General features: G+C 70.7%; 53 protein-coding genes and 4 pseudogenes (2 of these 57 cut by a window edge). 35 read left to right on the forward strand and 22 right to left on the reverse strand.

Annotated features, from left to right (window positions below; translation table 11 throughout):
- Positions 1-159 carry the 3' portion of a class I SAM-dependent methyltransferase gene (locus ACF08M_RS12525; protein ID WP_392185203.1) on the forward strand. The gene continues 519 nt to the left of window position 1, outside the view, so the window shows 159 of its 678 coding nt (coding positions 520-678); its start codon lies off the left edge, out of view; the stop codon is at positions 157-159.
- Between the two features lie 111 nt (positions 160-270).
- Here ACF08M_RS12525 and ACF08M_RS12530 read toward each other — a convergent pair whose 3' ends face one another.
- Entirely contained in the window at positions 271-642 is a 372-nt protein-coding gene (locus ACF08M_RS12530) for a fic family toxin-antitoxin system, toxin component (RefSeq protein ID WP_392185204.1), read from the reverse strand.
- Positions 639-866, reverse strand: coding sequence for a hypothetical protein (locus tag ACF08M_RS12535; protein ID WP_030921856.1), 228 nt, complete (start codon positions 864-866; stop codon positions 639-641). Before ACF08M_RS12535 ends, ACF08M_RS12530 begins: the two co-directional genes overlap by 4 nt.
- A gap of 169 nt (positions 867-1,035) precedes the next feature.
- Between ACF08M_RS12535 and ACF08M_RS12540 the strand changes: the two genes are divergently transcribed.
- The 7 genes from ACF08M_RS12540 (at position 1,036) to ACF08M_RS12570 (ending at position 8,851) form a co-directional block, all read left to right on the forward strand.
- Positions 1,036-1,515 (forward strand): GNAT family N-acetyltransferase, encoded by a 480-nt coding sequence (locus tag ACF08M_RS12540; protein WP_392185305.1) that lies wholly within the window; start codon positions 1,036-1,038, stop codon positions 1,513-1,515.
- Positions 1,516-1,637: 122 nt separating this feature from the next.
- Positions 1,638-2,978, forward strand: coding sequence for a hemolysin family protein (locus tag ACF08M_RS12545; protein ID WP_392185205.1), 1,341 nt, complete (start codon positions 1,638-1,640; stop codon positions 2,976-2,978).
- Positions 2,975-3,994, forward strand: coding sequence for a hemolysin family protein (locus ACF08M_RS12550; protein ID WP_392185206.1), 1,020 nt, complete (start codon positions 2,975-2,977; stop codon positions 3,992-3,994). Before ACF08M_RS12545 ends, ACF08M_RS12550 begins: the two co-directional genes overlap by 4 nt.
- A 164-nt stretch (positions 3,995-4,158) precedes the next feature.
- Positions 4,159-5,007, forward strand: a complete 849-nt coding sequence (locus ACF08M_RS12555; RefSeq protein ID WP_392185207.1) for an SGNH/GDSL hydrolase family protein — start codon at positions 4,159-4,161, stop codon at positions 5,005-5,007.
- 389 nt (positions 5,008-5,396) lie between these two features.
- The gene (locus tag ACF08M_RS12560; protein WP_392185208.1) at positions 5,397-5,537 is read left to right on the forward strand and encodes a hypothetical protein; all 141 of its coding nucleotides are present in this window, start codon (positions 5,397-5,399) and stop codon (positions 5,535-5,537) included.
- Between the two features lie 591 nt (positions 5,538-6,128).
- The gene (locus tag ACF08M_RS12565; RefSeq protein WP_392185209.1) at positions 6,129-8,117 is read left to right on the forward strand and encodes an ABC transporter ATP-binding protein; all 1,989 of its coding nucleotides are present in this window, start codon (positions 6,129-6,131) and stop codon (positions 8,115-8,117) included.
- Between the two features lie 302 nt (positions 8,118-8,419).
- Positions 8,420-8,851, forward strand: a complete 432-nt coding sequence (locus ACF08M_RS12570; protein WP_392185210.1) for a hypothetical protein — start codon at positions 8,420-8,422, stop codon at positions 8,849-8,851.
- Between the two features lie 79 nt (positions 8,852-8,930).
- On the opposite strand, the gene ACF08M_RS12575 is transcribed toward ACF08M_RS12570, so the two are convergent.
- On the reverse strand, positions 8,931-9,584 hold the full coding sequence (locus tag ACF08M_RS12575; RefSeq protein WP_392185211.1) for a sulfurtransferase TusA family protein: 654 nt from the start codon (positions 9,582-9,584) through the stop codon (positions 8,931-8,933).
- 54 nt (positions 9,585-9,638) lie between these two features.
- The gene (locus ACF08M_RS12580) at positions 9,639-9,935 is read right to left on the reverse strand and encodes a hypothetical protein (RefSeq protein ID WP_392185212.1); all 297 of its coding nucleotides are present in this window, start codon (positions 9,933-9,935) and stop codon (positions 9,639-9,641) included.
- Between the two features lie 57 nt (positions 9,936-9,992).
- Between ACF08M_RS12580 and ACF08M_RS12585 the strand changes: the two genes are divergently transcribed.
- The 5 genes from ACF08M_RS12585 to mug all read left to right on the forward strand — a co-directional run bounded on the left by ACF08M_RS12585 (position 9,993) and on the right by mug (position 14,815).
- Positions 9,993-10,184 carry a hypothetical protein gene (locus tag ACF08M_RS12585; RefSeq protein ID WP_392185213.1) on the forward strand — a complete coding sequence of 64 codons (192 nt, stop codon included), beginning with the start codon at positions 9,993-9,995 and terminating at the stop codon, positions 10,182-10,184.
- Between the two features lie 112 nt (positions 10,185-10,296).
- Complete coding sequence (locus ACF08M_RS12590) at positions 10,297-11,004, forward strand: alpha/beta fold hydrolase (RefSeq protein WP_392185214.1); 708 nt, start codon at positions 10,297-10,299, stop codon at positions 11,002-11,004.
- A 49-nt stretch (positions 11,005-11,053) separates the two neighbouring features.
- On the forward strand, positions 11,054-12,031 hold the full coding sequence (locus ACF08M_RS12595; protein ID WP_392185215.1) for a transposase family protein: 978 nt from the start codon (positions 11,054-11,056) through the stop codon (positions 12,029-12,031).
- A gap of 762 nt (positions 12,032-12,793) precedes the next feature.
- A complete protein-coding gene (gene purB / locus ACF08M_RS12600) occupies positions 12,794-14,236 on the forward strand; it encodes an adenylosuccinate lyase (RefSeq protein ID WP_392185216.1) in 1,443 nt (480 codons plus the stop codon).
- Between the two features lie 18 nt (positions 14,237-14,254).
- Positions 14,255-14,815, forward strand: coding sequence for a G/U mismatch-specific DNA glycosylase (mug, locus tag ACF08M_RS12605; RefSeq protein ID WP_392185217.1), 561 nt, complete (start codon positions 14,255-14,257; stop codon positions 14,813-14,815).
- Between the two features lie 139 nt (positions 14,816-14,954).
- On the opposite strand, the gene ACF08M_RS12610 is transcribed toward mug, so the two are convergent.
- Together ACF08M_RS12610 and ACF08M_RS12615 are read right to left on the reverse strand one after the other, a co-directional pair.
- A complete protein-coding gene (locus tag ACF08M_RS12610) occupies positions 14,955-15,698 on the reverse strand; it encodes an ABC transporter permease (RefSeq protein WP_392185306.1) in 744 nt (247 codons plus the stop codon).
- Positions 15,695-16,633, reverse strand: a complete 939-nt coding sequence (locus ACF08M_RS12615) for an ABC transporter ATP-binding protein (protein WP_392185218.1) — start codon at positions 16,631-16,633, stop codon at positions 15,695-15,697. The genes ACF08M_RS12610 and ACF08M_RS12615 overlap by 4 nt, the downstream gene beginning before the upstream one ends.
- 108 nt (positions 16,634-16,741) lie before the next feature.
- Here ACF08M_RS12615 and ACF08M_RS12620 point away from each other — a divergent pair, with 108 nt between their 5' ends.
- The 3 genes from ACF08M_RS12620 to ACF08M_RS12630 all read left to right on the forward strand — a co-directional run bounded on the left by ACF08M_RS12620 (position 16,742) and on the right by ACF08M_RS12630 (position 19,827).
- Positions 16,742-17,914, forward strand: coding sequence for a sensor histidine kinase (locus tag ACF08M_RS12620; protein ID WP_392185219.1), 1,173 nt, complete (start codon positions 16,742-16,744; stop codon positions 17,912-17,914).
- A gap of 4 nt (positions 17,915-17,918) precedes the next feature.
- Positions 17,919-18,569 carry a response regulator gene (locus ACF08M_RS12625; protein ID WP_392185220.1) on the forward strand — a complete coding sequence of 217 codons (651 nt, stop codon included), beginning with the start codon at positions 17,919-17,921 and terminating at the stop codon, positions 18,567-18,569.
- Between the two features lie 100 nt (positions 18,570-18,669).
- The gene (locus tag ACF08M_RS12630) at positions 18,670-19,827 is read left to right on the forward strand and encodes an ROK family transcriptional regulator (RefSeq protein WP_392185221.1); all 1,158 of its coding nucleotides are present in this window, start codon (positions 18,670-18,672) and stop codon (positions 19,825-19,827) included.
- Positions 19,828-19,877: 50 nt separating this feature from the next.
- Here ACF08M_RS12630 and ACF08M_RS12635 read toward each other — a convergent pair whose 3' ends face one another.
- Both ACF08M_RS12635 and ACF08M_RS12640 read right to left on the reverse strand, forming a co-directional pair.
- Positions 19,878-20,645, reverse strand: a complete 768-nt coding sequence (locus tag ACF08M_RS12635) for a GntR family transcriptional regulator (RefSeq protein WP_392185222.1) — start codon at positions 20,643-20,645, stop codon at positions 19,878-19,880.
- A 293-nt stretch (positions 20,646-20,938) separates the two neighbouring features.
- A complete protein-coding gene (locus tag ACF08M_RS12640; RefSeq protein WP_392185223.1) occupies positions 20,939-21,823 on the reverse strand; it encodes an RNA polymerase sigma-70 factor in 885 nt (294 codons plus the stop codon).
- A 119-nt stretch (positions 21,824-21,942) separates the two neighbouring features.
- On the opposite strand from ACF08M_RS12640, the pseudogene ACF08M_RS12645 reads away from it, so the two are divergent.
- The 5 genes and pseudogenes from ACF08M_RS12645 to ACF08M_RS12665 form a co-directional block, all read left to right on the forward strand.
- Positions 21,943-22,257 (forward strand): annotated as a pseudogene (locus ACF08M_RS12645) (PLP-dependent aminotransferase family protein); the annotation flags it as partial.
- 82 nt (positions 22,258-22,339) lie between these two features.
- A complete protein-coding gene (locus tag ACF08M_RS12650) occupies positions 22,340-23,920 on the forward strand; it encodes an alkaline phosphatase D family protein (protein ID WP_392185224.1) in 1,581 nt (526 codons plus the stop codon).
- 73 nt (positions 23,921-23,993) lie between these two features.
- A complete protein-coding gene (locus tag ACF08M_RS12655; RefSeq protein WP_392185225.1) occupies positions 23,994-25,367 on the forward strand; it encodes an SWIM zinc finger family protein in 1,374 nt (457 codons plus the stop codon).
- Positions 25,364-28,003 (forward strand): DUF6493 family protein, encoded by a 2,640-nt coding sequence (locus ACF08M_RS12660; RefSeq protein ID WP_392185226.1) that lies wholly within the window; start codon positions 25,364-25,366, stop codon positions 28,001-28,003. The genes ACF08M_RS12655 and ACF08M_RS12660 overlap by 4 nt, the downstream gene beginning before the upstream one ends.
- Positions 28,004-28,323: 320 nt before the next feature.
- Positions 28,324-29,781 carry a GNAT family N-acetyltransferase gene (locus tag ACF08M_RS12665; RefSeq protein ID WP_392185227.1) on the forward strand — a complete coding sequence of 486 codons (1,458 nt, stop codon included), beginning with the start codon at positions 28,324-28,326 and terminating at the stop codon, positions 29,779-29,781.
- Here ACF08M_RS12665 and ACF08M_RS12670 read toward each other — a convergent pair.
- Positions 29,717-30,976, reverse strand: a complete 1,260-nt coding sequence (locus ACF08M_RS12670; protein ID WP_392185228.1) for a trans-sulfuration enzyme family protein — start codon at positions 30,974-30,976, stop codon at positions 29,717-29,719. The genes ACF08M_RS12665 and ACF08M_RS12670 overlap by 65 nt on opposite strands.
- A gap of 59 nt (positions 30,977-31,035) precedes the next feature.
- Between ACF08M_RS12670 and ACF08M_RS12675 the strand changes: the two genes are divergently transcribed.
- Both ACF08M_RS12675 and ACF08M_RS12680 read left to right on the forward strand, forming a co-directional pair.
- Complete coding sequence (locus ACF08M_RS12675) at positions 31,036-31,542, forward strand: Lrp/AsnC family transcriptional regulator (RefSeq protein WP_392185229.1); 507 nt, start codon at positions 31,036-31,038, stop codon at positions 31,540-31,542.
- A 73-nt stretch (positions 31,543-31,615) separates the two neighbouring features.
- Entirely contained in the window at positions 31,616-33,301 is a 1,686-nt protein-coding gene (locus ACF08M_RS12680) for a DUF885 domain-containing protein (RefSeq protein ID WP_392185230.1), read from the forward strand.
- 107 nt (positions 33,302-33,408) lie between these two features.
- Here ACF08M_RS12680 and ACF08M_RS12685 read toward each other — a convergent pair.
- A pseudogene (locus ACF08M_RS12685) lies at positions 33,409-33,576 on the reverse strand (rhodanese-like domain-containing protein); the annotation flags it as partial.
- Between the two features lie 5 nt (positions 33,577-33,581).
- On the opposite strand from ACF08M_RS12685, the pseudogene ACF08M_RS12690 reads away from it, so the two are divergent.
- A pseudogene (locus ACF08M_RS12690) lies at positions 33,582-33,731 on the forward strand (Lrp/AsnC family transcriptional regulator); the annotation flags it as partial.
- On the opposite strand, the gene ACF08M_RS12695 reads toward ACF08M_RS12690, so the two are convergent.
- Positions 33,721-36,996 (reverse strand): AAA family ATPase, encoded by a 3,276-nt coding sequence (locus tag ACF08M_RS12695; RefSeq protein WP_392185231.1) that lies wholly within the window; start codon positions 36,994-36,996, stop codon positions 33,721-33,723. The pseudogene ACF08M_RS12690 and the gene ACF08M_RS12695 sit on opposite strands and share 11 nt — an antisense overlap.
- On the reverse strand, positions 36,993-38,159 hold the full coding sequence (locus ACF08M_RS12700; protein WP_392185232.1) for an exonuclease SbcCD subunit D: 1,167 nt from the start codon (positions 38,157-38,159) through the stop codon (positions 36,993-36,995). The genes ACF08M_RS12695 and ACF08M_RS12700 overlap by 4 nt, the downstream gene beginning before the upstream one ends.
- 292 nt (positions 38,160-38,451) lie before the next feature.
- Here ACF08M_RS12700 and ACF08M_RS12705 point away from each other — a divergent pair, with 292 nt between their 5' ends.
- On the forward strand, positions 38,452-38,685 hold the full coding sequence (locus ACF08M_RS12705; RefSeq protein ID WP_392185233.1) for a hypothetical protein: 234 nt from the start codon (positions 38,452-38,454) through the stop codon (positions 38,683-38,685).
- 30 nt (positions 38,686-38,715) lie between these two features.
- On the forward strand, positions 38,716-40,167 hold the full coding sequence (locus ACF08M_RS12710; RefSeq protein WP_392185234.1) for an amidase: 1,452 nt from the start codon (positions 38,716-38,718) through the stop codon (positions 40,165-40,167).
- Between the two features lie 137 nt (positions 40,168-40,304).
- On the opposite strand, the gene ACF08M_RS12715 is transcribed toward ACF08M_RS12710, so the two are convergent.
- Entirely contained in the window at positions 40,305-41,039 is a 735-nt protein-coding gene (locus ACF08M_RS12715; RefSeq protein WP_392185235.1) for a TioE family transcriptional regulator, read from the reverse strand.
- Between the two features lie 58 nt (positions 41,040-41,097).
- Between ACF08M_RS12715 and ACF08M_RS12720 the strand changes: the two genes are divergently transcribed.
- Positions 41,098-42,339 carry an erythromycin esterase family protein gene (locus ACF08M_RS12720; protein ID WP_392185236.1) on the forward strand — a complete coding sequence of 414 codons (1,242 nt, stop codon included), beginning with the start codon at positions 41,098-41,100 and terminating at the stop codon, positions 42,337-42,339.
- Positions 42,340-42,784: 445 nt separating this feature from the next.
- On the opposite strand, the gene ACF08M_RS12725 is transcribed toward ACF08M_RS12720, so the two are convergent.
- Positions 42,785-43,411, reverse strand: a complete 627-nt coding sequence (locus tag ACF08M_RS12725; RefSeq protein WP_392185237.1) for a YigZ family protein — start codon at positions 43,409-43,411, stop codon at positions 42,785-42,787.
- 58 nt (positions 43,412-43,469) lie between these two features.
- On the opposite strand from ACF08M_RS12725, the gene ACF08M_RS12730 reads away from it, so the two are divergent.
- Together ACF08M_RS12730 and ACF08M_RS12735 are read left to right on the forward strand one after the other, a co-directional pair.
- Positions 43,470-43,880, forward strand: coding sequence for a CoA-binding protein (locus tag ACF08M_RS12730; RefSeq protein ID WP_392185238.1), 411 nt, complete (start codon positions 43,470-43,472; stop codon positions 43,878-43,880).
- Positions 43,881-43,953: 73 nt separating this feature from the next.
- Positions 43,954-44,805, forward strand: coding sequence for an aminoglycoside N(3)-acetyltransferase (locus tag ACF08M_RS12735; protein WP_392185239.1), 852 nt, complete (start codon positions 43,954-43,956; stop codon positions 44,803-44,805).
- 9 nt (positions 44,806-44,814) lie between these two features.
- Here the strand turns inward: ACF08M_RS12735 and ACF08M_RS12740 are convergent, their stop codons facing one another.
- Both ACF08M_RS12740 and ACF08M_RS12745 read right to left on the reverse strand, forming a co-directional pair.
- On the reverse strand, positions 44,815-44,988 hold the full coding sequence (locus ACF08M_RS12740) for a hypothetical protein (protein ID WP_392185310.1): 174 nt from the start codon (positions 44,986-44,988) through the stop codon (positions 44,815-44,817).
- A gap of 72 nt (positions 44,989-45,060) precedes the next feature.
- Positions 45,061-45,633 carry a helix-turn-helix domain-containing protein gene (locus tag ACF08M_RS12745; protein WP_392185240.1) on the reverse strand — a complete coding sequence of 191 codons (573 nt, stop codon included), beginning with the start codon at positions 45,631-45,633 and terminating at the stop codon, positions 45,061-45,063.
- A 462-nt stretch (positions 45,634-46,095) separates the two neighbouring features.
- Between ACF08M_RS12745 and ACF08M_RS12750 the strand changes: the two are divergent.
- A pseudogene (locus ACF08M_RS12750) lies at positions 46,096-46,314 on the forward strand (hypothetical protein); the annotation flags it as partial.
- Positions 46,315-46,352: 38 nt separating this feature from the next.
- On the opposite strand, the gene ACF08M_RS12755 reads toward ACF08M_RS12750, so the two are convergent.
- Positions 46,353-47,108 (reverse strand): acyltransferase, encoded by a 756-nt coding sequence (locus ACF08M_RS12755; protein ID WP_392185241.1) that lies wholly within the window; start codon positions 47,106-47,108, stop codon positions 46,353-46,355.
- A 181-nt stretch (positions 47,109-47,289) separates the two neighbouring features.
- Between ACF08M_RS12755 and ACF08M_RS12760 the strand changes: the two genes are divergently transcribed.
- On the forward strand, positions 47,290-47,820 hold the full coding sequence (locus ACF08M_RS12760; protein WP_392185242.1) for a gamma carbonic anhydrase family protein: 531 nt from the start codon (positions 47,290-47,292) through the stop codon (positions 47,818-47,820).
- 78 nt (positions 47,821-47,898) lie between these two features.
- On the opposite strand, the gene ACF08M_RS12765 is transcribed toward ACF08M_RS12760, so the two are convergent.
- Together ACF08M_RS12765 and ACF08M_RS12770 are read right to left on the reverse strand one after the other, a co-directional pair.
- The gene (locus ACF08M_RS12765) at positions 47,899-48,558 is read right to left on the reverse strand and encodes a DedA family protein (protein ID WP_392185307.1); all 660 of its coding nucleotides are present in this window, start codon (positions 48,556-48,558) and stop codon (positions 47,899-47,901) included.
- A 159-nt stretch (positions 48,559-48,717) separates the two neighbouring features.
- On the reverse strand, positions 48,718-49,155 hold the full coding sequence (locus ACF08M_RS12770; protein ID WP_392185308.1) for a DUF4442 domain-containing protein: 438 nt from the start codon (positions 49,153-49,155) through the stop codon (positions 48,718-48,720).
- Between the two features lie 153 nt (positions 49,156-49,308).
- Between ACF08M_RS12770 and ACF08M_RS12775 the strand changes: the two genes are divergently transcribed.
- Together ACF08M_RS12775 and ACF08M_RS12780 are read left to right on the forward strand one after the other, a co-directional pair.
- Complete coding sequence (locus tag ACF08M_RS12775; protein WP_392185243.1) at positions 49,309-50,370, forward strand: hypothetical protein; 1,062 nt, start codon at positions 49,309-49,311, stop codon at positions 50,368-50,370.
- A gap of 63 nt (positions 50,371-50,433) precedes the next feature.
- Positions 50,434-51,732 carry an MFS transporter gene (locus ACF08M_RS12780; protein ID WP_392185244.1) on the forward strand — a complete coding sequence of 433 codons (1,299 nt, stop codon included), beginning with the start codon at positions 50,434-50,436 and terminating at the stop codon, positions 51,730-51,732.
- Here the strand turns inward: ACF08M_RS12780 and ACF08M_RS12785 are convergent.
- The 3 genes from ACF08M_RS12785 to tuf form a co-directional block, all read right to left on the reverse strand.
- Entirely contained in the window at positions 51,694-52,539 is an 846-nt protein-coding gene (locus tag ACF08M_RS12785; RefSeq protein ID WP_392185245.1) for a spermidine synthase, read from the reverse strand. The genes ACF08M_RS12780 and ACF08M_RS12785 overlap by 39 nt on opposite strands.
- A gap of 22 nt (positions 52,540-52,561) precedes the next feature.
- Complete coding sequence (locus ACF08M_RS12790; protein ID WP_392185246.1) at positions 52,562-53,407, reverse strand: patatin-like phospholipase family protein; 846 nt, start codon at positions 53,405-53,407, stop codon at positions 52,562-52,564.
- Between the two features lie 74 nt (positions 53,408-53,481).
- Positions 53,482-54,651: an elongation factor Tu gene (gene tuf / locus ACF08M_RS12795; protein ID WP_392185247.1), complete on the reverse strand. Its 1,170-nt coding sequence runs from the start codon at positions 54,649-54,651 to the stop codon at positions 53,482-53,484.
- 442 nt (positions 54,652-55,093) lie between these two features.
- Here tuf and ACF08M_RS12800 point away from each other — a divergent pair, with 442 nt between their 5' ends.
- Positions 55,094-55,804, forward strand: coding sequence for a TVP38/TMEM64 family protein (locus tag ACF08M_RS12800; protein WP_392185248.1), 711 nt, complete (start codon positions 55,094-55,096; stop codon positions 55,802-55,804).
- Between the two features lie 214 nt (positions 55,805-56,018).
- On the forward strand, positions 56,019-56,453 hold the 5' portion of the coding sequence (locus ACF08M_RS12805) for an undecaprenyl-diphosphate phosphatase (protein WP_392185249.1). Its footprint extends 438 nt past the window's final position; 435 of the gene's 873 nt are visible here — the first part of the coding sequence; the start codon lies at positions 56,019-56,021; the stop codon falls past the right edge of the window.

Here is a 56,453-nt window from a genome sequence, read left to right on the forward strand (position 1 = left end):
GGCGGGTGTCACACGGCGCGCGACACCCTGGCCGCCATCGAGAGGGCCGGGTTGACGGTGGAGACCTACCGCCGGGTCAGGATGCCGGACCGGGGCATCCGGCTGCCCACGTCCGACTGTGTGCTGGGCGTGGCACGGCGACCGACCGTGGTGGGCTGACACGTCGGCCCACCACCGCGCACCGGCGGCACTCCCGAAACGAAGACGTCCTGCGTACGGGGGCCTCGGAGACGTACCCCGTACCGAAGACCTCTCACCCGACCGGAGACGTCACAGGCTCCACTGGCGCAGCTCATCCGCGATGGCCCGGACGTCCGCCTTGTCCTCCCTCACCAGTCGGGCCAGATCGCGCACCCGCTCGGGCGAGGTGACGACCTTCAGCCCGGACGCGACGAGATAGCCGTAGGCGACAGCGGAGGAGAACATCGCGTTGGAGTGTTCGAGAGCGGGGACATTGATCAGCAACTGCAGCAGGGCCGCGGCCCTGGAATGCGGGTCGCTGTAGACGGGGCTGCCGAAGATCTCGGCCTCATGGCGGGCCACCGCGGCCACGAGCGCACCCCAGTCGACGACCTGAGGATCGCCGGGGGTCTTGTGCTCAGCCACCATGAGCAGCCAGGAAAGGTCGATCTGGAGATTCAACGCGTGCCTTTGCGCTCCGGGCCGAACTCCTCGGCGAACACCGACTCGTACTGCTTCATGAAGTCGGCCGCGGCTTCGACAAAGGTGTGTCCGACCTCTCCCGCATCCTGCTTCACGAGTTCTTCTATGTAGCGGTTCACACTCATCCCCCTCTGGAGCGCGCGCTGTCGCGCGGCCTCGGCGGTGGCCTCGTCCACTCTCACGTTCAGCTGAGTCTTGGGCACAGAAACACGCTAGCGCGGGTGCGCTAGCACCGGCAAGAGGAGCCTTGCGGTGCCCCGTACACCGGTCGGTCCGCTTCATACCGGTCGTCGGCGACCACATGGCGGAACTCGTTCGACGCCGCCGAGGTCACGGTGGTGGGATCCTCGCATGAACGATCTCGCTGCGGAGATGTCCGGCCTCGTCGTACGGGCCGCCACGCCGGCCGACCTCGACGCCGTCCTCGCCTTCTGGAAGGCGGCTGCCGAGGGAACCAGCATCAGCGACGACCGGGACGGGGTGGAGCGGCTCGTCGCCCGTGATCCGCAGGCGCTGATCCTCGCCGAGTACGACGGCGTACTCGCCGGAACGGTGATCGCCGGGTTCGACGGCTGGCGGTGCCATCTGTACCGGCTCGCGGTCCACCCCGACCGGCGGCGCCGAGGTGTCGGCAGCGCGCTCCTCGCCGCCGCGGAGGAACGATTCGTGCGGCTGGGCGGACGCCGCGGCGACGCGATGGTGCTCGATCGCAACCACCGGGCGCAGCACGCCTGGCGCGCCGCGGGCTATGGGCCCGAGCCCCAGTGGAGCCGTTGGGTGAAACCCCTCACGGACCGAGTCGGCGATCGCCGGGATGAGCGGCCGTCTTTGCCGATCCTTTACGATAGGTGACTCCTGACCGATTCTTCCGAAAGGTGTGAGCGTCCGCCCATGGGCGAGCCTCCCAGTAGTCGACAGCTCCGACATCGAGCGATCCTCCCGGCCCTGCCCGATCATGGGACGGAGGTGAACCGATGACCGAAGTGCTCCTGCTGCTCGTGGCGGTGCTGCTCTCGCTCGCCTGCGGTGTCTTCGTCGCGGCCGAATTCTCGCTGACCACCGTCGAGCGCGGCCAGCTCGAACGGGCCGTGGAACGAGGTGAGCGCGGCGCGGCGAGCGCCATGAAGGCCGTACGCAGCCTCACCTTCCAGCTCTCCGGCGCGCAGCTCGGCATCACCGTCACCAACCTGGTGGTCGGCATGCTCTCCGAACCGTCCATCGCGAAGCTGATCCGCGGGCCGGTGGAGGCCGTGGGCCTGTCGCCGAGCGTGGCGTCCTCGGTGGCCCTGGTCCTGGGAACGGCCCTGTCCACCGTATTCCTGATGGTCGTCGGCGAGCTCGTCCCGAAGAACTGGGCCATCTCGTCCCCGCTCGCCATGGTGAAGGTGGTGGCGACCCCGCAGCGGGCCTTCACCGCCGTCTTCCGGCCGTTCATCAGCCACCTCAACAACACCGCGAACCGGATCGTGCGCCGTTTCGGCCTGGAGCCGACCGAGGAACTGGCCTCCGCGCGCAGCCCGCAGGAGCTGGTGGCGCTGGCCCGGCACTCGGCGAAGGCGGGCGCGCTGGAGGCGGACACCGCGGAGCTGTTCGTGCGCACCCTCAACCTGGCGGAACTCACGGCGGAGAACGTCATGACGCCGCGGGTGCAGGTCACCGCGCTGGAGGTGCAGGCGACCGCCGAGGACGTCGCGAACGCCACCCGGGCGACCGGCCTGTCCCGCTTCCCCGTCTACCGGGGGAGCCTCGACACCGTCGTCGGTGTGGCGCACATCAAGGACGTGCTGGCCGTCCCGGCCGAACAGCGGCCCCGTACGAGCGTCTCGGAGATGCTGCGCGAGCCCCTGCTCGTACCGGAGACCCTCACCGTGGACCGGCTCTTGGACCGGCTGTCCGGCAAGCTCGCCATGGCCGTCGTCATCGACGAGTACGGCGGGACGGCCGGAGTCGTGACACTGGAGGACATCGTCGAGGAGGTGGTCGGCGAGGTGCGCGACGAGCACGACCCGCACGAGACGACGGACCTGGCACCGGCCGGCGAGGACGCCGACGGACGGAACCTGTGGTCGGCCGACGGTGCCGCCCGCATCGACCAGCTGAAGAGGATCGGACTGCGGGTGCCGGACGGACCGTACGAGACACTCGCCGGACTCGTCGCCACCGAAGTCGGCCGCATACCCGCCGTGGGTGATTCGTTCGAGCTGGCCGGCTGGCGGGTCGACGTGGTGGACGCCTCCGGGCGCCGTGCCGCGCGGGCCCTGCTGCATGCGCCGCTGCCCGGCGAGTGCGACGAACGGACGGAGGACGCCCGATGATCGCCGTCCAGCTCTTCGTCGGAGCGATGACCCTGGTCGTCAACGCCTTCTTCGTCGGCGCGGAGTTCGCGTTGATCTCCGTGCGCCGCAGCCAGATCGAGCCCGAGGCCGAGGCCGGGAACCGGCGGGCGCGGAGCGTCGTCTGGGGCCTCGAACACGTATCGGCGCTGCTCGCGGCCGCGCAGCTGGGTATCACCCTCTGCACGCTGGTCCTCGGCATCGTCGCCGAACCGGCCATCGCCCACCTGCTGGAGCCCGTCTTCGACGTGGTGGGGGTGCCGCAGGGACTGATTCACCCGATCTCGTTCGTGATCGCGCTGTCCCTGGCGACATATCTGCACATGCTGCTCGGCGAAATGGTGCCCAAGAACATCGCCCTGGCCGAGCCGGTGCGGGCCGCCCTGCTGCTCGGGCCGCCGCTGGTGGCCCTTGCCAGGACGCTGCGTCCGGTGATCTTCGCAATCAACACCTTCGCCAACACGCTGCTGAAACTGCTGCGGGTCGAGACGAAGAACGAGGTGTCCGCCACGTTCTCCGACGACGAACTGGCCCGGCTGGTGAAGGACGCCGGGGACGCGGGGCTGGTCGACGACCGTGCGGCCCAGCGGCTGCACCACGCCCTCGAACTGGGCCGGCGCCCGGTGCGGGATGTGGTGATGCCGGTGGAGCGTGTGGTGTACGCCAGGATCGGAACGACACCGGAACAACTGGAACAGCTCTCCTACGAAACCGGTTTCTCGCGCTTTCCGGTGATGGACAGCGAGGAACGGATCCTGGGCTATCTCCATGTGAAGGACGCCCTGGACGCCGCACCGCGCGATGTGCCGTTCCCCGTCACGGCAATGCGGCCGATCGCCCGGGTACGGGCCGCCACACCGCTCGACGACGTACTGACCGCGCTGCGGCGCAGCCGTACGCACCTGGCTGCGGTGCTCGACGAGGACGGCCGGCTGGCCGGCATGGTCACGATGGAGGACGTGCTGCGGGAACTGGTGGGCCGGCCCCAGCCACGCTGATCGGTGAGCGGGGGCGCCGGGGGCCCCGCCGGCCGGTGATGGTTCGGCCGCAGGGCCTGCCCGGCAGGCTTCGGGGCGCGGTGCGGGGCCGGCCGCGCCCCTTCGCGCGAAAGCGCCGCCGCCCCCGGAAGGGGCGGCCCCCACCGCGATACGATCGCATCGCCATGGAAATGAATGCCTCCTACACCAGTCTTGTCGCGGTCGGCGACTCGTTCACCGAGGGCATGTCGGACCTGCTGCCCGACGGCTCGTACCGGGGCTGGGCCGATGTCCTCGCCGGACGGCTCGCGGCCCGTACGCCGGGGTTCCGCTACGCGAATCTCGCTGTACGGGGCAAGCTGATCGGCCAGATCGTCGACGAACAGGTCGACGTGGCGGCCGCTATGCGGCCGGATGTCATCACACTCGTCGGCGGTCTCAACGACGCACTGCGGCCCAAGTGCGACATGGGCATGGTCCGGGGACGGCTCGACGAAGCCGTGGAACGTCTCGCTCCCTCGTGCAGACAGCTTGTGCTCATGCGCAGCCCCGGCCGCAACGGCCCGGTGATGGAGCGCTTCCGCCCGCGGATGGAGGAGCTGTTCTCCCTGGTCGACGAGTTGGCCGCCCGCCACGGCGCGCTGGTCGTCGATCTTTACGGGGCACCGGCCCTGGGCGATCCCCGGTTGTGGGACGTCGACCGGCTCCATTTGACGGCCGACGGGCACCACAGGGTTGCCGAGGCGGTCTGGCAGAAGCTGGGGCTGCCACAGGAGCGCGACTGGCGAACGCCGCTCCCGGCCGCCGTGCCCCCGAGGTGGGCGGTACGACGCGCCGAGGACCTCCGCTTCGCCCGTCGCCACCTGATGCCGTGGATCGGTCGCCGTCTGACCGGCCGCTCGTCCGGGGACGGGCGGACGGGTGCCCAGTACAGCGCCGAACTGGGCAGGGCGTTCTGGGTCACCCCCGAGGATGCCCGCGACCCCGGCCCGGTGACGACGTGGCGCCGGGTGGACGCGCCTCCGCTCCCGTAGCCACCCACGAACCGGACCACGGCGCCGGCCCGCACAGACCGCCGGCAGATTCTGGACACTGCTCTGCACGCGCACGGACAGACTCAGGTCAGAGCGCCTTCAGTAGATCAACTACTGATCATCTCTCACAGATTCCCCCTGCCGGTCGGCTGCGGCCCCATGGAAAGCGTCCCACCCGGCCGCAGCCGTCCGCAGTTCCTCGGCCTCCACGTGGACGTACTCGACCTCGGTGAAGGCCGCTTTCGTGCGCCCCGCCCAGGCGGCGAGGACGACGTCAGGCACACCCTTCGCAGCGAGGTGGCCGAGGCACGAGTGCCGCGCATCGCGGAGCCGCGCCCTTCGCATCTCCGGCTCGCGCATGAGCCGATGGGTGCGCGCGGAGGTGCCGCGTGTTCAGCGGCCCGGCCGTCGATGAACTCCTGGACGTGATCCTCGGTGAGGTCCTGGATCCGGACATGCCCAAGCCGATCGCGGACGTGCACCCGGGCGAGCCACTGTGCCCCACCCTGCGCCCGCCGCTGGAGCGGTGACGGACGAGCCACTTGCCACACTCCGGCCGGATCCGCATACCGGCGTCCGCACCCGGCGGCTTCCACGACTCGGCAATACGCGATGCGAACCGCTGTCCACACCGACGACGCCTGAGCGGTGAGGAGTTCCGCCAACCCTCGCAATCCCCCGGAAGGAGTACCCACACCCACAGGAGTGATCGAACTCAGCATCACGATCCATCATCCCGGCACCGCTGCGGCTGGATCGAGAATGCGAAAACACGTTCTAGATTTCGCCCCCGCAGCCCCGTTACGGGGACGGATAACCCCCCGTTATCCGATTACCTGTCCGCATCACGCCTCCGGGAGCGCCCATGCATACCCCTCCTCGACCTGCCCTCGTTGATCCTGCGTTCGAAACCGTCACCGCTCCCTCCGATACCTCCGTCTGCCGCATCGGCAGCTTGGGCAGGTTCCTGGCCGGCGCCTCCCGACCGGATACGAGGTACCTGGCATGACGCACTCCAGCAGCATTCCCGCGGTAGCCCGCGCTGCGGCCGACACAGCCCGTGCCCGGCCCCACGGACGTTCGTACAGGCCGCTGAACCGGCCCGCACGGGGAGGCACCCGGTGAAGAGGTTCTTCGGAAGGGTCAGGCCGGCCGAGCCGGAGGTTTCCGATGCGGAGCGCGAGCTCTTCGGCGGCCCGCTGCGCTACGACATGGGCTGGTCACAACACGAGCACGCACGGCTGGACTTGACCATGCTGTCCGCCCTGCGATCGATGCCGACTCTGGTCGGCGGGACACTGCGCATGGCGTGGAACACGGATCGCCGGGCGCTCAGCGCCGTCGGAATCAGCGAGATCGGGCAAGGTATCGCCACGGCCGTCGGGCTGCTTGCCGTCAATGCCGTCATGCACGCCCTCCTCGGCTCCGGCAGTACCGTGGATCGGCTGCATGCCGTGCTGCCCGGTCTGCTCGCCGCGGCCGCGATCGCCGTCGTCAACTCGGCACTTGCCGGGTGGTCCACCTCCCGGGCGGGCCGCCTGGAACCGCTCGTCGAGCGGATCGCCACCACCCAGTATCTGGCTGCCGCCGCCTCGGTCGAGCTGGAAGCCATCGACGATCCGGACTTCCGGCGGCTGATCGACATCGCGCAGTACGGCCCGGCTTCGGCCCGCCGCATGATCAGCGCCTGTGTCGCCGCGCTGAACAGCACCATCTCCCTGGTGGCCACGGCCGGCGTGCTCACCGTCCTGCACCCCGCCCTGCTGCCCATGCTGATCCTTATCGCCGCCCCACGGGGCTGGGGAGCCATGCGGGTTGCGCAGGAACGCTACGTGTCGGTGATGAGCTGGATCGAGCACCTGCGGGCCAGCCGTCTGATCGGCAACCTCCTGACCGAGCGCGCGGCCGCCCAGGAAGTGCGTATCCACGGCGTCGGCCCGTTCCTGCTCAGCCGCTACCAGCGCATGGCCCGGAGCGCCGAGGCCGAGCAGGAGCGACTGGCCTCCAGCAAGGCGGTCACCGAGTGGGTGGCCTCCGGTCTGTCCGGAGTGGCGATGGCGGCCACGTACGGGACCATGATCTGGCTGATCATGAGCGGGCGCATGGGCCTGGCGGTGGCCGGCACCGCGGTGATCGCCGTCCGCTCCGGCTCGGCGAGCCTGGGCGCTCTGGTGATGAATGTGAACCAGCTGCACGAGGAGTCCCTGTACGTCCGCGATCACGGACGCTTCCTGACCGAGGCCGCCCGACGCACCATCCCCGAGACAGGCAGTCCGGTCCCGCAGCAGGTCGAGCAGGTCGCCCTCGATCAGGTCACCTATCGCTATCCCGACCGTGAGACTCCGGCGCTGGACGACGTGACGCTCACGTTCCCCATGGGCTCGGTCACGGCCGTGGTGGGCGAGAACGGCTCCGGCAAGAGCACACTGATGAAGATCCTCTCGGGCCTGCTGCTGCCCCAGGGCGGGACCGTGCGGTGGGGCGATCTGGACGTCGCCGGCCTGGATCGCTCCCAGGTCTTCGACCGCGTCGCACTGCTCACCCAGGATTTCCAACGCTGGCCCGTGACGGCCGCGATGAACATCCGGATCGGGCGGCCCGACCACGACGCCTCGTCGGAAGACCTGCAGGCATCCGTCGACTACGCCGGAGCCGGCCCCGTCGTCGCCAGACTCCCCGACGGCCTGCAGAGCCTGCTGGCCCGCATGTTCCGCGGAGCCATCGAACTGTCCGGCGGTGAATGGCAGAAAGTGGGCCTTGCCCGCACCCACTGGCGTAGCTCGACATCCCGGGCAGACAGCGTCCTCATCGTGGACGAACCCACCTCCGCCCTGGATCCGGAAGCCGAGATCGAAGCATTCGACCGTATCCGCCGGCTCGCCGCCCCGCACCGCGCCGTCGTCCTGGTCACCCACCGCATGTCCGGCGTCCGCCGCGCCGACCGCATCTACGTCCTGCACCACGGGCGACTGGCCGAGCACGGCAGCCACGACGAACTCATGGCCGCTGGAGGGCGCTACGCCTCGATGTTCGATGCCCAGGCCGCCCAGTACGCCCCCGCCGGCACCATCCCGCGCCCCAACTCGCCCACCGTCTCGGATCCCGCATGACGCCTCTGTCCGGAAGGCCCACCGTGCCGGCTGCCCCCACCACCGCCCAGCACAAGAGCGAGACTCGCGACGAGACGCTATCGAGGAGATGGCGAAGATGACCACGGACCCCGGCGCCGCCGCGATCCTCCAGACCCATCAGGACACTGCGTTTCCGGTCTCCGACAGCAACGGCACGCTCTGCACCGCTGCGGGCCGGACCTGACGCCTCCCGCCCGCCGGGGCCGGCCGAGGCCGCCACATGACCCGGCCCTCTGCTGCTCCTTTGAGACCGCCGCTTCCGGGAAGGATGTGCCCCGCACATGTTCACCACGCAGGACGAAGGGGACCGCGGTTACGCCGACGGCCTCCGCTGTCGCCAACTCGCGGACAGCGAGCGGTCGCTGCTGGCCACGCATGTGCCGCCCATGGCCGATGGCAGGGCGCTCGACGAGGACGAACTCGCCCACCTGCAGGCCGACCGGTCCACCGCCGCGTGCCACGACACCGAGGACCTGGCCTCCGTGGTTCGGCCCGGCCCGAGGCGGAACGAGGCCACCCCGCAGGCCGGCCACCCCGGCCATCCGCACACAGCACACACCGGCCGGCACCCGGAGCGCCGAGGGCGCCGCGACCGCGGCGTCACGGCAGCACCACTACGCCCAGGTGGAGTCGGGACGCAAGGTGACGGCGGTGGGCATCACCACCCCAAGCAGCCGGCCTGCTCACTTCTGGGGAGCTGTCGTGTCCGTTGAGGATGCTGGTGGTTCCGGCCATCAGAAGTTGTGGAATGGCACCGGCCGACAGCCCGAGGTCCTGTCGTGGCTTTGCAGTTCAGTCGCGGCGCGAGGTGGGCGCGGGATGCCACGGCGCGTCAGCGAGGGTGGGGAGTGCGTCTGCAGCCAGTCGGATGGCGTACACCAGCGGGTTGCCGGGCACGGGGCCGAGGTAGTCGTGGCCGACCATGTGACACCAGGCCGGCAGATCGAGGGGGGCCGCTGGGTCCGTCGCGGTGACGTGCACCACGGTGCCGGCGGGGGCTCCTTCGATCTGCTTGCGCAGGCGGAGCAGGAGCGTCACGCACAGCAGTCCGGTGCCGTCGATGGTGAGGTCGGCCCGCGGCATGTGTGCGAAGACGGCGTCCATGGAGGCGTCGGCCAGGGGGAGCGGCTCGCACACGTCGTGCACCGCGGTGGTCACCCGTTCCGCGGTGCCCTGGGCTTGGGCGGCCTGGCGGCGTTGCTGCAGGCCGGTGGGGCTGGAGTCGGCGGCCTCGGCGGTGGAGTCCTCGCGGGGGGAGTACAGGGCGTCGCGGCCGTGTCCGGCGCCCAGTTCCCGTACGTCCTGGGCTCCGGCGGCAGGGCAGACCTGCGCGGCAGGGACAGCAGTGGTGGAAGTCTCCTCGCCGTACATACCCGGGTGGGCGGTGTACGTGTTCTGCCAGTGCTGCCGCTGCACCTCGGCCAGCTCCTTGTCGCCGTCGTTCATGTCAGCTCACTTCCCTCCCTTGCCGGATCTGCCGAACAGCGTAGAGGGCGCTGGTCAGAGCTTGGCACAGCTGGTCGGCCGTGTGGGTCCGCCGGCCGAGCCGTCCGCGGTCTGGTAGAGGCGGCAGGCCGGGCCCGGCGCCCGGCCGGGCTCCTCAAAGAGGTCCCAGCCGTCGATCAGGACAGTCGGGGAGCCGGTGAAACACGCGGCCTCGGCGTCCGCGTGGCCTGTGATGGTGCGCGTCCGGAACGCCATGTCCTGCCGGCCGAGCTCGCCGAGGGCACGGCGAAGCCGGTCGGCTGCGGTCACGGCGTTCGGGCAGCCGGGAATGATCAGGGGGTCGACCTTCATGACGTCCTTCGGGTCACCGTCGAAGTGCGGGACGACGGTGGGAGCACAACGCCGCAGGTGGGGGCGTCTTCGGTTGGCTCGGCCGGTTACGGCCTGATCGGCATGCGCGAGCGCGTCGCCCCGCATGGCGGCACCCTCACCGTCGGCCCGCAGGCCGATGGTGGGTTCGCAGTGGTGGCCGACCTGCCGCTGACCACGGACGAGGCGGCGAGGCAGCCGTCCAGCACTAACGGCGTTGTCGGCTATTGAAGATCGGGGCCGGAACCGTGTGGCTGAGAACCCGAGCTGCTGACTGGGGATGGTGGTTCGGCTGCTGGTGAACGCCAATCTCCGGTAGGACCCGTCCGCATATCCTCCGGACATGGTTGATCAACGCTCGGTCGACGTTGGCGAGGTCCGGCTGGCTTATCAGATGTCGGGTCCTCCGGATGCTCCGCCGCTCGTCCTGTTGCATGCGCTGGGCGAGGATGCCACCGACTGGGAGGTGGTTGTGCCCGCCCTCGCCCGGAGTCGAAGGGCGTATGCCCTCGATCTTCGCGGTCACGGCCGAAGCGACTGGCCGGGGGACTACTCACTCGAACTCATGCAGGCCGATGTGCTCCGGTTCCTGGACGCACTGGGACTTGGACCAGTGGATCTGATCGGGCACTCCATGGGCGGGATCGTGGCCTACCTGCTCGCGGAGGACCATCCGCAGCGGGTGAGCCGGCTCGTCCTGGAGGATGTGCCGGTCCCTCGTCCCCGGGAGCCGAGCACCCCGGCCAGGCCGGACGGCGCCCTGACCTTCGACTGGGAGATGGTGCTGGCCGTCAGGCGGCAGATCGACCAGCCCGATCCCGGGTGGCTGGAGCGACTCGGCCAGATCACCGCCGAGACCCTCGTGCTCGCCGGCGGCCCACACAGTCATGTTCCCCAGGACGGTGTCGCCGAGCTCGCCCGCCGCATCCCTGGCGGGCGAGTGGTCACCATCCCGGTTGGACACCTGATCCACCACGCAGCGCCGGAGGCGTTCACCGAGGCGGTTTCGGCGTTCCTGGAGGAAGGCTTTCGTCCTGCCCGCCAAGCATGAGCGCGGTCTCAGGCCGTGACGTGGGGCCGGCCGTACGGGTTGTTCGAGTGTGACCAAGAAGTGGGCCCGTGCGGCTTTGTCCCATCCTGCCTTCACAGGCGTCTCGCGTGCACATCTCGGCGGTTTGATCGAGGAGTTGGCCGGGCCGTGGCAGGCCCGGCGGGAATCGGCATTGCATCAGCGGCGGGGAGGGAAGCGTCACCGTGCCGCTGGGGCCGGCCGCAAGCACGAGCTGGTGTTCACCGACCGAGTGCTGGTCGCGCTGGTCCACCTGCGCACTCAGCTCCCGCACGCCGCGCTCGCCGAGTTGTACACGGTCGGCCGCTCCACCGTCACCGAGGCCATCGGCGAGATCCGCCCGCTGCTCGCCGACCGCGGCTTCGCGGTCCCCGGCCAGTCTGAACTGCGCCTGCGAACATTGGCCGACGTGTTCGCCTACGCCGATGCGGAGCGCGTGACCTTACGGATCGACGGGACCGAGACCCAGGTCCGCCGCCCGAAGGCCCACCGGTCGGGCCGCTGCGCGTTCGTCTCCGGCAAGAAGAAGCAGAACACCATGAAGACCACGACGATCAGCGATGGTCAGGGCCGCACCCTGTGGTCCGGGGCCGACCGGCCTGGAAGAATGCACGATCAGACCGCGATGCGCACCGAAGGCATCGCCGAGCAATTCCGTCTCCACCCGGATGTGAGAGCCGAAGTGGATGAGGGTTACCGGGGTCTGGCGAACGAGTTCCCCGAACAGGTCAGTGCGCCGCCGAAGAAGCCGAAGGAAGACGCCCCGCTCGGTGACCAGTACGCCTGGCGTGAGCAACGGCGCCGACAGTCCTCGGCGCGGATCTGCGTCGATCACGCCAACGCGGAGCACAAGCAGTGGCGCCCACTGCAGCGCTTCCTCGGCCGTCGCGAGCACTACCCGGCCACGCACCGGGCCGTCGCCAGCCTGGTCTCCGACCGAGCCGCCCAGCGGCCCACCCGCCGCAAGCCGAGCACCGAACTTGTGCCCGTCAGCCCGATGACCCGCTAAATCACCCACCAGCCGAACTCTCAGGTCATCACGCTTCAACATCAATAGCCGACGACGTCGTAAGGGCTGTCCCGTAATCCCTGGTGGATCAGCGCGCGGCGTCAGATGCGGTGCATCGCAAGGCGGAGGGACGTCCGCATACTGGATGTATTCGGACGTTCCGACAACGCGGCGAGGATGGGGCCTCCCCTGCTCGAGCGCAGCCGAGAGCTTGGGGAAGTAGCTGTCGTCGCGCGCCCGCCAGGGATTACAGGACAGCCCTTAGGGAGCCCACCGATGAGAGGACGGCCCGGCACTCGGCCGGATGCTCGGTGCGGCCGGTGCATCGGGCCCGACAGACGAGGGTGACCGGGCCGTCGTCAAGGGTCGGCACCACAACGGTGCGCGGCGCGCTCGTCGGCCTGCCGGAGTCGTCGCCCTGCTGGACCCGCTCCAGGGCGACCCGCGTGTGCACGACGCGGTCAGGATGCGAACGGACGTCTCCTTGTGGCCGGCGCGGGCATGGCGAGTGCTTCGAGACCGGTCGCAAGGAGGCCGCCCGGCTCGACGCTCTGGCCACGGTCCTGCATGGTTCGGCTCCCTCGACCGGAAGGGTTCTCCCCAGTCCCCGGCAGTGCTGGAGTCTCCGGCCCGGGGTCGTTTCGCCTCACGCACGCCTCGCGCACTGTGTGTGAGACGCTGGTCCAGTCGCCTCTGACCTGGACCTTATGGCCTTTGTGGACGCTCACGAACCGCTGAAGGCGCCAGGTAAACTCTGGACACGTGACTGCTGTGTCTGCGAAGCCTCGCATCCCCAATGTCCTGGCCGGCCGCTATGCCTCCACGGAGCTGGCCGTCCTCTGGTCCCCCGAGCAGAAGGTGAAGCTGGAGCGCCGGCTGTGGCTGGCGGTGCTGCGCGCTCAGAAGGACCTCGGGATCGAGGTGCCGGACGCCGCTCTCACCGACTACGAACGTGTCATCGACCAGGTCGACCTGGCCTCGATCGCCGAGCGCGAAAAGGTGACCCGCCACGACGTCAAGGCCCGGATCGAGGAGTTCAACGCCCTCGCCGGCCACGAGCAGGTCCACAAGGGAATGACCTCCCGGGACCTCACCGAGAACGTCGAGCAGCTTCAGATCCGGCTCTCCCTGGAGCTGATGCGTGACCGCACGGTCGCGGTCCTGGCCCGGCTCGGCAAGCTGGCGGGCGAGTACCGCGAACTGGTCATGGCCGGCCGCTCCCACAACGTCGCTGCTCAGGCGACCACGCTCGGCAAGCGTTTCGCGACCGCGGCGGATGAGCTCCTGGTGGCCTACGGGCGGCTGGAGGACCTGCTGGACCGCTACCCGCTGCGGGGCATCAAGGGCCCCGTGGGGACGGCCCAGGACATGCTCGACCTGCTGGGCAGCGACGCCGGAAAGCTCGCCGACCTTGAGCAGCGCATCGCCACGCACCTCGGTTTCGCCCATGCCTTCACATCGGTCGGCCAGGTCTACCCCCGCTCGCTCGACTACGACGTGGTGACCGCGCTCGTACAGCTGGCGGCGGCGCCCTCGTCGGTCGCGAAGACAATCCGTCTGATGGCTGGGCACGAGCTGGTGACCGAGGGCTTCAAGCCGGGCCAGGTCGGCTCGTCCGCGATGCCTCACAAGATGAACACCCGCTCCTGCGAGCGCGTCAACGGCCTGATGGTGATCCTGCGCGGCTACGCGTCGATGACCGGGGAATTGGCGGGCGACCAGTGGAACGAGGGCGACGTGTCCTGTTCCGTGGTCCGCCGTGTGGCACTCCCGGACGCGTTCTTCGCATTCGACGGCCTGCTGGAGACCTTCCTGACGGTGCTCGACGAGTTCGGCGCGTTCCCTGCCGTCGTGGCCCGTGAACTCGACCGCTACCTGCCGTTCCTCGCCACGACCAAGGTCCTGATGGGCGCGGTGCGCGCCGGTGTCGGTCGTGAGGTCGCCCACGAGGCGATCAAGGAAAACGCTGTCGCCTCGGCCCTGGCCATGCGCGAGCAGGGCGCCGAGCGCAACGAACTGCTCGACAAGCTGGCCGCCGACGACCGCATCCCGCTGGACCGCACGCAGCTGGACGCCCTGATGGCCGACAAGCTCTCCTTCACGGGAGCGGCGGGCGACCAGGTCACCGCACTGATCTCGCGCATCGAGGACATCACCAAGCAGCACCCCGAGGCCGCCGGATACACGCCGGGCTCCATCCTCTGACGGCCCCACTACAGACGGATGACACCCGAAGAGCTGCGGGCCTCCCGCGACCGCACCGTTTCCGATGTGGTCGCGGGAGGCCTGCGGGTGCTGTTCTGCGGGATCAACCCGAGCCTGATGACGGCGGCAACGGGCTACCACTTCGCCCACCCCGGCAACCGCTTCTGGCCGGTGCTCCATCGGTCGGGCTTCACCCCGCGGCAGCTGAAGCCGGCGGAACAGACCGAACTGCTGCGATACGGCCTCGGCATCACCAATGTGGTGGCCAGGGCCACCGCACGAGCGGACGAGCTGTCCACCGAGGAGTTCCGGGAAGGTGGCCGGCTCCTCGCAGCCAAGGTCGAGCAACTGCGACCCCAGTGGCTGGCTGTTGTGGGGGTCACCGCTTACCGCACCGCATTCGGGAGGCGGACTGCCGGGATCGGCCCACAGAACCACAGGATCGGCGGCGCCCGTGTCTGGGCCCTGCCCAACCCCAGTGGCCTGAACGCCCACTGGACGGCTCAGACGATGGCGGAGGAGTACGGGCGCCTCCGCGCCTCCGTCGAGCACGGCCTCCTTGCCACCGAAGAAGCCTGACGGCCTCGGCACTTCCCCACCGCTCAATTCAACAGCCATGGCCGTGGCTGCGGCGCCGCAACCGCCACAGTGCTCAGCCTGCATCCGGGTGCCCTTCTGCCGGGTGCCCTTCTGCCAGGTGGAGACCGACGGCGACCGACTATGCGTCTCTGCGCCGGATCGCCCACCAGCCTGCCATCAGTGCGGCCGCGGTCCACGCGGCGGTCACCGCGAGTCCGCTCCACGGTCCAAGGCTGCCGGTGGGATTCTGGTGCAGCACCAACTGCCCCGCCCGGTCCGGCAGGTACTGCGCGGCCCCGCCTGCGACGTCTCCGACCACGAAGGAGACGATCAGAACGAACGGGATGAGGAGACTGAGCACGGCCACAGCGCTGCGCAGAAGTACCGTCAGTCCGGCCGCGAACAGAGCCATCAGGGCGAGATAGATCCCACCACCGAAGGCTGCCCGCAGGGCACCCGGCTCCCCCAGGCCGATCGCGTACTTGCCCATGAACGTCTGTCCCACCAGAAAGGCGCTGAAGCTGGTGACAAGGCCGACGACAAGAGCCGGCACTCCGACGAGGGTCATCTTGGCCGTGTAGAAGAGATTGCGGCGCGGCACCGCGGCAAGCGATATCCGCAGGGCGCCATTGAGATACTCGGACGAGATCGAGGTCGCCCCGAAACTGATGGCCGCGATCTGACCGAAGTTCAATGCGTAGAAGGCACCGAAGAGCAGCTCTGTATCGGCCTTGTCGGCCTCTGCCTGGCCGACGGTGGCGCATGCGAGCACGGTGATGGCGAGCGTCACGAGCAGGACCGCTATCAGGGATCCGATGACGGGCCGCACCGATCTGGTCTTGATCCACTCGGATCGCAGCACTGCTGTGGTGGACACGCTCAGGCCTCCTTGTGGTTGGTGGACGAGGTCGCCGCGGACACGAAGTCCATCGCATCGGCCGTGAGGTCGAGGTATGCCTGTTCCAATGTGGCCTGTTCGTCCGTGAGTTCAAGGACGGCAATACCTTCGGCGGCGGCTATCGCACCGATCTCTCCGGCCTTGGCACCCTCTACGGTCCAACGCCCGTCGTCATCCCGCGCAGGTGCATACCCCTTACGGGTCAGGACATCGCTCAGCCGAGTGGGTTCGGTCGTGCGCACCCGCACCCGGGGCCGGCTGCGGGAGTCCAGGAATTCCTGCATCGGCAGGTCTGCGAGGAGCCGGCCACGGCCGAGAACCACCAGGTGGTCGGCGAACGAGGATGTCTCGTTCATGAGATGGCTGGAGACCAGGACCGTGCGGCCTTCTCGGGCGAGCCGCTTCATCAGCTCACGGATCCAGATGATTCCTTCCGGATCCAGTCCGTTCGACGGTTCGTCGAGCATCACGACCTCCGGGTCTCCGAGCAACGCGGCGGCTATGCCCAGTCGTTGCCGCATGCCGAGCGAGAACGTCTTGATGCGCGCTCCGCCGACTTGGCCGAGGCCTGCCTCCGCCAAGACTTCGTCCACTCTCCGAGGTCCCATGCCGTTGCTGACGGCGAGAGCCAGCAGGTGGTTCCGCGCAGTACGGGAACCATGGGCGGCCTGGGCGTCGAGCAGGGCGCCCACCCGGTGCAGCGGATTTCCGAGTGCGGCGTAGGGCTGTCCACCGATCGTGGCCGTGCCGCCGGTGGGCCGGTCCAGCCCGAGAACGAGACGCATGGTGGTGGACTTACCGGCCCCGTTGGGGCCGAGAAAGCCGGTGACACGGCCGGGGCGCACGCTGAACGTGAGGCTGTCCACGGCGCGGGTCGCGCCGTATTCCTTTGTGAGCTCATGGACGTCGATGCTGGTCATGTCCTCAGACTGGCGGCCACCCAGGTCGCCCGGCCTCCCCCGCGGGTGGGGATCATCTCCCTCGCTCGGGGGAGCCGCCGGGCCCGTGCGGGCTGACACGATGGCAGCATGTTCAGTCTCCTCCGCCCGCTGGCCACCCCTGTCACCTACTCCCGGTGGTTGCATCTCCTCCTCCCGGGGGCGGTCTGCAGCGTGTGGTTCTTCATTTCCATGGACGCGCCGTGGGCGCCCGTGGTCTTCGCCGTGCCGGTGGGCCTATTGCCCGGCATGCGGCTGGCCGAGGGTGTCCAGGCGCAGCTCCTGCTCACGCCTGCCGAGCGGGGCAGACCCGACGCCGCGATATCCGCAACCGCTGCGGCCACCTGGGCAGACCGTTGGCGAACAGTGTTGTGGCTGGAGATACGACTACTGCTCGCCGCCGCCATGGGATACGCAACGGTGTGTCTGCTGGCGACCACAATCGACCTCGTCGTCACCTCAACGGGAGCAGGCCCGAGCGGCGAATGGCTGGTCCGCGAAGTGGAGCCGCATTGGTGGTACGCCCTGCTCGCGCCTCTGCCCGTCCTGGTGCTGCTGGCCATGGTCGTGGCGAGCGGCGAGTTGGTCACCGCCGCCGCGCGCCGGCTTCTCGGCCCCTCGCCGGTGCAGCGGCTGACCGCTCTGGAGGAGCGCACCGAGCAGTTGCTGGAGCGCAACCGCATCGCACGGGAGCTGCACGACTCCATCGGGCACGCGTTGACGGTCGCGGTCGTGCAGGCGGGTGCGGCACGGGCTGCTCGGGACCCGGATTTCACGGAGCGGGCGCTTGCCGCGATCGAGGAGACCGGCCGGGATGCACTCGACGATCTGGAGCGGGTTCTGCGGGTGTTGCGCGAGTCGGGGACTCCGGTGGGACAGCAGCCGACGCTCGCGGAAGCGGACCGGCTCCTGGACTCCGCCCGTGGTTCGGGGGCGAAGATCGATGCGGACGTTTCCGGTCCGCTGGAGCAGGTTCCTGGGGCGGTCTCCCGCGAGGGGTACCGCATCCTCCAGGAATCCCTCACCAATGTGCTCCGCCACTCCGGCGCGGTTCCCGTCCGGGTACGGATCAGCGTCACGAACGGCCGACTGGAGATGGAGGTGACCAATCCGCTCGCCGGCTCCACGAGTACGCCGGGCGGTGGGAGCGGGCTGCGGGGCATCCGCGAGCGGGCCGCGCTGCTGGGCGGAAAGGCCAGGACAGGTCCGTACGACGGCGAATGGAGGGTGCACGCCAGCCTTCCGTTGAACGGCCTAGGCTGACCTGATGCCGGTTACCGTTCTTCTGGTCGATGACGAACCCCTCGTCCGCACGGGGCTGCGTGCGGTTCTTGAGGCCCAGCCCGATATCGAGGTGGTGGGCGAGGCCGGTGACGGCGCCGCGGTCATCCCGTTGCTGCATCAGCTGCGTCCCGACGTGGTGGCCATGGACGTCAGGATGCCGCTGATGGATGGCATAGAGGCGACGCGGGTGGTACTGCGGACCGTGTCGGAGCCACCGAAGATCCTGGTGGTCACCACCTTCGAGAACGACGAGTACGTGTACGAGGCACTGCGCGCCGGAGCGGACGGGTTCCTCCTCAAGCGTGCCCGGCCCGCCGAGATCGTGCATGCGGTGCGCCTGGTCGCAGAGGGCGAGTCGTTGTTGTTCCCGGCGGCGGTCCGGCAACTCGCCGCCGAGTACGGTACGAGCAGGGCGCGTGCGGCCATGGACCGGGCATCGCTTACCGAGCGCGAGGCCGCGGTCCTCCGCCTGATGGCCCGTGGCCTGTCGAACGCGGAGATCGCCGCCAAGCTCGTGGTCGGTGTCGAGACGGTGAAGACCCATGTCAGCTCCGTACTGGCCAAGTTGGGCGCGAGGGATCGCACCCAAGCGGTGATCGCGGCATACGAGTCCGGGTTCGTCGCTCCGAGCTGAGGACTGCCTCCCGCGGATATCCGTTCCGGCCCACGGTCGCCCTGTACCCGAGCAGCGAGTACGATCCGCCTGACATGCGCACGAGCTGGGAGGGCACACCGTGGGCCGGCTGACCGGTGGGGATCCGTCGCTGCTGCGACGGATCAATTCCGCAGTGGTCCTGCACGCCCTCCGAGGCGCCGACTCCCCCACCCTCACGGACCTGACCCGGATCACGGGTCTGTCCCGGCCGACGGTCGAGGGCATCGTGGAAGGGCTCTTCGAGGCCGGGCTGGTCGTGGAGTCGGTGCCCGACGGCGCCGGGGCCCGACGTCAGGGGCGGCCGGCGCGCCGGTTCCGGTTCCGCGCCGAGGCCGGGCATCTGCTCGGCATCGAGATCGGCCCGCACCGGATCTCCGCTCTGCTGTCGGGGCTCGACGGGCGGATCGTCGGAGCGGGCTCACGCGAGGTGTCGGAGACGGCCTGCGCGGACGACCGGCTCGACAAGGTCAGGGCCGTGGTCGCCGATGTTCTGCGGCGGACCGGTGTGGCCCGGAGCAGTCTGCGTGCGGTCGGGGCCGGCAGCCCGGGCATCGTGGAGGCCGATGGAACCGTTCGGCTGGGCACCGCACTGCCGGGCTGGACGGGGCTGGCACTGGGCGAGCGGCTGAGACGCTCCTTCCGCTGCCCCGTCCTCGTGGAGAACGACGCCAATGCCGCGGCGGTCGCGGAGCACTGGAAGGGAGCGGCCACCGAGACGGACGACATCGTGTTCGTGCTGGCCGGGCTGAGCCCGGGCGCCGGTTCTCTGATCGGCGGAAGGCTGCACCGCGGTTTCGGCGGTGCGGCGGGGGAGATCGGCGCGCTCCATCTCCTCGGCCGCGAGGCGACGCCGGAGAAGCTTCTGTCGACGACGGACACGCCATTGGACCCGTTGGACGAGCCCGCGGTCGCCGCCGTGTTCGCAGAGGCACGGCACGGCAATGTCCGCGCGCAGGCTGCGGTCGAGCGGTTCATTCAGCGTCTGGTGCACGACGTCGCGGCGCTGGTGCTGGCCCTGGACCCGGCGCTGGTGGTGATCGGCGGTTGGGCCGCGGGGCTGGACGGTGTGCTGGACCCGCTCCGCCGTGAGCTGGCCCGCTACTGTCTTCGGCCGCCGCGGGTCACCCTGTCGCTGCTCGGCGAGGCGGCGGTGGCCACGGGCGCCCTGCGGCTCGCCCTCGACCATGTCGAGGAGCAGCTCTTCGCCGTGGAGGCAACGGTAACAACCCGCCGCTGAGGGCGACGGGCCGTACGTGAACCATCTCGGGCGAGTGAGGCCGGACGTGCTCAGGAGGCCTGACGCTCCTGGCTGTGGTGGCTAATCTCCAGGTCACCCGAGTCACCGAAGGTGAGCCGGCAGGTGTCCGCCCGATAAGTGGCGACGGAGAGCGCAGCAATGCCGCCCGCCACGAGGTAGCGGGTGGTGACGACGAGAACGGGGGCGCCGGGAAGCCGGTCGAGCTCCTTGGCGTCGTCGACACGCGCCGAGCCGAGCTCCACCGAACGGTCCTGACCGTCGAGGCCGAGGCGGTGCAGTTCGCGCAGGACACCGCGGGCCCGGGCAGGACCGGACGGGGCGTCGATCGCGGAGAGTTCGGGCACGGACGACGACGGGACGTACAGGAGTTCTGCCGCGACCGCCTGCCCGTGGGTGACCCGGATCCGGCGGACGATGTGCACCGGTTCGTCACCCGCCACGTCGAGTACGGCCACCACCGGCGCCGGTGCGACCGCTGTCGTGCAGTCCACGGGCTGCCATGCCTCGCCCGCGCCGCCGTCGGTCCAGTCGCGCTGTGCCGTGGAGACGGCGACCCCGACGCGCGGCGGGGCGACGGTGGTCCCGACGCCACGGCGGCGTTGCAGCCTGCCTTCGAGTTCGAGCTGATCCAGAGCTTGCCGGAGCGTCGCCCGGGCTACTCCGAACCGGGCGGCGAGTTCGCGCTCGTTGGGCAGGATCTCGCCCACCGCGAAGTCCGAGTCGAGTGCCTCACTGAGCACGGTCTTGAGGTGCCAGTACTTCGGCTCCTGCACCGTTTCCAGCTGCGTGGTCCCCACCCTGTCCTCCGCAATCGCCCAGCGGCTGTTCCGCGATGTTATTTATTAAAGGTTCCTGTCTTAACGTTCAGACCATAGGACGGGACACCCCCTTGGTCAAGACCAATCCTCCTTGGTCACACAGCGAAACAGGTCTCTGCCGCAGAGCGTTCACAGGACGTTCGTGATGCCGTGAGCCGCCCGCAGCACAAGGCCCCGCGACCGGGCGGGCCGCAGGGCTTCGGACATGGGGTCCGGGGCGACCGGAAGCGCTTGTGCCGCGTAAGAGCGCGCCGAGGCGCCGGGCGGCGCGGTCAGTACCCGAGCAGACAAGCCAGCTTGTCCGGATTGCGCACGATATATACGCATTGAATGAGCCCGTCCTTGACGTCCACCTGGAAGACGGAGTCGAGCCGGTCGCCCGAGAACACCAGCAGGCCCGGCCCGCCGTTAAGCTCCAGAGAACGGATGCCTGGGCCCGGGACCTGATCGCGGGTGACGGCCAGCAGGAAACGGCCGACCTTGTCGGCGCTCTCGATAACCCTCAGCGGCGCCTTGGACTTTCCACCACCGTCACCGACGAGCCGCACATCAGGCGCGAGGAGGGCCAGCAGCTCGTCGATGTCGCCGCCCGCCGCCGCCGCGAGGAACCTCTCCGTGAGATCACGGCGGTGGACCGGATCGACGTCGTATCGCGGTTTGCGCTCCTCGACATGGCGCCGCGCGCGTCCCGCGAGCTGGCGCACCGCGGCCTCGGAGCGGTCCAGGGCGATGGCGATCTCCGCATAGGGGAAACCGAAGGCCTCACGCAGGACGAAGACGGCCCGTTCCAGAGGCGACAGCGATTCGAGGACGACAAGCACGGCGACCGACACCGATTCGGCGAGAACGGCCTGTTCCGCGGCATCGGGCACAGCAGGCCCGAAGTCGGTGACCAGGGGCTCCGGCAGCCATGGCCCGACGTACGCCTCGCGCCTCGACTGCGCCTGCCTCAGTCGGTCGATGGCGAGACGGGTGGTGATCCTCACGAGAAAGGCGCGTGCCTCCCTCACATCCTCACGCGACGCCGACGACCAGCGCAGCCACGCCTCCTGCACGACGTCCTCGGCGTCGGCGATCCCGCCCAGCATGCGATAGGCCACCCCGGTGAGAACGGAGCGGTGTTCCTCGAAGACATCGGTCGCGGTATCGGCTGCCACCCCCTCATCCCAGCCGACCCGCCGCACCCTGTCCACCACGAATCGTCCGGCCCCCTTGAACTGCAAGCTACCGAGCGGTATTTGTTGTTGACGAGACGTCTAAATCGCCTTGCGGCACCGCGGCACTGGTGGAGCACTTCCCCGGCACCGAGGTGAACGGGATCGCCGCCGGTCTGTACATCATCGCCCGACTTCCCGAAAGGTACGGTCCCGAACCGGTGTTCATGGCGCGCGTGGACGAGGCCGGAGTGGCTTTGCGGCCACTGAGCGACTTCGGCACCACGCCCTCCGCCGACCAGGGGGTGAGCCTGGTACTCGGCTACGCGCATCTGCCTCCCTCGGACATCGTCGAGGGTGTGCGGTTGCTGGCGGCGGCTCAACGGGACGCGAAGGGACCGGACATCGATGAGGGCCCGGGCCGGGTGTTCACCTGAGGTTGGTGTGCACGACTCCGACGGCCACAAGGGTGGGGGCGGCCGGCCGTTCGTCCGCTGATCACTGCCCGGAGGCGTCCCGATGTCGTACCATCCGCGTATTCCGTCCCTCGATCGCCGTGGTGTGCTGCGCGGCTCGCTCGCCGCATCGGCCGCGCTCACGCTCCCCGTGGTGGGCGCCGCGGCCCCTGCCTTCGCCCTGTCCGGCCGGCCGCGGGCCGCATGGGGTGTGCAGGTGGGCGATGTCACCTCGTCGTCGGCGCTGGTCTGGGTCCGTTCGGACCGCCCGGCCCGGATGGTGGTGGAGACATCGGCGACGGAGTCCTTCCGGCGGACCCGCAGGTGGCACGGACCGCTGGTCGGCCCCGGCACGGACTTCACCGGGACAACACCTCTCTATGCGCTGCCGCCCGGTGAACAGGTGCACTACCGGGTCACGCTCGCCGACCCCGCGGACTCCCGTCGCACCGGCGAGCCGGTGTACGGGACCTTCCGGACCGCGCCCGCCCGGCGCCGGGACGGAGTGCGTTTCCTGTGGTCCGGCGACATCGCGGGCCAGGGCTGGGGCATCAATCCGGACATCGGCGGTTTCGTGGTGTACGAAGAGATGCGCCGTCTCGATCCGGACTTCTTTCTCTGCAGCGGCGACAACATCTACGCGGACGGGGTGATCGAGCCGAGCGTGAACCTGCCCGACGGGCGGGTCTGGCGCAACATCACCACCGAGGAGAAGGCGAAGGTCGCCGAGACCCTTGCGGAGTACCGCGGGAACTTCCGGTACAACCTCCTCGACGAGAACCTCCGGCGGTTCAACGCGCAGGTGCCTTCGATCGTTCAGTGGGACGACCACGAGGTACGGAACAACTGGTATCCCGGGCAGATCCTCGACGACCCCCGCTACACCGAGAAGAACGTCGATGTGCTGGCAGCCCGTTCGATGCGGGCATTTCGCGAGTACTTCCCGGTGTCCACACTGCATGCCTCCGCGGGCGAGGGCCGGATGCACCGTGTGGTGCGGCACGGTCCGCTGCTCGATGTGTTCGTCCTGGACATGCGGTCCTTCCGCAACGCCAACTCCCCGGGCCGGCAACCCGACGACACCACCGGCATCCTCGGCGCCGAACAGCTCGGCTGGCTCAAGCACGAGCTGTCGCGGTCCCGCGCGGTGTGGAAGGTGATTGCCGCGGACATGCCGCTCGGACTGGTGGTCACGGACGGTGCGACGGACTTCGAGGCGGTCGCACAGGGCGATCCCGGAGCACCGCTCGGCCGCGAGCTCCAGATCGCGGAACTGCTCCGGTACATCAAGCACCAACGCATCACCGGTACCGTCTGGCTGACCGCCGATGTGCACTACACATCGGCACAGCACTACGAGCCCAAGCGTGCCGCGTTCAAGGATTTCGCACCGTTCTGGGAGTTCGTCTCGGGACCGCTGGCCGCCGGTCAGTTCCCCGCCAACGCGCTGGACACGACATTCGGTCCCGACCAGGTCTTCGTGCGGGCGCCCGACCGCGCGAACGTGTCACCGATGGAGACTCCGCAGTACTTCGGCGAGGTCGACATCGACGGCCACAGCGGCGAGTTGACCGTGCGGCTGCGGGCGCAGGGTGGCTCGGTGCTGTTCAGCAAGGTGTTGCAGCCGGGGCGCATCGGGCAGTGAACCGGCATGCCCCACCGGGGCCTTGGGCGGTGCTCGAAGGCCGGTTGTCAGTGCCGGGTCCTACCGTTCTTGCATGACCCGATCCGTTCAGGCACTGGCCTACTCGCGCCCGTCCGCCCTGGAGTCCTCGCAGGCCGGTCAGCTCCTCGGCCTGGAGACTTCCGGTGGCCTCACGCCTCGGGGCATCGAGGCCCACCCCCGGTTCTTCTCCGGTTTCCTCACCTCGCCGAGGATCGCCGCCCGCGGCCTGCTGGCCGTGGCGGACGTGGCTTCCGCGCGCTACTACCGGCGCGCCCTGCCCGCGTCGCTCGACCCGATGGTGACGGGCAATGGAGACCGGTTGCGTTTTGAGTCGTTCTCCGGATGCTGCGGTGTGTACGCACGTCTCGATGTGCTGCGGGACGGGCTGGACGGCGCGGAGACGGGTCACGGCACAACAAATGTGGATGTCAACAATCCGCTGCGGGAGGCACTTTCGCGGGTAGCGGGGGACGATCCGCTGCACCTGCGGGTGGGTCCGGACGAGATGGCCGTCACCACCATGGACGGTCCGGTCGTGGAGAAGAAGGTGCCCTTGCCCGACCGGTGGCTCCGCGGTTTCGCCGAGGCGCAGGTGGTGTCCACCGGCTTCGACCTGCGGGCCGAGCTGCCGGCCCCGGAGGCCGTACGGTTCCTGCGTTCGCTGCCCCGCTCGTCGGGGAACGCCTCGCGGGGCGCGCGGTGGGTGGTCCCGGCCGGAAAGACATTGCGGCCGACGACACGGCCGGTGGCGGGTGCGGTGTGTCTGCCGGGACCCGAGCGGCTCGTGGCGCTGCAGCGGGTGTTGCGTCATGCGACATCCCTGCGGGTGTACGGGCCGGTGGCCGACGGAGCGGCGACCGCAAGTGCCTGGGAGGCGGTGCTGCCGGGCATGCGGCTCACCTTCACCCTGTCGCCCGATGCCTCGCGCGGGTTCTCCGGCGAGGGCGGGGTGCTCGAAGCCCTGGCCACCGACGACGCCGCGGCCGACGCCGAGTTGGTGTCCGTCCTGCTGGCCTGGGAGCCACGGATCGAACCCGCCGATCTCGCTGAGCAATCGGGGCTGACGGTGGAGCGGGTACGAGCGGCCCTCACCCGGCTGGGGACCGCGGGCCGGGTCGGTTACGACCTCGCGGACGCATCCTTCTTTCACCGCGAGCTGCCGTACGACGCCGACCGGGCCGAGCGGCACAATCCGCGTCTGGTCGCGGCCCGCCGACTGGCCGGCTCGGGCGCCGTCGTGCTCAACGGGGACACGGCGACTGTGGCCTCGGGAGAGCGTCGCTACCAGGTGAGGGAGAAGGACGGGGTGCTGAGCTGTACGTGCCAGTGGTGGGTCGACTACCGCGGGCGTCGCGGCCCGTGCAAACACGCGCTGGCCGTCCGGATGGTCCGTCGCGGGGCGCCGGTTGCCGGAGGTGTGCGATGAACGAACTGCTCACCGCCGTACGGGAGGGGCGCCAGCGGGACGTGCCCGCTCTGCTGGCCCGGCTCGACGAGTCTCAGCGCAGGGCGGCGCTGGTGGAACTGAAGGCGTTCCACAAGGAGGTGCGGAGCTGGCACTGGCACGAGCAGGGCAGAGTCCGCAAGGCCCTGCTGATCGCCGGGGCGGGCTGTCACACGGGCGCCGCGGGCTGTGCCGCCTGGATCGGCGGCCGGGATCTGCTGGGCTGGACCCGGTCCCCGTACCCGCTGCTCCTCAAAGTCCTGGCGGACCGTCCCCCTGCCTGGATCGGCGATGTCGCGCACCGGCTGGCGGCCCGGACCACTACGGCGGAGATCACTTACGAGCTCATCTCCGAGCTGGTGGAGATCGCCCAGTGCCCCGTACCCACCACGGAGGGCTACGTGCGGGGCTGGGCGGAGACGTCCCCGTGGCAGCGGAAGAATCCGACACCGTCGGTCGACCTGCTCCGGGCCGACCGGCATCTGAGGGTTCTGGTGCCGCGGCTCTTCGAACTGACAACGCTGCCGGCATCCGTGGTCTGGTCCGATGAACCGGACAACCCCGACCGCTGGCCGAGTGCGCTGGCTGTCGTCACCGAGGAGGGCCTGCTGGAGCGGGCGGAACTCGTCGACAGCTGTGTGACCCGGCTGCTGCGCGGCGGGAAGCCCGCCGATCTCCGTTTCTGCCTGGCCGTGTTGCGTCGGCTCGCGCTGACCGAGCAGGAGGAGACCGCGCGGGTCGCCGACTGGGTCGCCATGGCCGCGGACGGGATCTCCAACGTCGCCGGCCATGCCCAGGAGGTGCTCGGGCGACTGGACGGCCGCGGCGAGCTGACCACGCGGGCTCTGGCGGATGTCTCGGGCTCGGTGCTGTTCCGCACCGAGAAGAAGCTGGTGCGGTCGCAGCTCGTGCTGATCGGCAAGGCACTGAGCCGTGAGCCGTCGACGGCCGGTGAGCTGCTGCCGGTCGTCGCGGAGGCCTTCGGGCACGAGGACATCGGCATTCAGGAGCGGGCACTCAAGCTGGTGGCCCGGCACCTGCCCGCCGCCGGTGATCCCGCACGGGAGGAACTCGCCCTGTCGGCCGCACTGCTGAGCCCGGTGCACCGTACGGCGGCGGCCGAGGTCTTCGACGGCCTGCTGGACGAGCAGTCGGCAGTGGAGCCGTACGAGGAGCTGCTGCCGCCCGCTCCGGCGCTGCGGTGTCTGGAACCGGCCCCGGAGACGCTGGCCGAACTCGTCGAGGAGGTGGTGGTCCTGGTGGGGTCCGCACCGCAGGACATCACTTCCTTCGAGCGGGTGCTGGACGGGCTGGTCCGCCATGCCCACACCGACCGGGCGGCGCTGGCCGACGCGCTGCGTGAGGCGCTGGCGGGTCGTTGGTGGCTCGACGACGACCAGCTGCGCAACGGCAGGCGGCGGCTCACCTCGGATGCGGGCATCGAGCTCGTCGTGGCCGTCCTGCTCGGACGGATACCAGTCCAGGCCGTTCAGGACGGGCGTGCCTCCTGGACCGGCACCGGGACCTGCGCCCATGCCGCGCTCGAAGGGGTCATGAAGGCCCGGTTGTGGGAGGCCGCCGACGCCGTGCTGAGCGGCAGCACACCGTTCCTGCTGGCAGTCCCGACCTGGCACACCGGCTCGCTCGACCCTGCCGTGCTCGTCGATCGTCTGCGTACGTACGAGCAGTTCGGGATCCGGCCCGGGAAAGCCGACTTCGCCCAGGCCCTGCTGCGTGTACGACGCGGCGGTCGGCACGAGGCAGCGGCGACGGCCGACCTGCTCGGCACCCCGGAGGCCGACCGGCTGGCCGCCTGGCTGCGGGCCGACGAGCCGCCCGCGCCCGTGTACCGGTTCGATCTGGAGGAGAAGCAGCCCTCGCCCGGCGGCTGGACACGGCGCGTCCTGATGGCCACCGGGGAACGCCCGGTCATCGAGCGGGAGTTCCCTCGTTCCTTCCACTGGCTGGGCCGTCCGCAGGTCCCGCAGCGCCGGTTCTGCTATCACTGGGGCGACCGCCCGTGGCCCTGGCTCGCCACGCTGCCCCATGACGGCGAGTCGCTGGCCGCATGGCTGCTGCCGAACCTCGCGACCTGCACGACGGATGAGAGCCGGTCCATGGCTGAGCCGCTGACCGCGCTCGTCGAACTCGGCGGGCCGGCCGCCGACGCCATCCACCTGTGCGTGGCATACGCGATGGGAGCCCGGTATCCGGAGGACCGGCTGTCGGCGGTGGACGCGCTGCTGACACTCGCGGCCCAGAATCGGCTGGACGCGGCGTTGCTGGGCGAGGAGTTGGCGGTCCTTCTCGAACACAACCTGGTGAAGCCCAGCCGGCTCGCGGACTCCGCCCGCACGGCCGCCGCCACCGGTGCGTACCGGACGGTGCTCTCCGTGCTGGCGGGAGTGCTGCCCGGACTGCCGGCTCACGAGAAGGGGCCTCGCGGCCTGAGTGACCTGCTCTCCGTGACCGCCGAGTGCGTGGAACACTGCGGCCCGATCGGTGCCGGGCCGATACCCGGGCTGGCCGAAACGGCAGCGCGCGGCGGGTCCTCGCAGCTGGTCCGTCAAGCGGTGCGCCTGAAGACGGCATGGGAACAGGTTCCGGGGCCTCGGTGACGGCCGAGGACATCGCGACGTAACCCGCAGCGGCCCGTCCGGACCGGCAGGTTCTGCCCGGGCCGGGCGGTGCCCGCCCGGCCCGATGGCATCCGGCCGGAACCGGAGCCCGCACTCCGGGCCCGGCCCCGAGCCGTCCTGCCGTCGTCTCGGCTCCGGACCAGGAGGAGACCTCCTCCAACCTCCTCCGTACTACTGCGAACAGCAATCAATCAAGACAATAATCCGCCAAAACCGACGATAAGGCGCCAGATCCACACTTAACCCATCAGTCACAGGGTGTTCGTGATCAGGCAACACCACTCGGTCACAGTGACGCCATGACTGATGTGACATCCGCCAGGACTGCCCGCCGCTCCCCTCACTGGCGGCGGGACGTGATCGAACTGGCCGCTGTGTTCACCGCCGTCGCGGTGGCTGACGCGATCGCCAACCTGATCGGGCACCAACCGGACGGACCGTATCTCCTGATCGCCTCGGCCGTGGCGCTGGCCGGGACAGCCGCGTTCCACACCTGGTGGGCACGGCGGCACAGCCACGTCCCGCCGCCGACCGGCTCCGCCCCGGTCACCGATACCGGCAGCACCGACAGCACGACCCCCTACGACGACATCCACAGCGGCCGCACCGCCGTGCCCCCACTCATTCCCACGCCCACCGTCACGGATCCCGGCCCGTCCCCCGAGGACACGGTGCTGTGGCGGATGCGCACCACCGTCCGGGACATCCCGGGCAGTCTGGCCGCACTGTGCGGTGCACTCGCCGGGCACCGGGTCGACATCCTCACCCTGCAGACGCACCCGCTGGCACAGGGCACGGTCGACGAGTTCCTGCTGCGCGCACCCGCCCCCCTCACGGCCCAGCAGCTGAGCCGGACGGTCTCCGCAGCGGGGGGTGGCTCGACCTGGATCGAACGGGCCGACACACACGACCTGGTGGACGCCCCGACGCGCATCCTGGGCCTGGCCACGCGCACGGCCCTGGATGCGGCCGAACTCCCCCTCGCCCTGCGCCAGCTGCTCGGCCGGTGCACCATCCACTCGCTGCCCGCCGTCTCGGCCAACGGCCGCGCAACCGGTGGGACCGCCCCTGTCGAGGGCGTGCTGGAGGAGACGGTGATGCGGCTGCGCGACCCGTCGGGGGGCGCGATCACCATCGAGCGGCCCTGCCTTCCGTTCACCCCGACCGAGTTCGCCCGGGCCCGCGCCCTGGTCGAACTCGACGCCCGGCTGGGCCCCCGCGTCCCGCGCGGCGAGCACGTACTCACGCTCCCCGAGGGCGACGAGATCACCGTGCGCCGCGCGGACCGCAGCGACGTCGAAGCGGCCCGCGCCATGCACGCCCGCTGCTCCGAGCAGACGCTGCGGCTGCGCTACCACGGCCCGGTCCGGGACGCCGACCGTTACCTGGACCACCTGCTGAGTCCCCGCTTCGGCCGCACTCTGGCGGTGCAGACGGTCTCGGGCCGGCTGGTCGCCCTCGGCCACCTCCTCTGGGACGGCGACGAGACCGAGGTCGCCCTCCTCGTCGAGGACGAGTGGCAGCGCCGCGGAATCGGCTCCGAGCTCCTCGGCCGTCTGGTGGCGCTCGCCATCGAGGCAGGCTACGAGAGCGCCTACGCCGTCACCCGCGCATCCAACACCGGCATGGTCGCGGCCATGCGTGCGCTGTCCCTGCCGCTGGACTACCAGATCGAGGCGGGCACGCTGGTCATCACCGCCCGGCTGGATGCGACGCCGGTCCGTTCGCTGCCGCCGTACGAGCAGGCCGGCCACTGACACCGTGCCGATCGGCTCCCCTGCGGCCGTCGGCCTCCGGTGAGCTCAGTGCCTGGCACAGATCGGCCCACAGATCCTCGACGTCCTCCAGACCGACCGACATCCGCAGCAGCCGGTCCCCCACGCCGGACGCCTGCCGGTCTCCCTCGTCCACAATGCGGTGGCTGATGGAGGCCGGATGCTGGATCAGGGTGTCCACACTGCCGAGGCTGACCGCGGGCGTGATGAGCCGTACGGCCGAAATCACCCGGTGCGGATCCCCGTACACCTCGAACGAGACCATCGCCCCGCCCAGCTCCGGATAGTGGACCCGGGCGATACGCGGATCGGCCGTCAGCCTGCGGGAGAGCTCGGCGGCGCTCGCGGAAGCCGCCCGTACCCGGACCGGGAGCGTGGCGAGCCCGCGCAGCAGCAGGTATCCGGCCATCGGGTGCAGCACCCCGCCGGTGGCGAAGCGCACCTGCCGGAGGCGGGCCGCGAACTCCTCGTCGCAGGCGACGATTCCGCCCATCACATCGCCGTGTCCGCCGAGGTACTTGGTGGCGCTGTGCAGCACGATCCGGGCACCGTGCTCGACGGGACGCTGGAGCACGGGCGTGGCGAACGTGTTGTCGACGAGCAGCGGCACGGAACCGCAGGAGTGCGCGATCGCGCGGATGTCGACCTCGGCGAGCGTCGGGTTGGCCGGCGTCTCCACCATCACCAGTCCCGTATCCGGACGGATCGCCGCCGCGATGCCCGCCGGATCGGTCCACGTCACCTCGGTGCCGATCAGACCGGCGCCGAGAAGGTGATCGCTGCAGCCGTAGAGCGGACGGACAGCGACCACATGGCGCAGTCCCATGCTCGCCCGCACCAGCAGGACGGCGGTGAGCGCCGCCATTCCGCTGGCGAACGAGACCGCGCTCTCCGCCCCTTCGAGCCGGGCGAGGGCGGTCTCGAAGCGGGCCGTCGTCGGATTGTCCAGACGTGCGTAGACGGGCGGTCCCTCGAGCTGGGCGCCGGTGGTGGCGAAGGCGTCGATCCGCTCGGCCTCGCCCCTGGAGTCGTACGAGGGGTAGGTGGTGGACAGATCGATCGGCGGGGCGTGCAGGCCGAGCGCCGCGAGATCGTCGCGGCCCGCGTGCACGGCTTCGGTGGCCAGTGCCCTGGACCGGATTGTCGTCGAGGTCGCCGTCGAGGCTTCGGTGTCCATGGCGGAACTCTGAACAAACACCAGGTTGTTGCGGCAATCTCCCGTGCTACGTTCGGCACATGGCCGATTCAATCGTTCTCGATCCGGTGGATCTGCACATTCTGCGACTGCTGCAGAACGATGCCCGGACCACCTACCGCGAACTGGCCGCCGAGGTCGGTGTCGCACCGTCGACCTGCCTGGACCGGGTGACCAGGCTGCGCCGCTCCGGCGTCATTCTCGGCCACCAGCTGCGTCTGGACCCGGCGAAGCTCGGCCGCGGCCTGGAGGCGCTGCTCTCCGTACAGGTCCGTCCGCACCGCAGGGAGCTCATCGGCCCGTTCGTCGAACGCATCAGGACGCTGCCCGAGTCCCGCGCGCTCTTCCATCTGACCGGACCCGACGACTATCTGGTCCATGTCGCGGTCACCGGCACCGCGGACCTCCAACGCCTGGTGCTGGACGAATTCACCTCGCGCCGTGAAGTGGCCCGGGTCGAGACCCGGCTGATATTCCAGCAGTGGGAGTGCGGCCCCCTGCTGCCACCGGCCGCCGGACCGGCCGGGGCGGCCGGGGCGGGCCACTGAGACCGGACGTCCGGCGGGGTGCCGGGACCCAATGGTGGTGACGCGGAGGCCTCCGCCGTACGAGGATGTCCGCATGTCAGACATTCCCAGCAGCGCGCTGCCCCGCCAGGTCGCCGACGCCTACGTCGACGCATTCATCGAGCTCGACCCGATCTCGGGCACCTACCTGGGTGTTGCGGAGAGCTCGCGCCGCCTTCCCGACTTCTCTCCGGCCGGGCAGGAAGCACTTGCCTCACTCGCCCGCACCACCCTGGCGAAGCTCGACGCCTCCGAACGGCTGCCCGGCGCGGACAGCGACGCCGAGCGTCGTTGCGGCCGCCTCCTGCGCGAGCGTCTCACCGCGGAACTCGCCGTCCATGAGGCCCACGAGGGGCTGCGCACGGTCTCCAATCTCTCCTCACCGGCGCACAGCATCCGTGAGGTGTTCACGGTGACACCGACCGAGACCGACGAGGACTGGGCGGCGGTCGTGGACCGGCTGCGCGCGGTTCCCGCCGCGCTGGAGGGCTACCGCGAGTCGCTCGCGCTCGGCCTGGAGCGCAAGCTGTACGGCGGCCCGCGCGCCACCGCCACCTTCATCGGCCAGCTCGACGAGTGGGCCGGCGACGGCGGGACGGGTTTCTTCCACGACTTCGCGGCCGGCGGTCCGGCGTCTTTGCGTACCGAACTGGACGACGGCGCCCGTCGGGCCACGGAGTCGGTCGTGGCGCTGCGCGACTGGATGCGCGAGGTGTACGCCCCCGCGATCGAGGGCGCACCGGACACGGTGGGCCGTGAGCGGTACGCGCGCTGGTCGCGCTACTTCAACGGCACCGATCTCGACCTCGACGAGGCGTACGCGTACGGCTGGTCCGAGTACCACCGACTGCTCGCCGAGATGAGGACCGAGGCCGAGAAGGTCCTGCCCGGCGCCGGTCCCTGGGAGGCGCTCGCCCATCTCGATGTGCACGGCAAGCACATCGAAGGGGTCGACGAGGTCCGGGCCTGGCTGCAGAACCTGATGGACGAGGCGATCGAGGCGCTCGACGGTACGCACTTCGAACTCGCCGAACGGGTGAGGAAGGTCGAGTCCCACATCGCCCCGCCCGGCGGCGCCGCCGCCCCGTACTACACGGGCCCGTCCGAGGACTTCTCCCGCCCCGGCCGCACCTGGCTGCCCACCATGGGCGAGACCCGCTTCCCGGTGTACGACCTGGTCTCCACCTGGTACCACGAGGGTGTACCCGGCCACCACCTGCAGATCGCTCAGTGGACGCATGTCGCCGACAGCCTCTCCCGCTATCAGGCGTCGATCGGCGGTGTCAGCGCCAATGCCGAGGGCTGGGCACTGTACGCGGAGCGGCTCATGGACGAGCTGGGCTTCCTGCCGGACGCCGAGCGCCGCCTCGGCTATCTGGACGCGCAGATGATGCGTGCCTGCCGGGTGATCGTGGACATCGGCATGCACGCGGAGATGGAGATTCCGGCCGACTCCCCGTTCCACCCGGGCGAGCGGTGGACCCCCGACCTGGCCCAGGAGTTCTTCGGAAACCACAGCGGCCGTCCGGCCGACTTCGTGGAGAGCGAACTCACCCGCTATCTCTCGATGCCGGGGCAGGCGATCGGATACAAGCTGGGCGAACGCGCCTGGCTGCTCGGCCGGGAGAACGCCCGCAAGGCTCACGGCGACGCGTTCGACGCCAAGGCCTGGCATATGGCCGCGCTGTCGCAGGGGCCGCTCGGCCTCGACGATCTCGTGGACGAACTGTCCAGGCTCTGACCCATTGCCCGCCCCTTCTCCCCGCCCCGCCTGTCTTCCGCACTCCCCGAGGTACGCATCGGCGGGAGCGGCCGGGGCGGGGCGGGGCACCCGTCCGGTGCGACCGGTCAGCAGCCGCAGTCGGCGGAGTCGACGGGTGCGGTGAGCGGGTCGGCATCGCGCCGTTCGCGCCCCTTCCGGGTCTCGAACGCGAAACCCTCGCGCACCCAGTACTCGAACCCGCCGAGCATCTCCTTGACCTGATAACCGAGTTCGGCGAGGGCGAGCGCGACACACACTCCACCATCGCGACGACTGCTTCGTACTGAAGGTCACCGCCCGCTCGATGAGTCACCTGGAGGCGGTCTCGGGGAAGATCGGCGCACTCGGCTCCGTGACCACGAGCGTCGTCTGCTCCTCGCCGCTCCCCCGGCGCGCCGTCAGCCGCTGACCGCGCCCGCGGTGCGGTGCCGTACCGCCGATCCGTGCCGTTCCTTCACCACTTCCAGCTGTGCCGGGATGCGGCGGCGCAGGTCGGCGACATGGCTGACGATGCCGACGCTGCGGTCCCGTTCGCGCAGTGAGTCCAGCACGTCGAGCACCTCGTCGAGGGTCTGGTCGTCCAGGCTGCCGAAGCCCTCGTCGATGAAGAGGGTGTCCAGCCGTACGCCGCCGGCCTCGTCGGTGACGACATCGGCGAGGCCGAGCGCGAGGGCGAGCGAGGCGAAGAACGTCTCGCCGCCCGAGAGCGTCGCCGTGTCGCGTTCGCGGCCGGTCCAGGCGTCGACGACATGCAAGCCGAGACCCGATCTGCGGCCTCCGGTGCGGGCGTCGGAGTGGACCAGCGTGTAGCGGCCGGACGACATGCGCTCCAGCCGTACGGTGGCCGCGGCGGCGACCTGCTCGAGCCGGGCGGCGAGCACGTAGGACTCCAGACGCATCTTGCGTTCGTTGTCCGCGGAGGTGCCGGCGGTGAGCCCGGCCAGCCGTGCCACCCGGTCGTACTCCTCGCGCAGCGGCCCGAGCCCGCGTACCTCGTCCGTGGCGCCGCGCGACAGCCGGCCGAGCTCGGCGCAGCGCTCACGTGCGGCGGCCAGAGCCACGGAGGCGCCCCGCAGCGATCGTTCGGCGGTGTCGTACGCGGCCTGCGCGGTGTCCACCGCGGCCGGCGGGCCATCGGCGGCGGCTCGGCTCGCGGTCTCGGCGAGACGATCGGCGACGGCGGCCGCCTCGGACTGCCAGGCGTCGATCAGGCGCTGGAGACCGCGCTGTTCGGCGTCGGTCAGGAGGGTCGCCGCCGCGGCCTGCGGAGTGTCGAACCCGGCCCGGAACGCGGCGTCCGCGAGTCGGCCGTCGGCCTCCTTGCGGCGCTGTGCGGCCGTCTCCTCCTCGCGCACCGCCGCGACGGTCGCGGCGAGCAGACCGACCCGGCGCGCCAGCAGCTCGGCGTGCTCGGCAACGCTTGCGGACTCTCCTCGGGCGGCCGCCAGCTCGGCTTCCAGCACGGCTTGTTCACGGTCCAGCCCCTCCCGCAGGGAGGTACGGGCCGCGGCCCGGCGCTCGGCCAGTTGCCGGCCCTCCAGGCGCTCGGCATGTTCCCGCTCGGCGGCAGCGAGGGCCTCGCGCGCCGCGTGCATTCCGCCGGCCGCCCGGTGCGCCCCGGCGTGCTCGCGCGTCAGCTTCTCGACGAGCGCGGCGAGTTCGGCGACGGTGGGATCGGGCGCGGGCCCGGCGACGGAACCGGGGACGGATTGTTCGGCGCGGGCCGCGCCGGTGGCGACTGCCTCGGGCCCGGCAGTCGGCGCGGACTCGGACGGCGTGGTTGCGCCACCCCCGGCGACTGGCGCGGGCACGGCCGGTACAGCGCCGGCTCCTTCGGCCGCGGACGCCGGCACGACCGATGCGGCGCCGATCCCCCCGGCCGCCCGGTCGGCCGCGGCCGGTACAGCGACATCGGCGCGGTCCCTCTGCTGCGGCACCGCCGACTGTGCGGCGGCACGGGCCGCCAGGTGTTTCTCGCGTACGACCCCGAGCTCCCGGTCCGCCTCCGTGCGCGCCGCCTCGGCCCGCCGGTACGCGTCGAGGGCCCGCTCCTCGGTGGCCCGGTCGACATGGCCGTCGCCCGCGCGGGCGGGCCTGGGGTGGTCGGCGGAGCCGCACACCTTGCAGTCCTCGCCCTCGACCAGCTCGGCGGCCAGCTCGGCGGCGATGTCGCGCAGGCGTCGTTCGCGCAGCTCCAGCCATGACTCATGGGCGCCCGAGGCCTGTTCACGGGCCGCGGCCAGTCGCTCGGCGGCGGCCGACACCCGGATGGCGAGCGCGTCGCGACGGCGGGCCGCTTCCAGCCGTGCGCGGGCCGGCTCCAGCCGGCCGACGAGCTGTTCGGCGCGGGTCGCGGCCTCCTGGGCCTCCTCGATGCGCAGCCGCAGTTCGTGCCGGGTGGCCTCCCACCCGGCCAGCCAGCCCTTCGCTTCGTGGATCAGCTCGTCATCGGCCCGGGCCTGACGCTCCAGCCCGGCCCGCTCGGCGTCGATCTGCGCACTGCGCCGCTCCGCGCGCTGCGCCGCGTCGAGACCGCCCAGCTCCTGGCGGAGCCTTCGCTCCAGTTCCGCCAGCTGTTCGGCCCCGGCGTCGGCCAGGGGGTCGGGCAGCAGCGCACGGGCGGTGTCGCGGGCCTCGTGGGCCGCGCGGTACGCGCGCTCGGCCTCGTCGCGCAGTTCCAGTGCCGGAGCGACGAGGTCCGCTTTGCGGGCCCGCGCGAGCCGTTCTCGGTGTCGGTCGTGGTCGGGGCGGCCGGCTTCGAGTGCGGCGGCACGGCGCCGCGTCTCCTCGTACCGCTGCTGGAGCGCGGCACGTTCACGTTCACCGTCGAGGGCCAGTCGGGCGGCCGACTGCCGGCCTTCGGCCATGGACAGTACGGACGCGGCGATGTCGAGCCGTTCCCGGGCATTGCTGCGGGCCGCCGCGGCCCATTCCAGCACGCCGTCGGCCAGCCCCGGTTCGCCGGGCTGGATGTCCGGCAGCGGCGATTCGTGCGCGGTCGGCCCGGCGGCCTGGGCGATCCGCTGAGCGATCGCGAGGGTACGTTCGTCCCCGGCCCTGACCTGCGCCTCGGCGGCACGGCGCAGTTCGGCGAGGCGCTCCTCGACGGCGGCGAACCGGCGGGTGTCGAAGAGTCTGCCGAGCAGTTTGCCGCGCGCCTCGGCGTCCGCGCGCAGGAAGCGTGCGAAGTCGCCCTGCGGCAGGAGGACCACCTGACAGAACTGGTCCCGGCTCATGCCGATGAGCTGGGTGATCTCCTCGCCGATCTCCTGGTGCGAGCGGCTCAGCGGCCGCCAGCCGTCGTCGGGGTCGTACTCCCGCAGCCAGCTCTGGGCCTTCTCCGTCGTGTAGCCGCTGCCCTTCTTCTTGGGGCGGGGCTGCGCGGGGCGCCGGGTGACTTCGAGCCGTCGGCCGCCGACGGTCAGTTCCAGCTTGACCTCGGTGGGGAGGCCGGCCGGGGCGTGATCGCTGCGCAGCGAGGTGCCGGAGCCCTGGCGGGCGCCGGGCACCGCGCCGTACAGCCCGTAGCAGACGGCGTCCAGGACCGAGGTCTTCCCCGCGCCGGTCGGCCCGTGCAGCAGGAAGAGTCCCGCCGAGGAGAGGGCGTCGAAGTCGATGTCCTGGGTGGCGCCGAACGGCCCGAAGGCGGTGAGGGCGAGCCGGTGGAGTCTCAACGGTTCACCTCGCGCGCACTGTCGTCCACCCGCACATGGTCGAAGGCACCGCGCAGCACCGTGCGCTCCAGCTCGTCCGCCGGGGCCCCGCCCCGCACATGCGCCACGAAATCCTCCGCGATCTGCTGGTCGTCGCGCCCCTTGAGGCGCTGTGCGTACGAGGCGAGCGGGTCCTCGGGGGCCCGGTCGGGTTCGAATACGAGGCGGAGTGTGTGCGGGAACCGCTCGACGAGACGGGCCATCGGCTCGACCGGGCGCACCGGGTCGGTGAGCGTGGCCTCCACCCAGGAATCCTGGTGGTGCTCCAGCGCGGGGTCGTCGACGAGGGTGTCGAGGCGGCCGCGGAGTCTGGCGAGCGGGCGGGGCACCGGGCAGTCGATCCGCTCGGCGTCGACCGCACCCGAGGCGTCGAGGTCGATCAGCCACATCGTCTTGCGATGGGCGGCCTCGGAGAAGGAGTACGCGAGCGGCGAGCCCGAGTAGCGGACCCGATCGGTGACGGTCTGACAGCCGTGCAGATGCCCGAGCGCCGCGTAGTCGACGCCGTCGAAGACTCCGGCGGGGACCGCGGCCACCCCGCCGACGGTGATGTCGCGCTCGCTGTCGCTGGGCTCGCCGCCCGCGACGAAGGCATGGGCGAGCACCACGGACCGGGTGGTGTCCGGGCGCTTCGCGAGATCGGCGCGCACCCGGTCCATGGCCGCGCCCAGCACCGCCTCGTGCCCGGCCCGCTCCGCTTTGAAGACGTCCTTCACCAGGGCGGGTTCCAGGTAGGGCAGACCGTAGAACGCCACATCGCCATGTGTGTCGCGCAGGACGACGGGGGTGGCGCAGTGGGCGGGGTCGGTGCGCAGGTGGATTCCGGCCCGCTCGATCAGACCTGCGCCGACGCCGAGTCTGCGTGCCGAGTCGTGGTTCCCGGAGATCATCACGGTGGGCACACCGGCGGCGGCGAGCCGGTGCAGCGCGTCATCGAAGAGCTCGACGGCGGAGAGCGGCGGAACGGCCCTGTCGTACACGTCACCCGCGACGAGGACCACGTCCACCTCGTGCGCGCGCACCGTGGCCACCAGGTGATCCAGATAGGCGGCCTGGGCCTTGATCAGGGAGACCCGGTGAAACGACCGCCCCAGGTGCCAGTCCGATGTGTGCAGAATCCTCAATGCAACGCTCCGACCTGCACGTTTCCCCTTACTCCGCTCCCAGAACCAGCACCGGACCAGCACCGGCCCCACCACCGTCGCCAACTACGCTAGCGCCGGTCGGCACCTGATCCGTCACGGACCTCAGTCTGCCACTGGCGTCCGGGGCGGGAGGGCGATGGCTATCGGTTGCCCTCCGGATCGTCGATCGGCCCCGCCGGCGCGGAACTTCCAGGAGTGAAACCCTGGCGGCGCAGGTGACCTTTCCGTCCGGAGGAGGCCACAACGGGTGTGATCCGGGTCATGGGCAACGGTGTCCGATCCAGCACACCTGGCGATCTGCGTCGTGAAGGTGCCCGCGACGACGTCGGTTCACAGCCTCGCGAAGTACGCGCGGGTGTCCGACGAAGGTCTCCTGAACTCCCAGGACGACACCGACCCCGCCGCGCGTCGCCATCGCCGGCGGTCGGGCGAACTGTCTGCGGCCGGAGAGGAACACGACGAGTATGGAGACATCAATCCCGTTGCGCGAAGCGGTATTTCATGACCTGTTCCAGAGGCCAGTACGGTCGGATTCATGGAGTGGATTCTTCAAACGGCTGAAAATCTCGCGGCTGCCTTACGTGCTGGTGACGTGACCTCGGCGGAACTGACCGACGGGGCGATCGCCCGGATCGAGCGGGACGACAAGGCGATCAACGCGATCTGTGTGCCGGACTTCGACCGTGCGCGGGCCGCCGCGCGCGGTGCCGACCAGGCGCGCGCCCGCGGCGAGGACCGGCCGCTGCTCGGCATTCCGGTGACGGTCAAAGAGTCCTACAACATCGCCGGGCTGCCCACGACCTGGGGCATGCCGCCGCACCGGAACTACGTTCCGGCCGAGGACGCGGTGCAGGTGTCGCGGCTCAAGGCCGCAGGCGCGGTGGTGCTCGGCAAGACCAATGTGCCCTTGGGGCTGCAAGATGTGCAGAGCTTCAACGAGATCTACGGCACCACCAATAACCCGTGGGATCGCGGTCGCACGCCGGGGGGATCCTCCGGCGGATCAGCGGCGGCCCTGGCGGCCGGGTTCGGCGCGCTCTCCATCGGCTCCGACATCGCCGGTTCGTTACGCACCCCCGCACATTTCTGCGGTGTCTACGCACACAAGCCGACACTCGGGCTGGCGGCGAACCGCGGTATGGTCCCGCCACCCGCACCGGCCTTGCCGGCCGAGCCCGACCTCGCCGTCGTCGGTCCGATGGCGCGCACGGCCCGCGACCTCACGCTCCTGCTCGACGTCATGGCCGGGCCGGACCCGCTGACGCTCGGTGTGGCGCACGACTTGACGCTGCCGCCCGCGCGCCACGAGCGGCTCTGCGACTTCCGGGTCCTGGTCCTCGACAAACATCCGCTCCTTCCGACCGGGTCCGCTGTGCGGGCGGGCGTGAACCGGGTGGCCGACGCGCTTGTCGACGGCGGCGCCCGCGTCGCACGGCACAGTCCGCTGCTGCCCGATCTGGCCGAAGCCGCGATGCTCTACACGCAGTTGCTGTTTTCGAGCTCCCCTGCGCGTTTTCCCGTCGAAGCGTACGAGCAGCTGCGGACCCGCGCCGCCGGACTGGGCGCGGACGACCAGGGTCTCGATGCGGCGCGGCTGCGCGGCATGGTGTTCAGCCACCGCGAATGGATCGAGGCGAACAGCCGTCGCGAGCTCCACCGCCACGGCTGGCGGCAGCTCTTCGCCGAGTTCGACGCCGTGGTGTGTCCCATCACGCCCACTCCCGCGTTCCCGCACGACCACAACCCAGATCCGAGGGAACGCCGGATCGACATCGACGGCGTCGAGTACCCGTACTTCGACCAGCTCGTCTGGGCCGGTCTGGCCACCATGCCCGGCCTACCCGCCACCGCCATACCAGCGGGCCGGTCCCCCGAGGGTCTGCCGGTGGGAGTGCAGCTCATTGGTCCGATGTTCGAGGACCGCACCCCGCTGCGGCTGGCCGAACTGCTCGAGCAAAGGATCGGCGGCTTCCAGGCACCGAAGTAGGGCGTACCACCGGGTGTCCGTCGAGGACGAGGTGATCAGCGGGCTGTGGAGACGCCTCCATACGGTCCTCCCGGACGACACGGCCGGGAGGCGGTGCGGGCCGGCAGCGTGCGCACAACCCGCCGGCGGCCGAAGTCTCATCCGTGCCCGCGGAGGTACGCCTCCAGCTCGGCGGCCCCGGTCAGCATCGCCCGCCCTCGGGCGGACAGCCGGCCGCGCCAGTCGCGCAGTGCGGCCTCCAGCGGCTCCAGTCCGCCGGCCGCGTGCACCTGGGCGATCAGTGGGGCGATCTGCTCCAGCAAGTAGCCGCCCCGCCTGAGCTGGTGGGCCAGTCGGGCGTCCCGTACGTCGGCCTCGTCGTAGACGCGGTACCCGGTCGACGGGTCGCGGCGCGGGCGCACCAGCCCGGCGCGCTCCCATGTGCGCAACGTCGCGGGCCGGATTCCGAGCGCCTCCGCCAGCGGCCCGATGAACGTGCCGCCGGGCCCGCCCACCACCGCGTCGGGTCCGGACACGGCAATGGGCGCCAGGTCGCGGAGGGCACTCTCCACGGCCTGGAGTGTCCGCCGGTCGTCGAGTAGCTGGGCGTGACTCTCGTCGATGAGGCGGAACGCCTCATCGACCGCGCCCTCGTTCACGGCCCGCATGATCGACGTCGCCGTCTGGTGGCCGTGGCCGGACAGCAGGGCGAGGAACGCGCCCAGGGCCCGCGCGTGCAGCGGGGTGTAGATGCGGTAGCCGTGGGGGGTGCGACCGGCGGCCGGAAGGATGCCGGCCTCCTCGTAGTTCCTGATGGCCTGCGTGGACAGGCCGTGCCCGCGCGCCAGGTCGACCGGCCTGAGTCGCTCGCCGGTTTGAAGGTTTCGTCCCACATTCCTGACGATAGCGCGGGAAAGTTTCAATCGAAACTTCAACGATACCGTTGAAGGCATGGCGACTGACATCACAGACACCGCCCATGCCGTCGAGGCCGCCGCCGTCATGAGGCTGCTCCCGGCCCGGCCGCGGCTGCTCGCCCTGGGCGAGCCCACCCACGCCGAGGACACGTTGCTCGAACTGCGCAACGAACTGTTCCGGCAACTTGTCGAACAGGAGGGGTACCGGACGATCGCGATCGAGAGCGACTGCATGAGGGGTCGGGTCGTGGACGACTACGTCACCTCGGGCACGGGCACCCTCGACGAGGCCATGGAGCGCGGCTTCAGCCACGAGTGGTTCAACGTGTCCGCCCCCAACCGCGAACTGGTGCGCTGGATGCGGGCGTACAACGACGGCCGGCCCGCGTCCGAGCGGGTCCGCTTCGCCGGTTTCGACGGCCCGCTGGAGATCACCCACGCCGCGAGCCCCCGGCAGGCCCTCACCGCACTCCACGGCTACCTCTCCGCCCAGGTGGGCGCGGACCTCCTCCCCTGCACCGAGGAAACACTCGACCGCCTGCTCGGCACCGACGACCGGTGGACCGATCCCGCCGCGATGATGGACCCGGCCCAGTCCGTGGGGCAGTCGGCCGAGGCCGGTCGGCTGCGGCTGCTCGCCGACGACCTGGCGGCACTGCTCGACGAGCGGACGCCACACCTGATCACGGCCACTTCGCGGGACGACTGGGACCGGGCACGCCTGTACGGGCGCACCGCGACCGGACTGCTGCGCTACCACTACTGGATGGCCGACACCTCACCGGCCCGCATGACCCGGCTGGTGGGCCTGCGGGACCAGATGATGGCCGACAACCTCCTCGCCGTCGCCGCCCGGGGCCCGGCACTCGTCCACGCCCACAACTCCCATCTCCAGCGGGAGAAGAGCACGATGCAGTTGTGGGAGGAGCCGGTGGAGTGGTGGAGCGCCGGTGCACTGGTGAGCGCCCGGCTCGGCGAGGAGTACGCCTTCCTGGCCACGGCCCTCGGCACGATCCGGCACCAGGGTGTGGACACGCCGCCGCCGGACACCGTCGAAGGACTCCTGTACGCGCTCCCGGAGGACCGCTGCGTCATCGACGCCCCGCGACTGGCCACCGCCCTCGCCGGCGCGCGCCCCGCCCCCCGCGAATCCCCCTGGTTCGGCTACGCCCCGCTCGACCCGGCCCACCTGGCGGACAGCGACGGGATCGTGTTCGTCAAGGACGTCCCGCAGAGCCAAAGGGCTGTCCCGCAATCCCTGGCGGGCGGCCGCTGATCACCGGGCACCCCCGGGCGCCGGCAGGCCGATGACCTCCCCGACGGCTTTCACCGACGGCTCCAACTGACCACCGTCACGGCGCTCTTCATCACCCTTGTCGGAGAATCCCGCGCAGCCGGGTCCGGCGAACCCGGGTGCCGGGCGTCCGCCTGGCTGACGAAGGGCGCTCCGGTGTCACGCCGGCCTGTCTCCTGGGAATCGGGGAGCCCGTGGGTCGGCGGCGCTTCCTGCGAGGGCCGGAAGCACCCGTCCCAGGCGTGCGAGCGGGGACAGGGCCATCACCACCGGGGACAGCATGAACGGCTGTTCGCGCGGGGTGAGCATCTCCGACCGCGACGATCCACGTCCGGGTGTACGTGAACAGCTGTTCGCGCGGGGTGAGCATGCTCCCGCCGGTTCACGGGGGCGGACAGCACCGGGTCCGCTGGCCGTCGTTCCCCCGTCAGGCGTCCCCATACGCCTCGCCGCCCAGCTCCAGCCGGGCCTCGCCCGCCGTCACGTCGGCCAGCCAGCCGCGGAACACCTCGACGTCGGCGTCCGGCAGCCCGATCTCGATGACGACGGCTTCCGCGTACCGGACCTCCCGCACGGTCCGCCCGGTGGCCCGGAGGTCGTTCTCCAGCTTGCCCGCGCGCTGGTGGCCGACCGTGATCGTGGCGAGGCGGAATCGCTGCCGCGTGAGGGTACCGATCTCGTCGAGGGCCTCGCCGACCACTCCCCCGTACGCCCGGATCAGGCCGCCCGCGCCGAGCTTCACACCGCCGTAGTAGCGGGTGACGACGGCGACGACGTAACGCATCTCACGGCGCGTCAGCATCTGCAGCATGGGTACGCCCGCGGTGCCGCCGGGCTCCCCGTCGTCGCTCGCCTTCTGTACGGAGGCATCGGCGCCGATCACGTAGGCGAAGCAGTTGTGGGTGGCGGTCGGGTGCTCCCTGCGGACGCGGGCGACGAAGTCCTGCGCCTCCTGCTCGGTGGCGGCGGGGGCGAGCGCGCAGATGAAGCGCGACCGGTTGATCTCGGTCTCGTGCACGCCCGCTCGGGCGACTGTCCGGTACTGCTCCTGCATCCTGCCAGCCTATGCCCCGGCCGGGAATGCTCCGGGGCCGCCGTCCGTTGTCCGGATCATGTACGCAGACGCAGAGATGATCCGCAGGATTCTCCGGGAAACGGGCGATACCTGGGCCGTCGTGGGACTGTCCGACAACCGCTCGCGCGCGGCCTACGGCGTCGCCGAGGTGCTGCAGCGCTTCGGCAAGCGCGTGGTCCCGGTACACCCGAAGGCGGAGCGGGTCCACGGCGAGGACGGCTATGCGTCGCTGGCCGACATCCCGTTCCCGGTCGATGTGGTGGATGTCTTCGTCAACAGCGATCTGGCGGGCGGCGTCGCCGACGAGGCAGTGGCGGTGGGTGCGAAGGCGGTCTGGTTCCAGCTCGGTGTGATCGACACCGAGGCGTACGACCGCACGCGGGCGGCCGGGCTCGACATGATCATGGACCGCTGCCCCGCCATCGAGATTCCGGCACTGGGCCGGTAGCCGCAGCACTCCTGTCCCCCGGCCGAATGTGCGTGGTGTCGCATGCGCCGTCCGGCTGGGAGAATGGCCCGCTGTGAGTACTACGACCGTGCCGACCGTCCGCCACGGCCGAACCGGGCTGGCCGGTCAGCTGCACGAGCTCGGGGTGGAGCGGAACGGCCTCCTCCTGGTGCATGCGTCGATGCGTGCCGTGGGTGCGGTGAGCGGCGGGGTCGGGGCGGTGGCCGCTGCCTTGCGGGACGCCCTCGGCCGCCACGGCACACTCGTCGTCCCGGCGTTCACCCCGGAGAACTCCGACACCTCTCCGCACTATCTCGACCGGGTTCGCGGTCTCACCGACCGGGCCCGGGAGGCGGTCCGTGCGAGCATGCCGCCCTTCGACCCGGCGACCTCGGCCGCGCCGTCGATGGGCCGCCTCGCGGAGGCGGTGCGGCTGACCGAGGGGGCGGCGCGCAGCGGACATCCCCAGACGTCGTTCGCAGCGCTCGGTCCGTCGGCGCGGGAACTGATGGCGCACCACCGCCCCGACTGCCATCTCGGGGAGGACTCCCCGTTGGCCCGCCTCTACGACCTGCGGGCCCAAGTGCTCCTGCTGGGCACCGGGTTCGACACCTGCACCGCGTTCCATCTCGGCGAGTACCGGGTACCGGCCCCGCCCCGCCGCAGCTATCGCTGTGTGGTGGCGGCCGGGGGCCGGCGCCGGTGGTGGGAGTACGAGGATGTCGCGCTGGACGACGGCGACTTCGCGGATCTGGGGGCGGACTTCGCCCGCTCGGACGGCGGTGCGGCGGTCCGCACCGGTCCGGTGGGTGCGTCGACGAGTCGGCTCTTCCGCCTCACCGACGCCGTCGACTTCGCGGCCCGCTGGCTGCCGTCGCACCGCGGCGGTGTGCAGGTTCGGGCTCTCTGCCGCGCGCACGGCTGAGCGGCGTCCTCAGCTCCTGACGCCCAGGCCGTCGACGATCACCGCACCCGGCAGCGCGGCCAGCGCCTTGCCCGGAACACCGCCCCAGCCTTCCGTCACGGCCGCGACGACAGGTGGAGGGAGCAGGTCGAGGCGGTTGGCCGCCGGGCCTGCGTTCTCGAACGATCCGATGGGTGCGCGCATGCGCGCCACGCCAACAGCGTCCCGAAGGCGGCCGGCCGGCATCTCACCGTACGGGTGAAGTCGGCCGACCTCTCACCGTACGGGCGGGATGGAGACGGCCATGGTGACCTCGGTGGGCCCGGAGCCGTCGTTCCGGTAGGCATGCGGGTGGTGCGCCTCGAAGGTGGCGGATCCGCCGGCGGGTACGGAGTACGAGATTCCGTCGACGACGAGGGTGAGTTCGCCCTCGGTGACGTGGAGGAGTTCGACGGTGCCTTCGGGGTGCGGGTCGGAGGTGCTGCTGTCGCCGGGCATCAGTCGCCACGACCAGAGTTCGAGCGGGCCCCTGGCCTCCGTGCCGACGAGCAGGGTGCTGGAACTGCCCGCCTCCGTGGACCACATGCGTACTGCCTGGCTCCCGGGCACCAGCCGGACCGGGGACCGCTGTTCGTAGTCGAGCAGGGTGGTGATGCTGACGCCCAGCGCGTCGGCGAGCTTGACCGCGGTGCCGACGCTCGGGTTGGTGCGGGCCTGCTCGATCTGGATGATCATGCCGCGGCTGACTCCGGCACGGGCGGCGAGTGCGTCCAGGGTGAAGCCGCGTTCCCCCCGCCAGCGCTTCAGATTGCGCGCCAGCGACTGAGTGAGCTGATCGAGGTCAGACACATTCCGTCCAATATTCTGGATGACAGGGTCGAAAATACTGCACTCCGGTGTGGTGCACCCCACCGTCCATCGCACTGTACTGCGAGGCCTGCCATGACAGCGCTGTTCGCCCTGGCCACCAGCCTGCTCCGGGGGCCGGCCGACTTCGGCGGCGGACTGCTCACCGGCGTACACCCGCGCTCACCGTGGTCGTCGTCTCGCAGACCGCCGCGGCGGTGGTGCTGGGGGCCGTCGTGTTCGCCACCGGCGGCTGGAGCTAAGGGCTGTCCCGTAATCCCTGGTGGATCAGCGCGCGGCGTCAGATGCGGTGCATCGCAAGGCGGAGGGACGTCCGCGTACTGGATGTATTCGGACGTTCCGACAACGCGGCGAGGATGGGGCCTCCCCTGCTCGAGCGCAGCCGAGAGCTTGGGGAAGTAGCTGTCGTCGTGCGCCCGCCAGGGATTACGGGACAGCCCTTAGGCGGGCCCGCAGCTCTGGTTCGCCGTCGCGGCGGGCGCCGTCGGGCCGGTCGCGATGCTGAGCTTCTACAAGGCCCTGGCGCTCGGCCCGATGGGCGTGGTTTCCCCGCTCGGATCGCTGGGTGTCGCCGTGCCGGTGAGCATCGGGATCGTCGTCGGGGAGCGACCGGGGCTGCCGCAGTGCGCCGGGGTCGTCGTGGCCGCGGTGGGCACGGTGTTGCTCGCGACCGGCTGAGGGTCCGCCCCCCACCACCGCCCTCAGTCGCCGGACCGGCCCGTGGACTCGTCCGGTTCCGCCAGGGACAGCAATTGCTCGGGGGTGACGCCCGACGGGATCGGTACCGGAGCGGGGGTACGCAGCGGAGGCTGCCAGCCCTTCTCCGCATCCCAGCTGCGTACGACACGAGCGGGAGCACCGGCCACCACCGCGTGATCGGGCACCTCCCCCCGTACGACCGCGCCTGCCGCGACCACCACGTTGCGCCCCAGCGTGGCCCCCGGCAGAATCACCGCCCCGGTGCCGATCCAGCACCCCGGCCCGATGGCGACCGGCTGCATGCGCGGCCACTGCCTGCCGACCGGCTCGTGCGGATCGTCGTAACTGTGGTTCGTGGACGTGATGTACACATACGGTCCGCAGTACGTGTCCGAGCCGATGGTCACCTTGGTGTCGGCGACGACATGGCTGCCGCGGCCGAGCACCACCCCGTCCCCCAGGGTCAGGATCGACTCGGGTCCGAGGTCCAGGTCGGGCATGAGTCCGGCGGTCAGCGTGACCTGTTCACCGATCACGCAGTGGGCACCGAGCTCGATCCACGGCTCTCCGAAGACCGTGCCCTGAGGGAAGGCCAGCCGGGTGCCCGTGCCGATCCGGCCGAACCGCAGCCCGCCGGGATGTTCCGCGGTGACCGCACCCGACTCCTGCACCCAGCGCCAGCCTTGGTGGACCGCCCGGGACAGGGCGCGCCGCCGCCAGGCGGCGAGGGAGGAGAACGTGTTCCTGTTCTTGGGCACTCGCACACGGTAGTCGGCGGCGCCCGGCGCGATCACCGCGGCAACCTGTGATGTTCACCCCACTCGACGGGAGTCCGCCGTCCTTCGCATACCGTTCCCCCCGGCGATCGAACGGCGACGGACGAGCCGTGACGATCGAACGACCGCGACCGCACCACACCTGAGCACGGAGGAACGGGCGATGGCAGAACAGGCGTTGATCACGGGAATCGACGGCAAGGAGCCGGACATCGATACGGAGGCCTTCACCGCACCGACATCGGTCGTGATCGGCGAGGTCACGATGGCGGCGGGTTCCAGCGCCTGGTACCACGCCGTGCTGCGTGCCGACTGCGGTCCCATCGTCATCGGCGCCGACAGCAACATCCAGGACAACTGCAGCGTGCATGTCGACCCCGGGTTTCCGGTCACGGTCGGCGAGCGCGTCTCGGTCGGGCACAACGCCGTGCTCCACGGCTGCACCGTCGAGGACGACGTCCTGGTCGGCATGGGGGCCACTGTCCTCAACGGTGCCCGCATCGGCGCCGGTTCACTGGTCGCGGCGCAGGCGCTGGTCCCGCAGGGGATGCAGGTACCCCCGGGATCGCTCGTCGCCGGTGTCCCCGCCAAGGTCAAGCGGCAGCTGACCGAGGAGGAGCTCGAAGGCATCAAGTTCAACGCGGCGGGCTACATGGATCTGGCCAAGGCGCACCGCCAGGTGCACCGGAGCTGAACGGAACGGAGCCGAGGGGCGCGGCGGGCGGTCGTCCAGACCCGCCCCGCCGCCCCCGCCGCCCGGCTCTCTGCCGAGTCAGTCCGCGGCCGGCACGGTCCCCGCTTCGGGCGTGGAGACGGCCGATGTCCGTGCCGCCGCCTTCTTGGCCCGGTTCTTCAGGATCAGCATCGAGGTCAGACCGATCAGCACCGCGGCCACGAGGCCGAGGTAGGAGAACCGCTTGAGCCAGGACTCGGCCACGACACCCATCGAGTAGATGACGGCCGTGGTGCCGCCGGCCCAGACGATGCCGCCGAGCACGTTGGCGATCAGGAACTTCCAGTAGGGCATGTGCAGTACGCCGGCCAGCGGGCCCGCGAAGATCCGCAGCAGTGCGACGAAACGGCCGAAGAACACCGCCCACATCCCCCACTTGTGGAACGACCGCTCCGCCGTGGCGATCTGGCTCTCGCCGAAGTGCCTGGGGAACTTCCCGCCGAGCCGGGCGAGAAGCGGCCGTCCGCCCTTGCGCCCGATGGCGTATCCGATCGAGTCACCGATGACCGCACCGACCGATGCGCAGGCACCGAGGACCCAGGGGTTGATTCCGTCGTGTCCGACGGCCATGAGCGCCGCGCTGATCAGGACGATCTCGCCCGGCAGCGGAATGCCGAGGCTCTCCAGTCCGATGACGACGCCCACCAGGGCGTACACGCTGACCGCGGGGACGGTCTCCAGCCACTCCTGGATGTGCAACGCCGGTTCCTCCCGTAACTGATGTCCCATTGCCCGCCGGTCAACTCCCCGGCGCACCGCGGGAATGCTACCTGGCCCGTCCTCCGCCCGGACAGTGCGAAGGGCCGCCACGACCCTCCTGCCGGGGTGCGTGGCGGCCTTTCGGGGAACCGTGCCGGATCAGGTGTGGGGACGCAGCGTCCAGACGACCGTCATCTCACCGGTCACCGCGCCGTCCGCGCGCCGGATCTCGATGGCCACGGGGAACTCGGGGCGCTTGCCCTCGTCCAGTTCGGCGACGACATCGGCCACCGGGCGGGCGAGGGTCGCCGTCGCCGTGACGACTCCCTTGGCCAGCTTCTTGTAGCCGATCTCCGCCTTCACCGCCAGCGGGACGGCGCGCGACATCTGGTCGCCGAAGGCGGCGATGACGATGGCGCCGCTCGCGGACTCCGCGAGCGTGAACATCGCACCGGCGTGGGGTCCGCCGACGTGGTTGTGGTAGTCGGCCTGGTCCGGCAGACGGACCACCGCGCGCTCGGCGGTCGTCTCCAGGAACTCGAGATTGAGGGTTCGGGCCATCGGGACCGTCGCGACGAGCATCTCGCCGACGGTCATCTGTTCAGCGCTCATGATCAGATGTTACTTACGAGTAGAACTCTTTGGCCATCCCCGGATCCCGTGCGCCCGGTTGCCCTGTCGCTTCCTTCGCCGCCCGCTCACGGGGGCGGGCGTAGCCGACCGGCCACCGCCCCTCTATGGTTACTCGCCATGTGGCCAGGACAGCAGCCGCCCGGGGGCGAGCAAAACCCGCAGGACCAGAATCAGAACCCGTATCAGCAGCCGGGGTACCAGCAGCCGAACCCCTATCAGCAGCCGGGATATCAGCAGCAGGGACAGCCCGGGCAGCAGCCGGGTTACCCGCAGCAGGGCCAGCAGCCCGGATACCCGCAGCCGAACCCGTACCAGCAGCCGACCGTGTCGCAGTACGCGGTCCCCGGTCCGGCCGGGGGTCCGCAGCCCGACGGCGGCAAGAAGAAGACCACCGCCGTCGCCATCGTCGCGGCCACCGCTGTCGTCGTGGCCGCCGTGGTGACCGGTGTCGTCGTGATGAACAAGGACGGCGGCAAGGGCAAGGACGTCGCCGACGACAAGAACTCCTCGGCGCCCGCCGAGCCGTCCGTGTCCTCGTCCGAGGCGAACCCGCGCGGCGTCGGCGGGGACGCCAAGCCCCTGATCGCGGGCTGGAAGGTCGTCACCAATCCGAAGTGGGGCACGCAGTTCGACGTGCCCGGCGACTGGGAGGTCGGCGCCCCCGGCTCGCCCTCGTACTTCGAGGACAAGAAGAAGGGGGATCACTCGCCCCTCATCGGCTTCTCCGCGCCGTCGTTCTACCAGAAGAAGTGGTGCGTGGCAGACCCCGACAAGGACGGCGTCTCGGAGGACATCAGCCTCGCCAGCGCCGGCACCAGGGGCGCCGAGGGCGCCACCGACGCCGCCAAGAACGCCCACAGCGAGGCAGGGACCTGGGCGTGGGCCGCGTACGCGCAGCACATGCCGCAGAGCACCATCAAGTTCACGCCGGCCGAGCAGTACACCACCCAGTCGGGTCTGACCGGCCAGGTCGTCACGGCCACCGCTCCCGATGTGACGAAGCGGACGAAGTGCGACAGCGACGGCAAGACGATCGCCTTCACCTTCAAGAACAAGAAGGGCGAGTTCGCGTCCTGGGTCCTGTACGCAGCCGACAACGTCAAGGACGAACTTCCCGACACGACGATCCGGAAGATTCTGAGCACCGTGCGGCTGGTGGATGTCGCCGCGTCCGACTGACCCTCTTCGCCGCCTCCGGGAAAACAGTTGGCAGGGCCCGGCCGCGGCGGCGATAGTCCTCTGGTGACTGCCGCTCCCGCTTCCCCCTTACGCCGCCCCGGCCGCAACTATCGTCTGCTGACCGCCGCCGCGGTCATCACGGGGCTGGGCACCCATGGCGCGCTGATCGCGGCCGCGTTCGCGGTTCTGGACGCGGGTGGTGACGGCGGCGACGTCGGCCTGGTCGCCGCCGCCAGGACCGCACCGCTGGTGCTCTTCCTGCTGATCGGCGGGGCGGTCGCGGACCGGCTGCCGCGTCACCGGGTGATGGTCGCCGCGAACGCCCTCAACTGCGTCTCGCAGGCCGCCTTCGCCTGGCTGGTCCTGGCCGGCGATCCGAAGCTGTGGCAGATGATGCTGCTCACCGCGCTGTGCGGCACGGGGCAGGCGTTCTTCGGCCCGGCGGCCGAGGGCATGCTGATGTCGAGCGTCAGCCGTGAGCAGGCGAGCCGCGCCTTCGCTCTCTTCCGCATGGCCACGCAGGGCGCGACGATCGGCGGCGCGGCGCTCGGCGGCGCCATGATCGCCGCGATGGACCCGGGCTGGGTGCTGGCCATCGATGCGGCGTCCTTCGCGTTGGCGGGTGCGCTGCGCGCTTTCCTGGACGTCAGCCACATCCCCTCGCGCGCGCCGGGCGGCGGTCTGCTCGCCGATCTGCGGGACGGCTGGCAGGAGTTCATCGGCCGCCCCTGGCTGTGGAGCATCGTGGCGCAGTTCTCGGTGGTGGTCGCCGCGGTGGGGGCCGCCGAGTCGGTGTACGGGCCGCTGGTCGCCCGCGACGAACTCGGGGGCGCCCGCCCCTGGGGCTTCGCGCTCGCCGCGTTCGGGGTCGGCACACTGGGCGGGGCGTTCCTGATGACCCGCTGGAAGCCCCGGCGGATGCTGCTGGCCGGAACCCTCTGCGTCTTCCCGCTGGCCCTGCCGTCGGCGGGGCTCGCGGTGCCGTTGCCGGTGGCGGGGCTCTGCGGGGTGATGTTCGTCAGCGGCGTCGCCATCGAGGTGTTCGGGGTCTCGTGGATGACGGCCATGCATCAGGAGATCCCGGAGGAGAAGCTGTCGCGCGTCTCGGCATACGACTGGTTCGGCTCGGTGGCGATGATGCCGGTCGCCACCGCCCTCGCCGGTCCGGTGGAGGCCCTGGTCGGGCGCGGTGAGGCCCTGTGGGGCTGCGCTGCGCTGATCGTGGTGGTCACCGGCGCCGTGCTGTTCGTCCCCGAGGTCCGCAGTCTGACCCGCGCCACCGCCACCACCGAGGTGGTGGCGGCCGAGGGGCCGAAGCCGGTCTCAGCCGATGCCGAAGGCTCCGTCGGGCGGCTCGGGTGAGGCGACCGCCTCGCCGTCCCCGACCGGCCGGGCGGCTCCGACGAGCCGGTCCAGCGCGGGGCCGTACTCGACCCTGGCGGGGAAGGCGTCGGCCGCGCAGCGACGGGTCAGTGCCGTGGTGTCGACGGGGTTCCGGGACGCGACGAGGACGACGTTGCCGAAGCGCCGGCCGCGCAGCACCGCCGGTTCGGCGATCAGGGCGATCTCCTCGAAGACGGCGGCGAAGGTGGCCAGTTGGGAGCGGAGGAAGCCGAAGGGCGCGCCGTCGGCGAGGTTGGCGGCGTAGACTCCGCCGTCGCGCAGCGCCCGGTGGGCGGCCCTCGCGTACTCCACGGTGGTGAGGTGGGCGGGCACCCGCGAGCCGCCGAAGACATCCGCGATCAGGAGGTCGACGGAACCGGGCCGGGTCCCTTCCAGCCTGTCGCGGGCGTCCACGCCGTGCACGGTGATCCCGCTGCCGTCGGGGACCGGCAGATGCTCGGCGACCAGCGCCAGGAGCCCGAGGTCGGCCTCGGCGACGTCCTGCCGGGAGCCGGGCCTGGTCGCGGCGACATAGCGGGGCAGGGTGAGCGCACCGCCCCCGAGGTGGAGTACGTCCAGGGGGGCGCCCGGTGCCGCCGCGCAGTCCACGACGTGGGCGAGCCGTCGCACGTACTCGAATTCGAGGTGGTCCGGCGCGTCGAGGTCGACGTACGACTGCGGCGCGCCGTCGACGGTGAGCAGCCAGGCCCTGTCCCGGTCCACATCGGGCAGGAGTCTGGCGGTGCCCTGGTCCACGTCCCGGATGACGGGTATCGGCTCGTTCACTCCCCCATTGTGGGGTGCCGGATCAGCTGCTCACGACCGCGGCGACGGCTTCGGTGTGCGATGCCGCCTGGGCGAGCCCGGCACGGGCCGCCGCGGCCCGGTGGCCCGGGTCGAGGGGGTTGCGGCCGAACGCCTTCCTCGCCGCCGCGTCCGGGGTGATGACCTCGACGCGCGCGCCCTGCGCGACGAGCTCGGCCGCCTGTGAGCGCGGCGAGGCGATGGCCTTGTTGCCACTGGCCGTCGGAGCGATGACGACGACGCGCCGGTGGCCCGCGGCGAGATGGGCGTTGGCCGGGGAGTGCACCCCGCCGTCGATCCAGGACCGTCCCCCGACGGTGGCGACCGGCCAGACGGCCGGTACGGCACAGCTCGCCGTGACGGCGTCGACGAGGGGCACTTCGCTCTCCCTGTCGAACGTGTGGAGTTCGCCGGTGGCCGCGTCGACTGCGGTGATGCGCAGGGGGCGTTCGGGCCAGTCCACCGACGGGAGACGCCCGGCGATCGCTGCACGCCGTTCGTCCGCCGTGATGCCGAGGCGGGCGCCCTGCGCGATTCGGGCCAGCTTCCGGCCGTATGCCTCGGGGGTCCGGGCGGACAGTACGGCCCCCGCGTAGCGCAGTACGGTCAGCGCGCCGAGCCTGCCGCCGGTCATGTCCCGCGGATCGGCGAGCTGGAGTTCGTACAGTTCCAGAAGGCCGAGCAGTCCTGAGGCCAGCTGCGCGCCGACCACCGCGCCCGCCGAGCTGCCGATGATCAGGTCGTCGCCGGCGATGCCTGTCCCCGCCTGCGCGAACCCGTACAGAATTCCCGTTTCCCAGGCACCGCCCGTGACGCCGCCTGCACCGAGCACCCACGCTGTTCCTGTCATGCCGTCAGTCTTGCCTACGGCACGGGGCCCGCCTCCCGTGGGGTACGGGAGGCGGGCCCTCGGCACGACAGGGCTCAGAGCAGCCCGGTGACGGTGCCCGCGCCGACGGTGCGGCCACCCTCACGGATCGCGAAGCCGAGTCCGGTCTCCAACGGGACGTCACGGCCCAGCTCGACGGTCAGGTCGACCGTGTCGCCGGGTCGCGCCACCGCTACCGCGCCGAGGTCGACATCGCCGACGACGTCCGCGGTGCGGATGTAGAACTGCGGCCGGTAGCCGGTGGTGACCGGGGTGGTCCGGCCGCCCTCCCGTGCCGACAGGACGTACACGTGCGCGGTGAAGCGGCGGCTCGGCGTCACGCTTCCGGGCGCCGCGACCACATGGCCGCGGCGGACCCGGTCGCGCTCCACCCCGCGCAGCAGCAGCGCCACGTTGTCACCGGCCTCCGCGGACTCCATCGGCTTCCCGAAGGTCTCCAGGCCGATGACGACCGTCTCGATGTCCGGGCCCAGCACCGACACCCGGTCGCCGGTCCGGACGGTGCCGCGCTCGACGGCTCCGGTGACGACGGTGCCCCGGCCGGTGATGGTCAGGACGTTCTCCACCGACAGCAGGAACGGCGCCTCGGTGTAGCGGACCGGCATGGGTACGTACGTGTCGACGGCGTCCAGCAGCGCCTCGACGGCCGCGGTCCAGCGCGGGTCGCCCTCCAGGGCCTTGAGGCCCGACACGCGTACGACGGGGACGCAGTCACCGCCGTAGCCGTGCGCGGAGAGCAGCTCGCGGACCTCCAGCTCGACCAGGTCGGTCAGCTCGGGGTCGCCCGCGTCGGCCTTGTTGAGGGCGACGACGATGTGGTCGACGCCCACTTGGCGGGCGAGCAGGACATGTTCGGCGGTCTGCGGCATGATCCCGTCGAGCGCGGAGACGACAAGGATCGCCCCGTCGAGCTGGGCGGCACCGGTGACCATGTTCTTGATGTAGTCGGCGTGGCCCGGCATGTCGACATGGGCGTAGTGACGGGTGTCGGTCTCGTACTCGACGTGCGCGATGTTGATGGTGATGCCGCGCCGTGTCTCCTCCGGCGCCCGGTCGATCCGGTCGAACGGGACGAACGTGCCGGTTCCGCGGTCGCTGAGGACCTTGGTGATGGCGGCGGTCAGGGTGGTCTTGCCGTGGTCGACGTGGCCCATGGTGCCGATGTTGAGGTGCGGCTTGGTGCGCACATATGCCGTCTTGGGCATGGCTCATTCCTTGGAATTCGAAGCTGAGAGAGAAGACCCCAGGGCCCCGCCGACCCTCCCCTTACGGGGTCCGCCGGACTGTCGGGGGAGGGTCAGCTTCGGGCGCCGCCGATGGGCGCCGAGGCAGCGGTGAACGCTGCGGCGGCGACTGCCGCTGCGGTGACGGGGTTCACGGCAGCCTTCGGCGCGTCCGCGACTGCGGACCTCGCTGCGAGAAAGGCGTACCGGAACATGGGTCCGAGCATGGCCGAGGAACGTGGTGGCGTCGAATGGTTTTCCGGCGGACATCGCAGACGTGAGACGCGAGTTCGCCGTCCGTTCGTCGACGGAGGCGTTTCGTCCGGTGCGGGGTGGGGAGCGGGCACGTAAGCCGTACGGGGCACCCGTCCCCGTACCGACCGCGCTACGGCGATCACGCACGGACGTCGGTTACTCTCCCCGCATGCTCGACCCCGTCCCCGGCGCCCGGCCCGCCACCGGCCTCGCCGCGCGCTGCGCGAGGGCGCTGCTCTCGCCCTGGTCCCGGTTCTCGCTGCTCGTAGTGGTGCTGCTGGCCGCCGCGGCGACGATGCTGCTCCTGGAACCCCAGCGGCTGCTCGCCGCCGACTGGCCCGCCCGGCTGAGCGGGGGCACCGCGGTCGTGCTGTTCGGTGTCGTGTACGGCGTGTGCACCGTGGCCTTCGCGCCGCGGCCACTGCTCAATGTCGCCGCGGGAGCACTCTTCGGTTCCCAGGCGGGGCTGGCCGCGGCGCTGGCGGGCACGGTCCTCGGCGCGGGTATCTCGTTCGGGCTGGGCCGGGCGCTCGGGCAGGACGCGCTCCGTACGCTGCTGCGCGGACGCTGGCTCAGGGCGGCGGACGGTCAGCTGAGCCGGCACGGATTCCGCTCGATGCTGGCGCTGCGGCTCTTCCCCGGTGTGCCGTTCGCGGCGGCCAACTACTGCGCGGCGGTCTCGCGCATGGGGTATCCGCCGTTCCTGGCCGCCACCGGGCTCGGCTCGATCCCGAACACCGCCGCGTACGTCGTCGCGGGCAGCGAGGCCTCGTCACCGACGTCGCCCGCGTTTCTGGCGGCGATGGGCTTCATCGTGCTCACCGGGATCGGGGCGGCCGTCGTCGCCTGGCGCAAGCGCCACCGCCTGCCCGCCGAGTGATCCGGTACGCGGCGGAGCGGACGGCCGGGGCGGTGGTCGGGCGTGGGGGTACGCGTAGAGCCGTTCACCTGAGGGCGATACCCTGCCCGCGACCGACCGAAGATCTCCGGGCTCGGCATGGCCCTGCCCTCATTCGACCGCAAATCCGCACATTGCCGACGGCGTTCACGGCCGTCGGCCGATGCACGATCACCTCCGGGATGGCCAAAGCCCCATGAGCTGGTTCGAATCGTTCGTCCTGGGCCTCGTTCAGGGACTGACCGAGTTCCTGCCGATCTCCTCCAGCGCGCATCTGCGGCTCACCGCAGCGTTCGCCGGCTGGCACGACCCTGGTGCGGCGTTCACCGCCATCACCCAGATCGGCACGGAGGCGGCCGTCCTCATCTACTTCCGCAAGGACATCGTCCGGATCGTCTCGGCCTGGTTCCGTTCGCTGGCCGACCGGTCGATGCGCAGCGACCACGACGCCCAGATGGGCTGGCTGGTCATCGTCGGGTCCATCCCCATCGGCGTGCTCGGCGTGACGCTCAAGGACCAGATCGAGGGACCTTTCCGCGATCTGCGGCTGATCGCCACCACGCTGATCGTCATGGGCGTCGTCCTCGGCTTCGCCGACCGCCTCGCGGCCCGCGACGAGGCGGGGGGAAGG

This window comes from Streptomyces sp. NPDC015032 (assembly GCF_043080425.1).
Classification (GTDB): domain Bacteria; phylum Actinomycetota; class Actinomycetes; order Streptomycetales; family Streptomycetaceae; genus Streptomyces.

What these genes read in the sequence shown, in the direction of transcription:
- ACF08M_RS12665 (WP_392185227.1), top strand. Translation starts at nt 28,324, where the DNA reads ATGACTGATGTGACATCCGCCAGGACTGCCCGCCGCTCCCCTCACTGG.
- ACF08M_RS12670 (WP_392185228.1), bottom strand. Translation starts at nt 30,976, where the DNA reads ATGGACACCGAAGCCTCGACGGCGACCTCGACGACAATCCGGTCCAGG.
- ACF08M_RS12575 (WP_392185211.1), bottom strand. Translation starts at nt 9,584, where the DNA reads ATGAACGACGGCGACAAGGAGCTGGCCGAGGTGCAGCGGCAGCACTGG.
- ACF08M_RS12660 (WP_392185226.1), top strand. Translation starts at nt 25,364, where the DNA reads ATGAACGAACTGCTCACCGCCGTACGGGAGGGGCGCCAGCGGGACGTG.
- ACF08M_RS12760 (WP_392185242.1), top strand. Translation starts at nt 47,290, where the DNA reads ATGGCAGAACAGGCGTTGATCACGGGAATCGACGGCAAGGAGCCGGAC.
- ACF08M_RS12555 (WP_392185207.1), top strand. Translation starts at nt 4,159, where the DNA reads ATGGAAATGAATGCCTCCTACACCAGTCTTGTCGCGGTCGGCGACTCG.
- ACF08M_RS12730 (WP_392185238.1), top strand. Translation starts at nt 43,470, where the DNA reads ATGTACGCAGACGCAGAGATGATCCGCAGGATTCTCCGGGAAACGGGC.
- ACF08M_RS12615 (WP_392185218.1), bottom strand. Translation starts at nt 16,633, where the DNA reads ATGACCAGCATCGACGTCCATGAGCTCACAAAGGAATACGGCGCGACC.
- ACF08M_RS12680 (WP_392185230.1), top strand. Translation starts at nt 31,616, where the DNA reads ATGTCAGACATTCCCAGCAGCGCGCTGCCCCGCCAGGTCGCCGACGCC.
- ACF08M_RS12770 (WP_392185308.1), bottom strand. Translation starts at nt 49,155, where the DNA reads ATGACCGTCGGCGAGATGCTCGTCGCGACGGTCCCGATGGCCCGAACC.
- ACF08M_RS12675 (WP_392185229.1), top strand. Translation starts at nt 31,036, where the DNA reads ATGGCCGATTCAATCGTTCTCGATCCGGTGGATCTGCACATTCTGCGA.
- mug (WP_392185217.1), top strand. Translation starts at nt 14,255, where the DNA reads ATGACACCCGAAGAGCTGCGGGCCTCCCGCGACCGCACCGTTTCCGAT.
- ACF08M_RS12655 (WP_392185225.1), top strand. Translation starts at nt 23,994, where the DNA reads ATGACCCGATCCGTTCAGGCACTGGCCTACTCGCGCCCGTCCGCCCTG.
- ACF08M_RS12545 (WP_392185205.1), top strand. Translation starts at nt 1,638, where the DNA reads ATGACCGAAGTGCTCCTGCTGCTCGTGGCGGTGCTGCTCTCGCTCGCC.
- ACF08M_RS12540 (WP_392185305.1), top strand. Translation starts at nt 1,036, where the DNA reads ATGTCCGGCCTCGTCGTACGGGCCGCCACGCCGGCCGACCTCGACGCC.
- ACF08M_RS12620 (WP_392185219.1), top strand. Translation starts at nt 16,742, where the DNA reads ATGTTCAGTCTCCTCCGCCCGCTGGCCACCCCTGTCACCTACTCCCGG.
- ACF08M_RS12725 (WP_392185237.1), bottom strand. Translation starts at nt 43,411, where the DNA reads ATGCAGGAGCAGTACCGGACAGTCGCCCGAGCGGGCGTGCACGAGACC.
- ACF08M_RS12775 (WP_392185243.1), top strand. Translation starts at nt 49,309, where the DNA reads ATGTGGCCAGGACAGCAGCCGCCCGGGGGCGAGCAAAACCCGCAGGAC.
- ACF08M_RS12790 (WP_392185246.1), bottom strand. Translation starts at nt 53,407, where the DNA reads ATGACAGGAACAGCGTGGGTGCTCGGTGCAGGCGGCGTCACGGGCGGT.
- ACF08M_RS12580 (WP_392185212.1), bottom strand. Translation starts at nt 9,935, where the DNA reads ATGAAGGTCGACCCCCTGATCATTCCCGGCTGCCCGAACGCCGTGACC.
- tuf (WP_392185247.1), bottom strand. Translation starts at nt 54,651, where the DNA reads ATGCCCAAGACGGCATATGTGCGCACCAAGCCGCACCTCAACATCGGC.
- ACF08M_RS12625 (WP_392185220.1), top strand. Translation starts at nt 17,919, where the DNA reads ATGCCGGTTACCGTTCTTCTGGTCGATGACGAACCCCTCGTCCGCACG.
- ACF08M_RS12650 (WP_392185224.1), top strand. Translation starts at nt 22,340, where the DNA reads ATGTCGTACCATCCGCGTATTCCGTCCCTCGATCGCCGTGGTGTGCTG.
- ACF08M_RS12570 (WP_392185210.1), top strand. Translation starts at nt 8,420, where the DNA reads ATGTTCACCACGCAGGACGAAGGGGACCGCGGTTACGCCGACGGCCTC.
- ACF08M_RS12550 (WP_392185206.1), top strand. Translation starts at nt 2,975, where the DNA reads ATGATCGCCGTCCAGCTCTTCGTCGGAGCGATGACCCTGGTCGTCAAC.
- ACF08M_RS12710 (WP_392185234.1), top strand. Translation starts at nt 38,716, where the DNA reads ATGGAGTGGATTCTTCAAACGGCTGAAAATCTCGCGGCTGCCTTACGT.
- ACF08M_RS12590 (WP_392185214.1), top strand. Translation starts at nt 10,297, where the DNA reads ATGGTTGATCAACGCTCGGTCGACGTTGGCGAGGTCCGGCTGGCTTAT.
- ACF08M_RS12800 (WP_392185248.1), top strand. Translation starts at nt 55,094, where the DNA reads ATGCTCGACCCCGTCCCCGGCGCCCGGCCCGCCACCGGCCTCGCCGCG.
- ACF08M_RS12740 (WP_392185310.1), bottom strand. Translation starts at nt 44,988, where the DNA reads ATGCGCGCACCCATCGGATCGTTCGAGAACGCAGGCCCGGCGGCCAAC.
- ACF08M_RS12720 (WP_392185236.1), top strand. Translation starts at nt 41,098, where the DNA reads ATGGCGACTGACATCACAGACACCGCCCATGCCGTCGAGGCCGCCGCC.